The following is a 56,474-nucleotide window of genomic DNA, read 5'->3' as shown; positions in this document are numbered from 1 at the left end:
TGCCGTCCTCGGCCAACTCCAGAACCCGAGCATGTACTGTCTGTCGTTGCTGCAGAGCCGAACGCAGGGCCCGGTGCAGCCCTGTCTCAAGATACAGCTCTCCCTTCCAGGCCACCACATGGGCAAACAGATCTCCATAGAAGGTGGAGTCTTCGTCGAGGAGAGCATCAAGCTGCAAATTGAGTCTCGTCGTGGTGAGCTCCGACAGATGAACCTGCTGGGGTGAGATGCCAGCCCAGTCGCGCATGGTGAACCCGTGGTCCGGGTAGGGGCAGCCATCGCCGACTCGTTTGAAGATCACCCGCTCATCTTACGTGCTCGGGAGCCGACGAAGGCCATTCGAGACCATACATTTTCGGGGCTGAAACATTTGTGCTGCATCCAGCACCGGATCCAGCGTGCCTGGTGCCGGGATCTCTGGAAGATACCATCGCGGGATGTCGGGGCGCAGTTGCACTCCCGGACGTCACCGGATGCCGGGGTTTCCGCTCAGGAGCCTGTGCATCCGCGTCCCACGCTGGGATGTCGGGACGGTCACCACCGGCTCGTGGTGCCTGCAGCCCAGGGGTGCCGTGCCGGGTGCATCATCGGTGAAATCGAAGGCTCCCGTGGCATTCTTGAGCCATGTCTGCAGATGAGATCAAGGCCGGCTACACCTTCGACGAACCAGCCATCGAGCTGGGTGTGCTGAGCGTGGACGATTCCCCTGTCACCGACGCCCGCATCCGCATCCCGCTGGGAATGCTCAACCGGCACGGCCTCATCGCAGGGGCCACTGGTACCGGAAAGACCATCACCTTGCAGGTGCTGGCCGAGCAGATCGCCAAGGCTGGGGTGGCGGTCTTCGCAGCTGATATCAAGGGCGACCTGTCTGGGATGGCCACCCCCGGAACCCCGTCGGAGAAGCTGCTGGCCCGCACCGCCAAGAACGGCCAGGACTGGGCACCGTGGGCGCCGACCGTCGACTTCTACGCGCTGGGCGGCCAGGGCAATGGAATTCCGCTGCGGGCCACCGTCACCGGTTTCGGCCCGATCTTGCTGGCGAAGGTACTCGGCCTCAACGAGACCCAGGAATCGTCGCTGGGCCTAGTCTTCCACTACGCCGACCAGGCGGGTCTGCCGCTGCTCGACTTAGAGGATCTGCGTGCCCTGCTCACCTGGCTCACTTCCGACGAGGGCAAGGCTGACCTGAAGGGGATCGGCGGTTTGTCGTCGCAGACCGCGGGGGTCATCCTGCGCGCCATCACCAATCTGGCCTCCCAGGGTGGTGATGTTTTCTTCGGGGAACCTGAGTTTGACACCAACGACCTGCTGCGTAGGGCTCCCGATGGCACTGGTGTGGTCTCCATGCTGGAGTTGCCGAACCTTCAAGACCGCCCGGCGCTGTTCTCCACATTCCTGATGTGGCTGCTGGCCGATCTCTATCACGACCTTCCCGAGGTGGGCGACGCCGACCACCCCAAGCTCGTCTTCTTCTTCGATGAGGCGCACCTGCTGTTCAACGGGGCATCCAAGGCCTTCGTCGACCAGATCACCCAGACCGTGCGACTGATCCGCTCTAAGGGAGTGGGTGTCTTCTTCATCACCCAGACCCCCAAAGATGTACCCAACGACGTCTTGGCCCAGCTTGGTTCCCGCGTGCAGCATCAGTTGCGGGCACATACTCCCGACGACGCGAAGGCGCTGCGGGCAACGGTCAACACCTATCCGACGTCGGATTACAAGCTGGAAGAACTGCTCACCTCGCTGGGTATCGGCCAGGCCGTCGTCACCGTGATGGATCCCGACGGGGCTCCGACTCCCGTCGCTTGGACTCGTATCTTCGCGCCCACCTCGACGATGGGTCCGACCGAAGCAGCCCGGATCACCGAGTTGGTGAATGGCTCGCCGCTGCACGGAAAATATGCCCAGGAGATCAACCGTGATTCAGCCCTGGAAATGCTGGCCCGCAAACTGGAGGCTGGAGCGCAGGCTGCCGAGCAGGAGGCTGCCGGAGTCGCTGCGCCTGCCGGTGATTCCGCCCCGGGTTCCCCACCAGGACGCCAGCCCACCGCGGCCCCGACGCACCCCGCTAATGAACGTCAGCCCACTATCCAACAGCCCGGTTCGTCACGTTCGAGACGGCAGGAGAAATCGGTGATCGAGCAGGTCGCAGGTTCATCGGTGGTGAAGCAATTCGCCCGCTCAGCTGGTCGGGAAATCGTCCGTGCCTTGTTCGGCACAGCCCGTCGCCGACGCTGAGCCACAACAACGACGTGATCGTCAAGTACCTGTAGCTGGGTACTTGGCGGTCACGTTGTGTGTGTCAACGGCGCGGATCAGGCAGGGCTCAGATGAGCCCCTGGGCGATCACCGCGTCGGCGACTTTCACGAAGCCAGCGATGTTGGCGCCCATTACGTAATCACCTTCGTGCCCGTATTCCGCGGCGGTCTCGGCGCAGGTGTCATGGATATTCGCCATGATCGCTGCCAGACGGTCCTCGGTGTACTGGAAGGTCCACGAGTCGCGGGCAGCGTTCTGTTGCATCTCCAGGCCCGAGGTGGCCACGCCGCCGGCGTTCGAGGCCTTGCCCGGGGCGTAGAGGATCTTCGCATCCTGGAAGGCGGCGATCGCATCCGGGGTCGAGGGCATGTTTGCGCCCTCGACGACGGCGACTACGCCGTTGGTGAGCAGGGTCTTCGCTGCGCTCCCGTCGAGCTCGTTTTGGGTGGCACATGGCAGAGCGATGTCGGTCGGCACATCCCACACCGAACCACCAGCGATGAACTGCGCACCCGCACGGCGGGCCGCGTAATCGGAGACGCGCCCGCGTTCTACTTCCTTGATCTGCTTCAGCAGATCAAGGTCGATGCCCGCATCGTCAACCACGTAACCGGAGGAATCGGAACAGGTAATCACCTTCGCCCCGAGGCTCTGGGCCTTCTCGGTGGCGTATATGGCGACGTTGCCTGAACCGGAGATAGTGACCTTGCGGCCGTCGAAGGACAGTCCCTTGGTGGCGAGCATCCGCTCGGTGAACATGACCAGACCGTAACCGGTGGCTTCGGTGCGGACCAGCGAACCACCCCAGGCGAGGCCCTTGCCGGTGAGCACCCCGGCGTCGTACCGGTTGGTCAGACGACGATACTGGCCGAACAGGTAGCCGATCTCGCGGCCGCCTACACCGATGTCGCCAGCGGGAACGTCGGTGCTGGGACCGATATGGCGGGAGAGCTCTGTCATGAAGGACTGGCAGAACCGCATCACCTCGGCATCAGATTTGCCATGCGGATCAAAATCGGAGCCGCCCTTGCCGCCGCCCATGGCCAGCCCGGTCAGTGAATTCTTGAAGACCTGCTCGAATCCCAGGAACTTGATGATGCCCAGGTACACCGAGGGATGGAACCGCAGCCCGCCCTTGTAGGGGCCCAGGGCCGAGTTGAATTCGATGCGGAAACCCCGGTTCACCTGCACCTTGCCGGAATCATCGGTCCACGGAACCCGGAAGATGATCTGGCGTTCCGGTTCGCAGATGCGTTCGAGCACCGCGGCCTCGATGTAGTGCGGGTTACGTTCGAGAACGGGGGCAATGGACTCAAGAACCTCGCGAACTGCCTGGTGGAACTCGCCTTCACCGGGATTGCGGGACACGACCTGGTCGTAAACACCGGTCAGCTGTGTGTCCATGGGAGACCTTTCTTCATTTCTTCTACGGCGCAGGGGCGGCCTCGGTTGTCTGGGCAGCTTGCTCGGTCACCGTGGTCGTTGCCACTGCAGTGGCAGTTTGCACCACCGTCGTCGTTGCGTGAACCGTGGTCGGAGCTTGGACAGTGGTTTCTGTTGTCGGCTGGGTCTCTGTTGTCGCCTGCTGTGTCACGGTGACCGGCGCTGCCGGGGCCGAGGACTCGCTCTGCGTCGGTGTGGGCGTCTCCGATGGTGAAGACGGTTGCGAGGTTTTTGCGATGGTGTGGGTGGTGGTCACCGTCGCGGCGGAACTGCTGGGAGTGGGCGCAGGATTGCGCGGGCCCAGCAGCCTCCACAGGAACAGCCCCCCGAGGGCCACGAGCACCAACAGCAATGCGATGAGGGTCGCCCGGCGCTTTTTGTTCGCTTTCTTAGTCTCGCTCGCGGCAGGGCCCCGCCCGGTGTACATGTCGGGATCCGGAACAACCGTGGGGGCCATCGACGGGTCAGCCACGATGGACCGCATCTCGTTGGCCACCTCGGCTGCGGTTGGACGGTCCTCCGGTTTTTTGGCGAGCATGCGTTTAAGCAGGGCATCCAATGCTTCGGGGCAGTCTGGGGCGAGTTCCCGGAAAGACGGCGGGGTATCGAAGGCCTGGGAGTGGGCTACTGCCAAGGAACTGGTTGCGGTGAACGGGGGCCGTCCCAGCAACAGGTAGTAGGTGACGCAGGCCAGCGAATAGACGTCGGATGCGGGATCAGCGACGTGGCCGCGGGCCTGCTCCGGGGACATGTAAGCGGCGGTGCCGATCGCGGTTGATGGGCGGGTGAGTTGGGTGCCGACCTCATCAACGAGCTGGGCGATACCGAAATCGACCAGTACCGGACGGCCGTTTCCCGGGTTCGTCATCAGATCGGGGAGAGTGCCATCGGCGGCCATTGGGGCATCCAGCACGATGTTTGCCGGTTTCACGTCGCGGTGGGTGATTCCCGCGTCGTGGGCGGCCTGAAGGCCGTCGGCCACCCGGGCCAGCAGTGGTAGGCCGGTCTTGATATCCAGCGGCCCATGGTCCCGCACCAGCGTGTTGCAGTTCGGTCCGGTGAGTAGTTCCATCACCAGCCATCCGCGGGTGGGGGTGGTGCCGGTATCGAAGACCTTCACGATGGCGCTGTTATTGAGTCCGGCGATGGCGATGCCCTCACGACGGAAGCGCTGGGCCATCGCAGGGTCCTTGGTCCCTTCAAGGTCGACGACCTTCACGGCCACGTTGCGTTGCAGCAGTGTGTCGGTGGCGCGCCACACCTCGCCCGTCGCGCCCTTGCCGACGGAACTTACGAGTTCGTAGCGGTCGGCGAGCAACTCGGATGCCATGGAAGAACTCCTACCTCATTCGGTCCCGACGGCCACGGCCGCCTCGTCGTTCACCTCAGGTGGGTGCCTGTCGGTGGGGGTCCCGGTCGCCGGGGAGGTCAGCGGGAAATGTCCGGTTGTCATCTCCTCAGGGGTCCTACGGTTGGGAACCGCATCAAGGAGGGAATGGTTGATCGCCCTGCCGCGCCCGAAGTCGGTGACGGTTGTCGGCAGGTCAGGTGCGGATTGGACGGTGACCACCTGCCAGCCTGGATGATCCTCGGAAGGACGCACGTCGACCAGATGGTGGCCCTTGCGATGTAGCAATCCGGCGGAGCGTTCAGCCATGCCGGTGGTTTTCGTCAGGCGGCGGAAGGTCAACTGGTTGCGTGAGATGGTGGGGCTCATTGCATTCCAGCACTGCTTGGCGGTGGCCCCGGTGTACACCTGCCCCCAGGACCACGGGCCGGTGGAGGCCAGGTCTCCGGGGCGGCGTCGCCCGGTGGCGATGATCAACCCGCCGAGCACGACGGCGATACCGATCACGGCGGCGGTGATGATGATCCCGGATCGTACGGAGTTGTGCCAGCCACCCCACAGCAACGCCACGCATCCACCCGCGAGCAGGATCAAAGCGATCGTGCGGTAGATGAGGCGGAATTTGCGCTGTAGGGCACGCTCGCCGGCCAGAATCTCAGTGTCCATCAAGCCCAAGACTAGTGGTAGTGATCGACGCGCACGGAGGTTGGTTGCCAGCATGGCGGGCCGCTGTGGAGCAACAAACTGGGCTGGGGTGGGAACCGGAATGGTCCAGCCATCCATTGGAACATAGTTCAGCGAAGTCAAAGGGGTTTTGAGAGTCGCCGCAGTGATGCGACGAAGGTCTTGGATGGTGCTGGGGCTGCCAGTATCTTCTTGCCCGGTTTCTTATCCTGTTTCCCGGTACCCGAGTTGTTGCCAGGGGCGCGACGGTGGTGGGTGTTTCGGCAGTTGCAGTCGGGCACAACGAAACGATCCGGTCGCTGCTGGATGATATTTTGAGCGAACGCCAGCGCCGACCGATGTGATCTCGCAGACTTGCTGTATGACCTGTTCCCTGTTCGATGTCTTCAAAATCGGGATCGGTCCGTCCTCCTCGCACACGGTCGGTCCGATGCTCGCGGCGCGCAGTTTCGTGCTCGGTCTGCAGGAATCTGGGCGTCTCGCCGAAGTCAGCCGGGTCAAGGTTCAGCTCTTCGGCTCCCTCGGTGCAACCGGGTGGGGACACGGCACTGGTACCGCAGTGGTGCTCGGACTGGAGGGGGAGCGCCCCGACACCGTTGATGTGGACACGGTTCCCTCCCGAGTGCACGAGATCCGGTCCCGCAACGAGCTGACCCTGCTAGGTGTCCGGCATATCGCATTTGACACCACTGCCGATCTGGTCCGCCACATGACCAAACGGCTGCGCTTTCACCCCAATGCCCTGGAGTTCACGGCTTGGGTGGGGAAGACGAAGATCGCCGATGAGATTTACTACTCGATTGGCGGGGGAGCTATCGTCGCCGATGACGGTAGCGGCCAGCCTCCGATACCCGCCGATGAGCGGCAGTGGCCGTACCGTTTCTCGCGGGGCTCCACCCTCATCGACTTGTGCAACGAGAACCAGTTGACGATTCCCGGACTGATGTTCGCCAATGAGTGCGCCCAGCAATCCGCCGACGAGGTCATCGTGGGTATCGACCGGATCTGGTCAGTCATGACCGACTGCATCGACATCGGCTGCCGCACTGACGGCACTTTGCCCGGAGGGCTGTTCGTCACCCGCCGGGCATCGGCCTTGCACAAGCGCCTGCAGCGTCGCACCGAGACCAATGACCCGTTGGCTGCTCTCGACTGGGTTACCTTATGGGCGCTGGCGACCAATGAGCAGAACGCAGCCGGAGGACGCATCGTGACTGCCCCCACCAATGGTGCTGCGGGCGTGGTTCCGGCCGTCGGAATGTATGCCCACACTTTCATTCCCGGCGTTGGCGATGAAATGATCCGCGACTACCTGCTCACCTGCGGGGCCCTGGGGGTTGTGTTCAAGGGATCAGGGTCCATCTCCGGGGCCGAGGTCGGTTGTCAGGGAGAGGTTGGTTGTGCCTCCGCGATGGCTGCGGCAGGGCTTGCCCAACTGCTTGGTGGCACCCCGCAGCAGGTGGTGAATGCCGCAGAGATTGCCCTGGAACACCATCTTGGTCTCACCTGCGACCCGATTGGCGGACTGGTGCAGATTCCCTGCATTGAGCGCAATGCGATTGCCGCGGTCAAGTCGATTACCGCGGCACGCATGGCAATCAACGACGACGGTTACCAGTACGTCACGCTGGATAACTGTGTGCGCACCATGATGCAGACCGGGCTCGACATGAATGCCAAGTACAAGGAGACCGCTCGCGGTGGGCTGGCGGTGAGTATCGTCGAGTGTTGAGTTTTCGCACGGTCCAGCCCCGGGTCACGGGACTGAATCAGGATGCGGTGATGGTGCCCCGCAGCAGGTCGCGGTGGCCAGCCACGTCACCGGTGTTTGTGGTGCTCACCTCCCAGCCGAGGTTTTCCCCATCGGCCCTGAAGGTGATTGACCCGAGTGACGTCTTGTCGAGCACATCGGAATTCTGAACTGCTGCGATGACTTGAGCCATAGCAGCGGTGGAGAAGTTGTTCAGGTCGAATGGCTGGCTGCCAGCTGCCGCGCCGACGCGACATAGGACCGGGAAGGGAGTCGTTGACTCCGAGGAGCGGGCGGTTACTACGGGTGAGCACTGCTCGCCCAGGGGGTTGGTGGTCGTGGGCCCGTTGATGGCGAAAGTCTTGTCGGTGAAGCTGTAGCTGAGGGAATTCACTGCGGATGTGCCCAGCACCTTCGTGTATGCCTGCTTGAGTGTGTCGAGGTTCTCAGCGGACTGCGGATCGATGGCGGGGATGAAGAATGACTCGCCATCGAGGGTTGAGCGCTCGTTGACGCGGGTCAGGGGGTCGGCAAGGCATTCTGCGAAGGCCGCAGTCGATCCGGTCGGGGTTGCTAGCGAGGTGACGACGACCGCAGGGCAGGAGTTAACGTCGAACAACTCGTTGGCCAAGGCTACATGGGAGTCGAGGAGGAATTTGTCGGAGTTCACCGCTCCTACGGCAGCGAAGGATGGGTACTGAGAATCCTCGGTGACCGGTTTCCCATTGTTCAGTCTGGTGGAGACCAGTTTCCCGTCCTTGACAGAGATCACCGACACGTTGACCTTCTTCGTCTTGCTGAAAGTGACCCGCATCCCGGTGATGTCGTTGCCGGTAGCGGCGAGGATTTTTTTCAGCTGTTCCTGGGCATTGTCGGTGAATAGGCCGCATCCGCTGAGCAGTGAGGTCAGGAGAGCGGTTGTGACGCCGATGACAGCTGCGGGACGGATGCGCATCTGGTACCTCGATTCCAAGAGCAGTATTTTTGCTGCTCAGCCGTTGTTGCGGGCATCTTACGCTACAGTAGTGTCTTCACGCCCGGTGGTGTGAGATATCTCTTCTGCGTAATGCGACCGGATGCAGCTGGTAGTCAGGTAGGTGTCGGTCGCATGTGCCGGGAGGAACCACCACGGATTAGCGGGCTGCCATCGCCCAGGAACTGTCGCTGATGGCTCGCAGCGTTTCGTCGAGTTCGGTGTGGTTCTCGCCGAGTAATTCACGAGTGTCGGCGTCGTCCATGATGTAGGGGTCGGTCATCTGGTGGGCCATGGAAGCGACCGCCCGCATTGTCGGTGAGAAGAAACCAAGCATCTTCAAGATGATGGGCGGAAGGGAAGTGAAGCGAGGCTCGTGCTCAATTCCAGCGAGGTTCAACGTGCGACGGGCCAGGTCTCTGGTGCTGATCGCCGGTGCGCTGGGCACATGCCAGGCGCGGCCCGCCATTGCCGGGTCTGTGGCCGCCCGGGCCAGGAGCCGACCGAAATCTGGTACCGCTGTGTAGGTGTGCACCACGTCGGGCGCACCGATGACTGTGATCTTCTTCTTGACCAGCAACGGGGTGAAGAAGCGCTTTCCCAAGTAGGCCTCGGGCGCGTCGGCCCCGATGTAGTCCGATCCGCGCACCTCGACGGCCTCGACCTTGCCCTGGGCGTGCGCGTCGAAGAGCCGTCGGGTCACCTCGGCCCTAACCGCCCCGAGCGGGTTCGATGGGACGAGTGGGTCGGTGGCGCGCATCGGCATCTGGTTGCGGGCGTATGCGTAGAGATTGCCGGTCATCACGAGCCGCGCGCCACGGTGCTGGGCTGCGGTGATGAGGTTATCGGCGGCTGCTGGCCACATGCGTTGCCATGCGGTGATGGAGTAGGGGATCCCGTGGCAGGCGATGATCGCGTCGCAGGGTGGTAGTGAATCCACGCCTTCGTTGGTCACGATGTCGGCCATCTGCCATTGTGCTGCGGGGATGGAGATCTCGTGACGGGTGGCCACGACGACATCGTGGCCTTGGGTGATCAGTTCATTGATGGTGGCCTGGCCCAGCGGTCCGGCCCCAATGACTGTGATCTTACTCATGTGATCCCCTCCGGAGAATTGCGTGTGAACACTGTTTATGTTGTAACTGTAAACAGTGTTCACGGATTTTGCAAGGGGCTGTACAGAAGAGGCCATGAAAGACTGTCTTCATGACCGCGCGTGCTGATGTCCACGATTCCTTCCGTCATCGGCTGGTGGATGCTGCCTACCGCAGGCTCGCCGCCGACGGTGCTGCCGGACTGGGCATGCGCAAACTGGCGGCCGATCTCGATGTCACTCCTGGGGCTCTCTACCGCTATGTGGCCGGGCGTGATGAGCTGTTGACGATCCTCGTCGTCGACGCCTATAGGTCCCTGAACGATGCCATGCGGCAAGCGGTGACCGCTCAAGAGACGGCTGATCTTGAGGCGCGTTGGGTGGCGGCCTGGTGCGCTGCGCGGGATTGGGCGCTGGAGCACTGCCACGAGTATGAACTGATCTACGGAACCCCTGTCCCTGGCTACCGGGCCCCCACCGACACCATCGGCCCGGCCTCCAGGATCACATTTTTGCTCGCCAGTATCGCGTCTGAGCTCATTGAGGCCTCCGAGGTCGTAGCCGACCCGCCATATGAACAGGAGCCCGAAGGCCTGGAGGCCGACGTGCAGCAGATCAGGAATTGGTTGGCTGCCAACCAGCTGCCTGCCACGGCGTCGACCGAGATGATCCTGCTCACCGTGGAAGCCTGGACGACGCTGATCGGCGCGTTGAGCCTTGAACTGTTTGGTCACTACGTCGGCAGCATCCAGCATGGTGGCGAGTACATCGAGTGGCTGGCCCGGCGTAGTTTTGCCGCGCTGCGGGCTGCTGCCCGGCAGTGATGGATGAGCTGTTGGTGTAGATGCGCCGAATGCGACACGTACGTGATGCGCTGGAGGGCATCACTGCTTCTCAAATGAATACACTTGTGTATCGGACGTGTAGTGACCCTTTCCTGGTCTTTAATGGTATGGATAGATGACGAGGGGACCTCATGAACAGTGAATCCATGCCAGAGTTGTTCGACAGGCTGACTGCCAAGATCGGTGAGATCGCGGCTCAGCCAGAGCCGGAGAAGTACGAGCTCAGTTCAGACCGGGTGGTGATCGGTGGCGATGACAATGGGTGGGTGACGGTGACGATGAAAGGGTTCCATCTGGATCGAATTTCCTATAGCCCTTTGTGGATTTCGACGAAAGAGCCCGCCCCGGAGGAGATCGCTTCTGCAACCGTGAAGGCTGTGAACCAAGTGATTGACCAGTTCATGGCCGAGGAAATCGCTGATCTTGAGAATCATAAAGTGCCGATGGGCGAGTTGTACACCGGGTTGAAGGAGTTCTCTGGTGAATTCTCGCAAGCCTACGCCAAGGTTATGTCACGGTTGGGGGAAGTGAGCTGAGATGGGTGACGTTGAGTTCAACGCAGAGTCGTGGCAGCGAAGCGGCCAAGCGTATGTGCAGGAGTCCAGTGACTTGAAGACTGCTGTGGATGCTGCTGTCGCAGGGCTGAGCGTGGAGGCGCTGGGGTGTAACGAGGGCGGGCATCTCGTCGATATGGCCTTGGCGATTGTGGTTCCGCCAGTCAGAGATGCATTTTTAGAGGCCTGTCAGAATCTGTCGCAAAACTTGCAAACAGTCGGGGAATCGTTGCAGGAGACGGCTGCTGAATACCAGCAGACCGAGGCTGTAAACACCCAAGCTGCGTTTGATCTGGAGGTAGACTGATGGCGATCACTCTTCCAGGGTGGCTGGTGCAGGCGATTCAGTACTTGGGGTACGAGTTCCCGCAGTCGAACGAGGATTCCCTGAATGACTGGGCCGATCAGCTGCGATCAATGTCCTCGGTGTTTTCCTCATCGGAGCAAAGCGTCAATGCTGCGATCTCGCATATCCGCTCCCATAATTCCGGCGAAGGTTCTGAGGCGTTTTTGTCTTATGCTTCTTCTGATAGTGATGTGGATGCGTTGCAGCGATTCGGTGAGGCTACAGACCTTGCAGCGAAGGGGTGCGAAATCTGTGCTGCTGCGGTTGTGGTGTTGAAGGGTGTGGTGATTGCGCAATTAGCATTGTTGGCTCCGGCGATTGCGGCGGGCCCAGTGTCATTTTTCCTAAAACGGGGTGTTGAATGGGCAATCGAGAAGGCGATCGAGGCTGCGGTTAATCAGCTGTTGGCGGAGGGCTGAGTGATGGCGAAGGCGACGAAGCAGGTCTCTACGGTCTTGCGTGGGCGATTCAAGAAGATTGCCGATAAGCTGAAGGTGACAGAGTACGGTAAAGTGCCGAGGACAAGAAAGACTTCGACTGGGCTTAAACCGAATGCCAAGTACTCAGCTGGGAAGTCGGGTTCTGGTAAGCCGCGTTATAAGTATGTGACTGATGATCAGGGTCGGATTCGTGCTGCGCATGCGCAGGATTTGAAGTTGAAGCCTGATGGGCAGCCTCGTGGGTGGCATAATTCGAATACGCCAGGTAAGCTTCCTACCGATGATGCGGGGCATTTGTTTGCTGATCTTTTTGATGGTAGTGGTGGTTTGGGTAATCTTGTGTCGCAGGCGCGTGAGTTGAATCAGGGCGCGTGGAAGGAGATGGAGAAGGGGTGGGCCGATGCGTTGCGGGATGGTAAGAAGGTTGAAGTGCTGATTGAGGTTGACTATGGTAATGGTGTGCGACCATCCAGCTTTAACGTGTCGACAGTGATCGATGGTGTGCAACAAAAACCAAATTTTTTCAACAACTAGGAGCGGATCGTTATGAGCATTGTTTTTCCTGAAAATGTGGATGATCAATTCCAACGCGCCATAGTAGATTCCATCGAGGTGTGTGAAGCATATTTGGGAGATTTCCCTGGCTGTGTCAGGTTTTGGTTCTATGCGGACATTTCTCCTTATTCTTGGATCTCGATTGGTGAATATTTTGAGATGTCGGATGATTTTTTGAGTTCGCAAGAGTTGGCAGAACTGGATGAAGAATCTGATAGGGACTTTATCGACATCTCGTATGATCTGACGGATGCCTTTGGTAAACCTTTCCTTCGGCATCTTCGAGAACTGAATTATCCTGTCCAGCGGGTTATTGTTTCGTATGATCGGGTGTCGGGTGTGGTGTCTGTCGAGTTTGATGCGGGGCTTTGGATTGATCCTGATGATCCTGGAAGGAGTCGTGCGAAGCGTTTTGATGAGTGGATTGTGTCTCATGGTGGCCGGGCGTTGTTGGATAGGCCTGCGGTGAATCCTCCGCTGGAGGCTGATTGTGAGGAGGAAGAGGAGTTCCAGGTCCGGGAGACGCAGGTGGTGTTTCCGGAGTATGTGGATCAGATGTGTGAGGATGGCCTGGAGTATTGGGGTGATCTTCCGGGACTGGAGCGGTTGTGGATCTATACGATGTTCACTGAGATTGGTGGTATTTCGACTCAGGTGTTCTTCGAGACGGGTGATGCGTTTTTGAACTCGATTCAGTTGCAAGATTTTGGTGATGGCCGAGACAGTTACGATTTCAACAGTGATCTGATGGAATATCAGGTTGTCGATGAGTTGTTGGAGTCGGTGGATGGGGTGGAGCCTCGCCCCACGAGGGTGATCACCGTTCGTGATCTTGCCACGGGTGCTACTGAGGCCGAGTGGACGACTGAACCGGTGATCGATCCTGCCATCCCGGATGACAATTATATTGATGTTCGGGATCGGTGGATTATTGCTCATGGTGGTGTGGCGTTGAACGAGAGAAACAGGATATGAAGAAACGATGATGCCTAAGTAGGCGGGTAACGACATGCTTTTTCGGTTTCCAGATGACGTGGATGAATCTTTCAAAAAGGCTGCTGGCCGGGCCTTGGCGGCTTGTGAAGATTTTCTTGACGGTTATGAAGGGTGTTCTCGTGTTTGGATTTATCTGAACGTGCCCTTCGAGCGGTCGATGAGACAGCTAGTCTATTTTGATACTGTTGAAGGATTCTTGAGTTGCTACGAATGGAAACGTGAGCATGAAGAAATTGATCGTGACGTGTTTGATTTTGAAGATGAGATTTTTGAGGGTTTCAGTTTTGACTATCTAGAACATGTGAAAATGGGCGCTCCGTCTTTGCAGCGGATTATTGTTTCGTATGATCGGGTGTCGGGTGTGGTGTCTGCTGAGTTTGACACGAGGCTTCGGATTGATCCCGATAATATTTTGCGAAGTTCGGAGCTTTTGATTGATGAGTGGATTGTGTCTCATGGTGGTCGGGCGTTGTTGGATAGGCCTGCGGTGAGTCTTCCGCTGGAGGCTGATTGTGAGGAGGAAGAGGAGTTCGAGGTTCGGGAGACGCAGGTGGTGTTTCCGGAGTATGTGGATCAGATGTGTGAGGATGGCCTGGAGTATTGGGGTGATCTTCCGGGGCTGGAGCGGTTGTGGATCTATACGATGTTCACTGAGATTGGTGGTATTTCGACTCAGGTGTTCTTCGAGACGGGTGATGCGTTTTTGAACTCGATTCAGTTGCAAGATTTTGGTGATGGCCGAGACAGTTTCGATTTCAACACCGGCCTGGTGGGTCATTCGATTGTGTATGAGTTGTTGGAGTCGGTGGATGGGGTGGAGCCTCGTCCCACGAGGGTGATCACCATGCGTGATCTTGCCACGGGTGCTACTGAGGCCGAGTGGACGACTGAAATGCTGATGGATCCGAATATTCCGGGCGATCTTGATGTGGACGTGCAAGATCGGTGGATTATTGCTCATGGTGGTGTGGCGTTGAACGAGAGAAACAGGATATGAAGGAACGATGATGCCTAAGATGGATGTATACGAGGCCTTTGAGGCCTATGTGATGTCGGTGCTACAACAGTGCGTGAACTTCCTGGGTGAGCAGCACTCTTGTCAGAAGATGATGGTCTACACCGGATTCGGTGCCGAAGGGGTGCGCACGTTCGTTGACTTCGTCGCACAAGGGCATCTGGTTAGTCCGGCAGACGCCGACGGGTTGCGCGCCGTACGCGACTACACTGCTCAAGAACTGATGGCGCAGGTGAACGGGGACGCCCAGCATTCCCTGCTCACCGCCGTGCGAGAAGCCGAGAAAGTACCCCACCACATTGTCATCAGCTACGACCCGAGTACGGGACGGATGGAATCCGACTGGGATTACGACACCACTCCTGCCCCCGGTGGTCTTGAGGAGGATCACCGTCTCTGGGCCATCACCCAGAACTGAAGCACTCGCAGACCGACGATCCATCATTATGCCGTTGACCGGGGCGCGGTATCGGCTCATTCCCTCCGCTGCTGCCCACCCATGCCCAACAACCACATGAGGTATAGCCCGCCCAAGGCAGAACAGATTAGCCCGACCGGGATTTGGAACGGACTCAGCAACCGTCCGGCGACAAAGTCAGCTAGCACCATGAGGGCGGCTCCCACCATGAACGATGAGGTCAGATTCATGCCTGGTGACCGGCATAGTCGGCTCGCGAGCTGCGGCGCTGCCAAAGCCAGGAACCCGATGGGGCCGGCAGCCGCCACGCACACCGCTGCGAGCACCACCCCGTAGCCGATCATTGCTGCCCTGGTGCGACGCACCTGCAACCCGAGTCCGGCGGCTGTGTCATCACCCATCTCCAGCACTCGCCCCGGCCCACCGAGCCACAGACCGACAGGCAGTAGCAAGACCGCCACGACGACCAGTGGCAGTACGAACTGCCACGTGATGCCATTGAGGCTGCCGTGCTGCCAAGTCTTGGCCGCCTCCGCGGTCTCAATGTCGGTGGCTACCAGGAGATAATCATTGATCGAGGACAGCAGCTGCCCCAATGCGATACCGACGAGCACCAATACATCCCCGCCCAGTCCACGACGCAGAGTTAGCACGATGACCAGTGCAGCGGTTGCCGCTCCGCCGAGGATTGCTCCGGTGCCAGTCACGACAGCAGTCGTCGTCGACGACAGCACAAGTATGGCGACCAGCCCGCCGGTGGTGGCGCCGCGGGTGAAACCAACGATGTCGGGGCTGCCCAGAGGATTGCGGGAGAGACTCTGGAACAATGACCCGGACATACCTAGCATGCCGCCGATGCCTACGGCCCCCACAACCCGCGGCATGCGCTGGTCGAGAAGAATGAACTGTGACAGCTGGTCTCCTTCCCCCAAGACGATCTGCAGTAGCGTAGTGACCGGGATGGGATAGGTGCCGGTCGTGAGTGAGGCCACGGCACCAATCAAGATGAGCAGCCCACAGATTGCGCACACGACGAGCGAGCGGAGGTGCACCAGAATGCCGGCGCGAGGGCCTGTGCGCCGATACCCTGCAGGGACCCCCAGCAGGTACGCGCTTCCGGGACGGTTCACGGTCGGCTCCTTTTGGTCATGGCAAGTAACCCAAGTACCGGTGCACCGATGAAAGCCGTGACCACACCTGCTTCCATCTCGGCTGGGCGGATCAACAAGCGCCCGATGACGTCAGCGCAGAGCAGCAATCCCGCCCCGGTAACAAGTGACCATGCCAGTAGGCGTCGCTGATCTGCCCCCACCATCAGACGCACCACGTGGGGCACGACCAGCCCGACGAAAGAAATCGGGCCGACCGCTGCGGTTGCCGCACCGCATGAGATGGTGATGGTGGCGAATGCGAGACCGCGGATCACATGCAGGTTCGCCCCCAATGCAATGGCCTGCTCCTCCCCAAGTGCTAAGGCATTCAATCCGTGCGAGGAGACCAGGGCCAAGACCATGCCCACCGCGAGGAAGGGAGCGATCCGCACCAGTACGTTCGCGTCACGACCCTCCAGTGACCCGACGACCCAGAAACGGTAAGAATCAAAGGCATCGGTGTCGTACATCGTGATGATCCCGGTGATCGACGACAAACTCGCCCCCAATGCCACCCCGGCCAGCACCAGACGTGCCGAACCCGTATCGGAGGAACGTCGTGCCATGGACTGAACCAGCGCGGCTGCCGCGGCTGCCCCACCAAAGGCGAATGGCAGGTATTGATTGACCGAGGTAAGCCCAAATGCCCCGATGGCGACCACAACCGCCAGCGAGGCACCTGCATTCACCCCGAGGATCCCCGGTTCGGCCAAGGGGTTTCGGGTGAGGGCCTGCATCACCACCCCAGCCATTGCGAGACTGGCCCCCACGATCAGCGCGAGGATGGTTCGGTGTATCCGAAGTTGCCACACGATCACGCTGGCTACCGAACCATCATGGGCGATCAGGCCGTGCCAGGCTTCACCAAGGCTCAATGACCGTGATCCCAGGGTCAGACTCGTGATGACCAGGAACATGATCACGCTTCCTGCCAGCAGAACGGGAATGATCCTGCGCAGCCATGATGTGACCGTGCGACCCTGGGAGGAATGGGCAGCGACGAAGCGTCCGAAGATCATCGCCGACCCTTCCTACGAGAAGGGAATCGAGAGTTGGCCGGTGGCGGGGTGGTGGTCTTCATGGCATGGTTAAGGTTAGCCTGTCCTGTATGAGGAAATACCCCTTCCAAGAAACTACTTCCACCACTGTCTCTCGCCGCATCCTCTTGTTTGGCGGCGCGGCCTCGGCACTTGTCGTTATGGGCGCATGCTCCGGTGGGTCCGGCTCCGGTCCCGCATCGTCGCCCACCTCGCCGACAATCTCCAGTGCCGGTGGTGCGAGTCCCGCCCCGATGACCACGGTCCCTACTGGACTGGATCCGGGCATGGGCTCCGGCCTCGGCGATGGGGTCTTCCCGCGCACCGTGGTGCACTACCAGGGCTCGACCACGATCAACGCGGCTCCCACCAAGGTCGTTGTCATCTCCACCGGTCAGGTGGATGCCCTGCTCCTGCACGGGATCTGCCCCATTGCATCGACGACCGCATCGGGATCTGAGAATCCCGTTGCCGACTACCTCAGGCAGGCTTACCCGGAACAGTCTTCGGCCATTGATGCGATCACCGTCGTTGGCACTCGTAACGAGCCCGACATTGAAGCTATCGCTGCCGTTGGACCAGACCTGATTCTCACCAACATCACGGGCAAGGACGATGCCGAGACCCTTTACCAGAACCTCTCCGAGGTGGCGCCAACGGTGACGATGCGGGGTACCGGCCAGTTCTGGAAGACAGATTTCCTGCTGCTGTCCGACGCCCTGGGCAAGCGAGAGGCCGCTCAAACCCATCTTGAGGAATTCACCGCCACAGCGAAAGAGGCCGGGGTGAAGCTCAGTTCGGCGGGTAAGGTGTCGTTGCTGCGCAAGACCAAAGACAAGATCCGCATCTTCGGGCCACTCTCCTTCGCAGGTTCAGTGCTCGCTGATATGAGTTTGGCCAGGCCTGACTCCCAGCAGTTCACCGATGGTGTTTCACACGAGCTGTCATCGGAGAACCTCGACGAGGCCGACGGCGACTGGCTGCTCTACGGTGTTCAGGGAGGAAACGAGGCTGATCTGACCAGTGAGGCCCTGTGGGGTTCGCTCGGTGCGGTGACCGCGAACCATGCGGTGGAGGTGGACGACGATCCCTTCTTCCTCAACGCCGGGCCCACTGCCGCACGTGTCGTGCTCGACCAGGTCAGTTCCCACTTGTCTGCCTGAGCAATAGCATGGATAGTGCGGTCGTCCTGGAGGGGCGTGACTTGCATCTGGGCTACCCGGGTGGCGACGTCGTCGTGGAAGGACTTGATGTCGCCATCCCGCAGGGCTCCTTCACTGTGATCGTCGGGCCCAACGCCTGCGGCAAGTCGACCCTGCTGCGTTCGCTGAGCAAGGTCTTGGTGCCGCGTCATGGGGAGGTCGTGCTGGATGGGCGCGAGATCGCCACTATGCGGCCCAAGGCCTTTGCCCGTGAGGTGGGGTTCCTCGCTCAATCCTCAATCGCCCCTGATGGCATCACCGTCCATGAGTTGGTGAGCCGGGGGCGTTTCCCTCACCAGAGCATCCTGCGACAGTGGTCTGACGAGGACGATGAGCAGGTGAGCACCGCTATGGACCGGACCAATGTGCGTACCTTGGCGAACCGGCGGGTCGCAGAGCTGTCCGGTGGCCAGCGGCAGCGGGTGTGGATCGCAATGGCGCTCGCTCAGCAGACCCGGGTTCTGTTGCTCGACGAGCCCACCACATTTCTGGATCTCGCCCACCAAGTGGAGATCCTCGAACTGTGCCGCGAACTCAACCAGGTTCTCGGCACCACCGTCGTGGCGGTGCTGCATGACCTCAATCAGGCATGCCGCTACGCTGACCGGATCATCGCGATGCGTGAGGGCCGGATCGTGGTGCAGGGGGAGCCACCCCGGGTGATGACTGCCGACACGGTCCGGGAAATTTTCGGGCTTCCGGTCGAGGTCTGCTCTGATCCCGTGACCGGAACGCCGTTGGTGCTTCCTGCCGCCCCGCGTATGTACGAGAAGAGCCCCGCGTCTTTGATCAATGACGTGACCGACTGTGCCCCGGCGTGGGCAGCCAGCGGGCATGTTGTTCACGAGAAGCGTTGATATGCGAACGGGTGGGCCCGGATAACCGGACCGAACCCGCTGCATGGAGTAAAGGACCGCTCAGCTTTCCTCGATCGCCCCCGCGAACTGCGACTGGTAAAGGTCGTAGTAGGCGCCCTTGGCGGCCATCAGGTCGTCGTGGTTTCCTTGCTCGATGATCGAGCCGTGCTCCATCACCAGGATCACGTCGGCGTCACGAATCGTCGACAATCGGTGCGCGATGATGAAGGAGGTGCGTCCGGCACGCAGATTGTTCATCGCCTGTTGCACCAGCAACTCGGTGCGGGTATCCACCGACGAGGTCGCCTCGTCGAGGATCAACACATCGGGTGCCGAGATGAACGCCCGGGCGATGGTGATGAGCTGCTTCTCGCCGGCGGACACATTCGTGCCCTCTTCGTTGATCACCGTGTCGTAGCCGTCGGGCAGTTGGTGCACGAAACGGTCCACCAGGGCCGCTTTTGCGGCCTCGATGACCTGCTCGTCGGTAGCATCCGCCAAACCGTAGGCGATGTTGTCGCGGATCGTGCCGTTGAACAGCCAGGTGTCTTGCAACACCATGCCCAGTGCACCACGCAGATCCTGCCGTGGCACGTCGGTGATGTCCACGCCGTCGAGCAGGATTGATCCCGAGTTCACCTCGTAGAAGCGCTCCAGCAGGTTCACCAAGGTCGTCTTACCAGCCCCCGTCGGCCCGACGATCGCCACTGTTTGTCCGGGGAAGACCTCCAGATTCATGTGCTGGATCAGTGGTTTGTCTGGTGAATAGGAGAAATCGACATCGCGGAATTCCACATGCCCCGAGGTCACCTCGGGCAGCGTGGAGTCGGCATCCGGGATCATCTCCACGGCATCCAGCACCTCGAAGACCCGTTCCGCCGAAGCCACCCCCGACTGCAGCAGGTTTGCCATTGAGGCGATCTGGGTCATCGGCTGGGTGAACATCCGCGAGTACTGGATGAATGCCTGCACGTCGCCTAGCTGCATCTGCCCACTGGCCACCCGGAGCCCGCCGAGCACCGCGATGAGAACGTAGTTCAGGTTCCCGATGAGGAAATTGACCGGCATGATGATACCCGAGATGAACTGGGCCCGGAATGCCGAGGCGAACAACTGTTCGTTCGCCTTCTCGAAAGAGGCCTGCACCTCGCGCTGACGACCGAACACCTTGACCAGGGAGTGCCCGGTGAAGGCCTCTTCCACCTCGGCGTTCACCGCCCCGGTGGCATCCCACATGGCGACGAATTGTCTCTGGGCGCGCTTGCCGATCAGTGCCGAGCACACCGCGGCCAGCGGGACGATGCACAAGGTCACCAGTGCCAGCACCCAGGAGACGGTGAACATCATGATGCCCACCCCCAGCAGCGTCAGGATTGCGCTGAGCATCTGCCCGAGGGTCTGCTGCAGGGTCTGGGCGATGTTGTCGATGTCATTGGTCATCCGCGACAGCAGTTCGCCGCGCGGCTGGGCATCGAAATAAGACAACGGAAGTCGGTCAATTTTGGCGCGCAGATCGTCGCGAATCCGGTAGATAGCCTTCTGCACTGCCCGGTTGAGCAAGTAGTTCGACAAGAAGGACAGCCCCGCAGCCACCAGGTATAGGCCCAGTGCCAGCATGATCCAATGCCCGACCGCGGTGAAATCGATGCCTTGGCCTGGTATGACATCCATGCTTGAGAGCATGTCGGCCAGCTTGTCTTGGCCGGCAGCACGCATCGCATCAATCGCTTGCTGTTTGGTCATCCCGGCAGGCAGCTGCTTGCCGATGATCCCAGCGAAGATCCTGTTCGTCGCCTCGCCGAGGATTTTCGGGCCGATCACTGCCCCGGCGACGGAGACGACGCCCATGGCGATGACGATGATGAACATGCCCCGTTCCGGGCGCATCGTGCCCAGCAAACGCTTCAGCGAGGGCATGAAGGCGACGGCTTTCTGGGCCACGTTGGCTGCCCCGGGGCCTTGCTGGATGGTGCGGGGTTGGTGACCCCGGTGGGCATTGGCCTTCTTGGGCTGGACCTGTGTGGCAGTGGTGTTGTCGCTCATGCCGCCTCCTCCAGGCTCATCTGGGATTCCACAATTTCCCGGTAGGTTGGGCAGGAATCCATTAATTCGTGATGGTTACCCACGCCGACGATGTGTCCGGCGTCGAGCACGATGATCTGGTCGGCGGCCTTGATCGTCGAGATGCGCTGGGCGACGATCAACACGGCCGCCCCGGCCGTCTGCGGGGCCAGTGCGGCGCGCAGCCGGGCATCTGTGGCAACGTCGAGGGCCGAGAATGCGTCGTCGAAGATGTGGATCTCCGGGGACTTCACTAGTGCCCTGGCAATCGACAACCGCTGCCGCTGCCCACCCGAGACATTCGTGCCACCTTGGGTGATCGCGGCGTCGAGTTGGCCGTCCATCGCGGAGACGAAATCAGCCGCTTGGGCGACGCGAAGCGCCTCCCAGATCTGCTCGTCGGTGGCGCTCGGATTGCCGTACTGCATATTGGAACGCACGGTTCCCGAGAATAGGTAAGGTTTCTGCGGCACCAGCCCAACCTTGGACCACAAAGTGTCCTCGTCGATCTCACGAACATCGACACCGTCGACCTTCACCACCCCCTGCGTCGCGTCGAACAGACGTGGAATGAGATTGACCAGCGTTGATTTGCCGGCGCCGGTGGACCCCACGACGGCGGTGGTGGTGCCCGCACGAAGGGTGAAATTCATGTTCGAGAGCACCGGCTCCTCGGCCCCCGGATAGGCAAAGGACACATTCTCGAAGACGACGGTGGCCCGTTCGGGGAGATCGGTGCGCCCCTTGGTGGGCGCAATCACCGAGGAATCGGTCTCCAGCACCTCCATGATGCGGGTGGCGCAGACCGCGGCGCGCGGGGCCAGCATCACCATCATTGTGGCCATCATGACGCTCATCAGGATCTGCATGAGGTAGGTCAGATAGGCGGTCAGCTGACCCACCTGCATGTCACCAGAATCCACGCGCAACCCGCCGAACCAGATGACCCCCACCTGGGACAGATTCATCACCATCATGACAACTGGAAACAATGCTGAGAACAGGGTTCCGAGGGCGATGCCCAGCTTCATCAGGTCGCCGTTCACCTCGTCGAACCGTTGTCGTTCCAGTTTCTCGCGGATGAAGGCACGGATGACGCGGATGCCGGTTATCTGCTCGCGGGTGACCCGGTTCATCGCATCGACCTTGGCCTGGTTGCGCTGGAACAGCGGGATCATCTGGGATGCGATGATGCCAATGGCCACCGCCAGCACAGTCACCGCGACGACGATCAGCCATGACAATCCGATGTCCTCGCGCAGGGCCATGATCACTCCGCCGGTCATGGTGATCGGGGCTGCGACGATGATGATGCAGGTCATCAAGATCAGCTGTTGCACTTGCTGGACGTCATTGGTGGAACGCGTGATCAGCGACGGGGCGCCGAATTCGTTCATTTCCTTGGTGGAGAACTCCAGGGTCTGGTGGAACACCGCGGAGCGCACGTCCCGCCCGAAACCCATGGCGGCACGGGCGCCGAGGAAGGCAGCGGTGATCTGCCCCAGCATCTGCGCCGTGGCGACTGCGAGCATGACGGCCCCGTGCCGCCAGATGTAGCCAGTGTCGCCTTTGGCTACGCCTTGGTCGATGATTTCGGCGTTGAGGCTCGGCAACCACAGGGAAGCGATGGCCGCCACCAATTGGGCGACGACGACCCCTGCGATCAGGCCCAGATATGGCTTGGTGTAGGTGCCGATCAATTTGAGCAGCATGTCAGTTGTTGTCCTTGGTCTTGCGGCCGATTCCATGCACGAGTACGTCGGCCAAGTCTTCGGGGCGGGTGATGGGTGATGCTGGTGTGTGCGGCAGTGCGATTGCTAGCAGGGCCGTCTCCACGAGCCAAGCGGCTTGCCTGGGGGCTACCGTCAGTTCGTCGGCGAAAGGTTCCAGAACCTCTTCGACGGCCGTGAGGAATTGCTGGTGGTCGGGTTTGGGATGGTGGAAGGGGTCCTTGCTGGCCGCCATACGCCGACGGTGGATGAACGGGCCCAATTCGGTGAAAGCCGCGACCTGCGCGCTCATCACTGTCAGTACCGCCCGGATCTGGGCGATGAGGTTTGGCTCACCGGCGGTGGCGGTGACCAGTCGGCAAATTCGGGGCAGATCAGTGAGGTCGTCGATGACGGCCTCAATCACCTCGTCCTTGTTGGCGAAAACCCGGAAGATGGTTCCCTCGGCGATCCCAGCCGCTTCGGCGATCTGGCGAGTGGTGATCTTCTCACCGTGGGCAGCCAGCAGAGGCTTGGTGGCTTCGATGATGGCCCGGCGGCGCTCGCTGGGAGGAAGTGGTGTTGCTCGCACAGCACTCAACTGTATGTGAGTGAGCGCTCACTCACAAAATTGCCGGAAACGGTCCCCCAAACGATCTTGTGATGGTGGGTGGTGCTGTGTGCCGGATGAGCGTGCCAGACTTGAGATGTGCCGCCGATGATGAGCGGGACTGCTTGAACAGGAGTCGGGAATGAGGCTGTATGCGTTGGCTTACTGCATCTGGCCTTCTGGGCCGGTGCAATGTGAGTTCAATGCCAGACTCCCCGCAGTTGGCTTGGTGGATGGCGTCGAGCTCGGCTGTGGTGACTTCGTAAACTGGTCTGCCAGGGTGCCCGATGACGCCGTCACCTTGGTCACCGATTTCCCTGGAACCGCTGTTCACAACGTCACCGATCCTGATTCCGGGCTAAGGCTCCCGGGTGAGGAGACCCGGGCATCGTACCTGGCGAATACGCACGGATGATCATCAATTGGGAGGACTGAGGAATTATGGCTCTGCTCATGAATTTGTTTTTCGTCGGAATGATCATCTTGTTTGTGATGGTTACTTTCCTGGTGGTCCGTGCCATCGTGAAGAATCCGGGTTCCGGGGGAGTGCAGGCAATCGAGGGTCGTGTGATGGAATTGGACATCGACGAGAACGGCACCAATCGGGCGAGACTGGCGCTAGGCGATGGTACACAACAGGTGTTTACTGTCACCGATTCGCAGGCCAAGGTCATGACGGTGGGTGCCATTGGCACGGTCCACCACACCGGTGATCGGTTGACCGGGTGGGTGCCCCAAGGGGCCCCGATCGATCAGCATCGCAGCGAGTGAACTGAGGCCAGTTTGCCGAAGAACCTGAGGGTAATCCGAGCAGGTGGATGATCCACTCGACCTCCACCTGCAGGCGCGCTCGGTTTGGGTGGCCTCGGACAGGGTTGATCAGGGGCGACGATGGCGCGGGCTGGTCACGGCGTCTGACCTCGACGGAGCCGTTTCCACCGATTCGGCTGGAGGTGCTCGCGGGGCTCGGGGCATGTGAGGTCAGTCGTCGTCCTTGCTGGGGCCGATCAGGCCGACCACGACCGCCGAGATCAGCGAGACCAGAAGCGATCCGGCGACCGCCGTCCCGAAGGTTGCCACATGCAGCCCGAGCGTCAGCCCCAGCTCCTCGCCGATGCCGGTGAGGGCGTCAGTCACGGCGCTGGTCAGCAGCAGCATCGCCCCGTTGACCACGAGCGAGAACAGACCGAAGGTGATGAGATATAGGGGAAATGCGATGATGCGCGCTACCGGCTTGATGATCGAGTTGACCAGCGCCAGGATGAGCCCGACGACGAGCAGGTTGGCGATCATCGCGAGGGTTGTCGACGCGCCCGGCACACTCATCCCAGACAGCAGCCTCACGGCCAGCCACAACCCGGCCGCGTTCCCGATCGTGCGTGCGAAGAGGTCCATAGCGCCATCATGGCAGGCACAGCTGTGCAAGAGCCGTGAGGAAACGTCTCCATATGCGTACAAGGTTCTCGCACACGGTGTCGCACGTCCCGGACCCCATTGGCATGAGCGCTTTTGACGATGCCGAACCGCTCGCCCTATTCCGCCTTCAGACCTGTCAGGTGGGCTGCCAGGTAGCGGCCAGTCATCGATGACTTTGCCGTCGCGATCTGCGGGGGCGTGCCCGTGGCGACCACGCGCCCGCCATCGGCCCCTCCACCGGGCCCCATATCGATGATCCAGTCGGCGTTGGCGATCATGTCGAGATCGTGTTCGATGACGAGCACTGTAGCCCCGGCTTCCACGAGCCGGTCCAGGATCCCGAGCAGGACGCGCACATCTAGCGGGTGCAATCCAATGCTGGGCTCGTCCAATACGAAGATGGTCCCGTGCTGGTCGCGTCCCAGGTCCGTAGAGAGCTTGAGGCGCTGCGCCTCACCGCCCGACAGGGCCGTCGTCGTCTCCCCGAGGGTGAGGTACCCGAGCCCCAGATCGACCAGCAGCCGCAGCTTGCGCCGCACCTTGGGAAGGTCTGCACAAAACCGCTCGGCCTGCTCCACTGTCAGTGCGAGCACCTCGGGCAGAGACAAGGCCTTGACGGCGTCGTCTCGTGGGGCCCGGCGAATGCCGTGTGCCTGCTCGCCGTAGCGGGAGCCTGCACATTGAGGACAGACGATATCGACGTCGGGCAGGAACTGGACATCGAGGACGATCTGACCGGTGCCGTCGCAGTGTCCGCAGCGTAGCGAACCGGTGTTGTAGGAAAAATCGCCGACCTTGAGACGAACCTCCTGGGCATCCGGGATCCGCGCGTACACGCGGCGTAGCTCGTCCATGACCCCGGAATAGGTGGCCACCGTCGAGCGCACGTTCGCGCCGATGGGGGTGGCATCCACGACGACGACCCGGCGGGCGTGGCTGGCGGTGATCTCTGTAACCGGGGCGGGTGGGGACGCGTCGTCGGCCAGGGACCGCAGCGCGGGGACGAGAGCCTCCAAGACGAGGGTGGTCTTGCCGGAGCCAGACACGCCGGTGACGGCGGTCAGGCGCTGCTCGGGGATAGCGACGTCGAGGGCACGAACGGTGTGGATTGGGGCGGTTTCCAGGCGGATGGTGCCGTGGGCGAAGACCTTCCCGGTCGGTGTCTGCTCGCGGCAGAGGATGCTGGTGGCACCAGTGATGAATGACGCGATGCGGCTGGCCGGGTTGGTGATCGCGTCCGCCATGGGGGCGTTCACGACGATCTCGCCGCCCTCGTGCCCCGAGCCTGGACCGATCTCGAGCAGCCAGTCGGTCTCGCGCAGCAGCGCCACGTCGTGGTCGACGACCAGCACCGAGTTGCCGTCGGCCAACAGGTCCCGCATGACGCCTAGAAGCCCGTCGACATTGGCCGGGTGAAGACCGATGCTGGGCTCGTCGAGGACGTAGAGCACTCCGGTGGTGCGGTTGCGCACGGCGCGGGCGAGCTGGACGCGCTGGCGCTCCCCGGTGGACAGGGTCGACGATGCACGATCCAGCGACAGGTACCCCAGGCCGAGGTCGAGCAGGCGGCGGGCGGTGACGGTCAGTTCGTCGATGATCTGATGAGCCATGGCGACGAGTGCGTCAGGCATGGTGGCTGCGATGCCAGAAGTCCATTCGACGAGGTCGTTCAGCGCCATGGTGCAGGCCTCGTCCAGGCCGAGACCACACACCGTGGTGGAGCGCGCCAGTTCTGACAGGCGGCTGCCGTGGCAGGCCGGGCATCTTGCCTCGTGAAGGAATTTCCCCACGCGCTTCATGCCCCGCTCGTCCTTCACCTTGGACAGTGCATTCTCCACAGTGTGCACCGCGCTGTAATAGGTGAAATCTATCTCGGTAGCCACATTTGTTTTCTCATTGGCATAGAAGATGCGCTTTTTCTCGGCTGGGCCGCGGAATACGATCTCCCGCTCCCGCGCCGTGAGCTCCCGGAACGGGACATCTGTACGCACGCCCATCTCCCGGGCGATGTCTTTCATGAGTGACCACATCAGGGTCTGCCAGGGCGCGACCGCGCCCTCGTCGATGGAGAGTGACTCGTCGGGCACCAGGGTCGATTCGTCCACCGTTCGCACCACACCCGTACCCTCACAGCGGAGGCAGGCACCGTCGGAGTTGAAGGCGAAGGATTCGGCACTCGGCGGGGTGAACTCAACCCTGCAGGTGGTGCAGTGCAGGGGCAGGTCGAGGGCGACGTCGATGGTGGGCTCATTGAGGTGTCCGTTCGGACACATGTGGTGGCCCAAGCGGGAGTATGCCAGGCGCAGGGAGTTGAGCACCTCGGTGGATGTGCCGAAGGTGGAGCGCACCCCAGGCACAGGCGGGCGCTGGTGCAGGGCCAGGGCTGCGGGCACGTGCAGGATCTCGTCGACGTCGGGGCGGGCCGCCTGGGTGAGGCGCCGACGCGTGTAGGTGGACAGTGACTCCAGGTAGCGGCGGGTGCCCTCAGCGTAAAGTACCCCGAGAGCCAGGGAGGACTTGCCCGAGCCGGACACACCGGCGACCGCCACCAGCCTCCCCAGCGGCACCTCGACATTGATGTTCTTGAGATTGTGCACGCGCGCGCCGCGCACACTGATCGTGGTGGGAGCGGAGTCCAGCACGGGGTCTCTCTTTCGTGCGGCGGCCGGATGGATGTGTGGTTGACCGATGCTGCGGTCGTCGGCCCGAGAATGGAGCGGGCGATTTCCACGATACCGAAGCTCTCAGCAAAGTCGGTTCAGTGGGGTGGATGGGTGAGTAGGTTGATGGCTCGTTGGGGGCGTCTGACCATGGCGCTGGTGGTGGCTATGGGCGCGCTCGCTCCGTACTTTCGTCAATACGCCGAAACCTCCGAAGATCAGACCACGCCCACTGACTCTGCTGAGATCCTGGAAGCCTTCTGATCTACTGCTTGACCACGCGGCTGAGACCGGGGATGCGTCCGCCTGACTACCGGGGATGATCGCTTGTTTCGTCAACGAGGAATAGTTTTGAGCCTGTTCGTGGGCGGCATGGAATGGGTTGACGACTTTTATGTGATCCTGTAAACTTAGGGCAGTTTGAGCCTATTCGGGGGAGGCGGCATGAAATGGATTGACGACTTCGATCCAGATGAGTTTATGCCTGCACCTGATTATGGTCCATCTACTGGCGAATCTCGGGATGAAGAAGAAAACGACGAATTCTTGGCTGCACCCGATTACGCTGATCACAGCGAGGATGAACCTTTCGTGGGATATTCGGAGCCCGAGGAATTAGATGAGGGATGGAGGCCGGAACAGGGTTTCCCTGACGAATTCCGCGCCGTACGGCTGTGGGCTGATGGAGAAGGGCATCTCTCCAGGGTGAGAGTGTCGCTCAACTGGCGCGAGAAAACCGCGAAGACCGGGCTCGACAGAGCTTTTCTCTTCGCCTTGGCGGAAATGAACGCCTACTTCCATCCCGGAGGATTCCCGGTGCCATATCCCGAGCCGGAACCGGCGGTGCCTCACGAGGGCCGGTTCGGGTGGCACAGTCTGGAGCGAGTGAACCGCGAACTGGCCGAGATTGATGCTCAGATCGCTGCTTTGGGGCCGGATGAACCCAGAACCCGATGGGTCGGAGTCGCTGCGCAGGGTGATGAGCATAAAGGTGCGGTGAAGGTCACCCTGAATGTCCACGGATTCGCGGTGGCTGTGAATTTCGATCCGCAGTGGGTGGAGCTTCCTGTCACGTCCAGAGACATCGCCAGGGCAGTGACAGCGGCGCATCGTAGGGCTAGGAGCAAATTTTCCCCACCCAAGGTCGAGTTCGGGCGTCGCGAGTTGCTGCTGGCCCGCAAACGTCATGTGGTGGCATCGATGATGGCCACTTTGTCTCACGGGATCGAATTGTGAGTGACCACAGGTTTGAGGAATGATGCGAGGAGGAATGATGAGTGACTGGGCTGACGAATCAGAGGTCTTGCGTGCGGCTGAGGCAGGCGTCAGCGGCTACTGGGCGGTGACCGATGATGCGGTGGAGGACTTGGAGATCGCCGAGGCAAAGATCAACCCGTCGAATCCGCCGAAGAAATCGGACTCGGGCCAGCCTTCGGGCGCGCTGCCACCAATGATGGGTGGCGCAGGACAAGGCGCAGGGTCAACGATGGGTGCTGCTGGTGCGACCAGCGGTGGCCTGGGATCGCTCAACGGTGTGGCAGGTACCTCCGGTGGTGCGTTGGGTTCTTTTAGGACCGGAGGTGTTCTGGGGACTGGTGCGAGCGGAGGCTCATTGGGTGGATTGACTGGCACTGTCGCTGCTGGTTCCGAGGGCAATGACTACGGCTTCGGCATCAACCCTGCGACCGGTAGGCCTTGGTCGCCCTCTGATCCGGGATTCACCGAACGTTTCGGCACTTATGATCCAAAGACCGGATTGTGGGTGAATCCCCTTACTGGCCAGAGTTACGACCCCACCACCGGTAACTGGCATACCTCAGTGACAGCTGGAGATACCTCCGCAACGGGTATCACTGGTGTGTCTCAAGGTGCTGTCGGCACAGGTGATGGCTCTGGGGCAGGTGGCATTTCCGGGGTAACCGGTGGAGTCGTGGGAACCAGTCCCGGCCATCAAGGTAACCATATTCCTCCTACCTCCACTCCCTGGGATGGTGGCGGAGTGACCGTGGACCCTGGTCGACTGATCACGGTCTCACGCCATTGGGATGATCTCAGCGCACGCCTCCATGCACTGAGTCAGCAGGTGGATGCGATGACTGAAGAAACAGTGATTTTTGGTGAAATAAGACAGCCCAGACCGGCATATGCCGAGGCTCAAACCTTGACGGCTAAGAATTCACTCCAGTCGGCGGCTGCTTTTGATAATTCAGCAGTCAACCTCCATCGATCGGCCACGGGCTATCAAGAGACAGAGCAGGTTAATGCCAATGTAGCAGGGAGTGTGAAATGACCGACCCAGTCATCATCTCAACATCGTCCGGTGATCAGAAGGTCTATACTGATGCGTGCTTGAAAAAAGATCTTCAACACATAAAGGATCAGCTGAAAGAAGCGATATTCAAGGACGATGCGGAAGTTGCCAGTGCGCTGAAATCATTGGGCAATTGCCCCCTCCCTTGGAAGGCATACGACAAAGAAAAAACGCTGGCTAATTTTGAGAATATCAAAACCAAAGCGCGCAACGCTGTGAACGTGTTGGGTTATTCGTTGGCGCCGTGGATTTCCACTGCGTCTGGCATTGTGCCGAATATGAGGAATGTTCGTGCAGGATGGGAAAAAGCGATTGAAGGGTTCAAAGAAGTTGTTGAAGATGCTGAAAACTTGACGATCCCGGATTGGCAAGGTTACGCGGCTGAGTCGTATCGCAAGAAAGTTCGGGAACGGGTTGCTGCTGTGGAAAGGGCCGCGGCTCTTTCGAAGCAGGCCAAGGATGCTGTCGAATCATTGTCGCTAATTCAGTCTGCGATTACAAGGTCTATTCATGAGACGTTTCAAAGTTTTTTTCACGAGATAGATAGTGCTACCAAAACGCCCATCAAAGATTTTTCTAAAGCCTCCGAGGGGGAAATATGGGGAAAATATTTCTATATTCGAACCCTCACTGTGTATGATGCTGCTACGCCAATTAATAAGCATCTGTTGAACTTAAAAAATGGAATGGATTGGAGGGAAGCTGCGAAGCAGCTCAGCGAAGAGTTGACGAAAGCAACTCAAAAGACTCAAGCAGGAGTGACTATCACTCCTACTCAACTTGGATCGACTGGTTACAAAGTCACTGTAACACAAGATTCTGTGTGCGAGCTTCACCAAGGTGACAATCAGAAAATCCAGCGATGATGTCCGATGTGGTAGTCTTGTTTTCTGGAGAATTGACATGCTTAAAAGCTGTTCTTTTGTCTTCTTGCTGGCAGTGATCATGTCAGTGGTTGGCTGCGGCGCTTCGACAAGCAGTGCAGTGGATGATCTGAAAATAATTCAGAAACAAACCGGTATTGATTCGATCACAGGACTCTTGATCGAGTACTACGATGGAGGAAATACCGGTCTCAGATTGACCACTGTTGTCGATGGTAAGCAGCTGACGTATTCTGTCGATCAGGATCATAATGCAACTGAATCATCTGGATATGATGCGTATGGTCCACAGATCCAGTTGTCGGCTATCGATGTGTCGGCTTTGACTGAGCGGGTTGTGTCGGCCGCATCAGCGGATTGCGAACTGCCGCGATTAATTCTCAATACAACACCTGGTGGTGAACAGATGATTGCCATGGACTGTTATACCGCCGAAAGGAGCCAACCGATCTATCGAAAAGGTTCGGCAACATTGGGTGGTGTGTCGGTCCCAGATTCTTTTGACGTCTCTGATCCTGCACAGCTGAGCGAAGCTCGGCAGTACTACGAGAAATTCTTTGGAACAGATCGGATCTCACGACTTGAAGTGGGTATTGAAACCACCGATATCAAGATTGCAGGTGTGCAGGCAACTGATTTTTCGGGTGCCCCTTGCGAGCTTCATGCTGAGGAAACTGTAAGATCTGGGCCTCCATATTTTGCTGAATGCTTGGTCGCCGAAGAAGTTTCTCCAAGTTTCTCTTTGGCTGATTATTCACCTGACGAAATTGCTGGTGTCTGGCAAACTTTGGTGAATCGTGGTGCGCAAAGAGAAGAGATTCTTGGTGTTGATTTCTATCTTGGAAGTGATGGCCACTTGAGTTGGTCGGCTGGATTGAGTAATCCATTTGCGATGGAGCAAAGTCTCACGCAAGGCGATATTCAGCCGTTGTGAATGTGTCAGAATTCTACAGATACATTCGGATATACCATTTCGTGGTGGGTCGGCCCAGAGCTAGGTCGGTTCCTTATGGCATGAGTGACTTGGGGTAATGCGGAGCGAATGACGTGCAGGATTCCTCGTCTCAGACGGTATGGCCTGGGGAGATGGGAGACACTGAGGTATCTCGGGTAGAATGACTGCCCGTGAATGAGCAGACCATGGACGAGGCGCAGATATCCGAACAACGCCGGGTCCGCCGCGAGAAACGTGCCCGCATGCTGGGTACTGATCGTGAACCTTACCCGGTCGAGATGTCGCGCACCCACACCGTCGCACAGATCCATGCCAACCAGACCTGGGCCGCGCTCGGAGCGGGCGAGGAGAGCTCCGACGTCGTCGAGACCGGCGGGCGCATCGTTTTCCTGCGCAACACCGGGAAGCTGTGTTTCGCCACCATTCAGGATGGCTTCAACCAGCACTCCAATGGTGAGCGGTTACAGGTGATGGTCTCCCTGGCCAATGTCGGTGACGACGCCTTCGCGGCGTGGAAGGCCGATGTCGACCTCGGCGATATCATCTGGGTGCGTGGTGCCGTCGTGCGTTCCAAACGCGGCGAACTATCGGTAATGGCCAGCCAGTGGAAGATCGCATCCAAATCCTTGGCCCCGCTGCCCACCCTGCACAAGGAGCTTTCGGAGGAACAGCGAGTACGGCGTCGCTACTTGGACCTCATCGCTCGCCCCGAGGCCCGGGAAATGGTCCGTCTGCGCTCGATGGTCACCCGCTCCGTGCGACGCACCCTCGACGAGGCCGGGTTCCTGGAAGTTGAAACCCCCACCCTCCAGTTGATTCACGGTGGCGCGGCCGCACGCCCGTTTTCCACCCACCTCAACGCCTTCGATATCGACATGACGATGCGTATCGCCCTCGAGCTGTACCTCAAGCGGGTGATGGTCGGTGGCGCCGAATCGGTCTACGAGATTGGCCGTATCTTCCGCAACGAGGGCGTCGACTCCTCGCACAGCCCCGAGTTCACCATGCTTGAGGCCTACCAGTCGTGGGGCAACGACCGCACGATTGCCGGGCTCACCAAACAGATGATCATGAATGCGGCCGATGAGCTGAACATCCATCAGATCGAGCGTCCCGATGGAACAGTCATTGATCTTGATGCCGAATGGAAGTGGCTACCCCTGTATGACGCGGTATCTGAGGCGCTGGGTGAGCAGATCACCGTCGAGACCTCGGTGAAGGCGCTGCACAGGCATTGCGATGCCCGGGGAATCGAATACGACCCGGAGTGGGGCAACGGCAAGTTGGTCATGGAGATCTACGAGGCGTTGGTGGAACCCGGCCTGCTCAATCCAACCTTTGTCTGTGATTTCCCCGAGGTCGCCCAGCCGCTGGCCCGCCGCCACCGCTCGGAACCTGGCAAGATCGAGGCCTGGGACCTGATCATTGGGGGGATGGAGCGCGGTACCGGGTTCAACGAGTTGATCGACCCGATCATCCAACGCGAGATTCTCACCTCCCAGTCAGTGGCTGCTGCCGCAGGTGACCCGGAGGCTATGCAACTCGACGAAGACTTCCTCGAAGCTCTCGAACAGGCTGCCCCTCCGATGGGCGGAATGGGGATGGGAATGGATCGGTTGATCATGCTGTTCACGGGGGCTGGTATCCGCGAGACCATTCTCTTCCCATTACTGCGCCCCCTGGGCTGAAAGTCGCCCTCCGACGGGCGAAAAAGCACGTGGGCGGCAGCCCGGTTCAGGCATGCAGATGCCCCGAGTGTTTCTCCGCTACCGCGGCAGATTCCATCTGGAAGGTTGCGTGCTCGATGCTCACCCCATGGTGTGTGCGTACGCATTCTTGCAGCTTGGCGAGAGTTTCAACGGCGTGACCGTCGGTGAAGCAGGAATCGTCGAGGACGACGTGGCAGGTGAGGGTTGGTAGTCCGGTTGCCACTGTTGATGCGTGCAGGTCGTGTACCTCGACCACGTGCGGTTGCCGCAGCATGTGCTCCCGGACCGCATCCAGGTCGAGGCCCTCGGGGGTGGATTCGAGAAGAATCTCCCCCGAGGCCTTCAGCAGATGTATGGCGCGCGGCACGATAAGGGCCGCGACGAGCAGCGCAGCCACCGCATCTGCCCGGGTCCATCCGGTCAACTGGATCACCACTGCGGCTACCAGAACCGCGATAGACCCCAGAGCATCATTGGCCACCTCAAGGAAGGCAGCCCGCATGTTCAGGTTCTCATTGCGTCCCCCGGCGAGTACCAGCAGCGATGCAAGATTCGCGAGCAGCCCCGCGACGCCGATGAGCGCCAGCCCACCAGGGGCCACCTCCGGAGGTGCGATGAGCCGGTGGATCGCCTCGTAGACCGCATACAACCCGACGATCGACAAGAACCCGGCCTGGACAAAGGCTGCAATCACCTCCACGCGATGCCATCCCCAGGTGCGCCGAGAACTTGCTGGCCTGGTCGCTAGATGGCTGGCCACCAGGGCAATGATCAGTCCCGCAGAATCGGTGAGCATGTGGGCGGCATCCACGAGCACTGCCAGTGAGCCAGTTAGCAGCGCGCCTACGACCTCGATGGTGAAAAACAGCAAGGTGATTCCCAAGGCGACGGCCAGCCTCGGACGGCTGCTGCCCGCGCCGTGATTGTGGTCGTGGTGGTGCTCGTGATCGTGCATTATCCCTCCGAGGTGGCTACGGCTCGCCGGACTGATCACCACCGTCTCGCGGCGAAGCCGTAGCAACAATGAGTGATTCGTTCAGCCAACGACAGGGTCGGTGGGACGAGTGCATGGACGCACCCCCCGACCAGCCAGGCACCGTATCTCACGATAGATGAGGTACCAAGGCGAGGCTGTCATACCGAGAATCCTACGAGTCTTTACCGTCGAAGTCACCCGTCTGGGGAAGGGTAATTTCAACACGTAGGAGTACTTCATCTGCGAATGAGAACCATTTCAGGAAAATGGGTGCGGTCGCTGTTACGAGGCCGTGTTTGTTCCGGTCCCTATGGGGAAGCCAGTGGTCACACTATTGCCGCGAGAAAGGCCCTGAGGCCGGGGAAAATGCAGGCAAAGGGTATGCGATGGGTCTCGGCGGAGCATCGCATCATTTCCACAGCGTGGCGACGAAGAAGGAGGCTGCGATCAAACCGATGCCGATTAGGTAATTCCAGTTCTGGAGATCTTTGATCAAAGGAATCCGGTTGCCCGCGATGTAGAACAGCAGCAGCCACAACACACCGAGCAGCGCCATTGGTACGAAGACCCACGGCACCCAGTCACGCCCGAGAGGCATGCGTTGCCTCTTGTTCTTCTTAGAAGCCTTCCTCGAGCCCGTCTCAGGTTTCCCAGACTTCTCCATCTTCGCATCGGCAGCCTTCGCCTTGTTCTTAGCAGCCTTCTTCTTCGCCGCCTGGTCACGAACCTTCGACTCGGGCACTATGCCAACTCCTGATCCCCGGTGAGCCGCGGTTCGACTCTCCGCACGCGGTTGGCCGCACATAAACGGCCAATTCCAAGTATGACCCAGGTACGATGACCTCGCCAATCATGGGCGGTCACGTGGCAACCCGCGGCGGGTAAGGTGGAGTGGTGAGCGAAACAGCGCAGAAGGAACAGGGCCGACGGTTGTCGACCCTGTTCGTCGGCATGCTCGCCGGTATCCTCCTTGCCGCAACCGCGATCACCGCGCAGGGCAACGATCTGCGTCCCACCCGCACTACCAACGTCGCCGATCTTGCGGCCGAGGCGCAGGCGCGCAACGAGGAGCTCAAAACCCGGATCTCAGATCTTCGCGCCGAGAATGAGCGATTGGCCCAGCAGCAGGGGCCTGTTCAGCCGACCACGGTGGATCCTGACCTGGAGCTGGCCGCAGGGGTGACTTCGGTTGCCGGGCCTGCGGTGAGCGTGACCCTCAGCGATGCTCCCGCCGATTACCAGCCGCCCGGCGTCGACGGCGATCTGCTGGTCATCCACGAGCAGGACGTTCAGACCTTCGTCAACGCTCTGTGGGCCGGGGGAGCCGAGGCGATGACCATTCAGGGTAAGCGAGTTGTCGCCACCACGGCGGTGAAATGTGTTGGCAACACCATCGTCTTGGAAGGTGTGCCCTACGCGCCGCCCTATGTCATCGTCGCCATTGGCGACCAAACCGCGATGGAGACCTCGCTGGCCAACGACGACGGGGCGCAGATCTTCCAGCAGTACGTGGCGATCCACAAACTCGGCTACTCCCAGCAGCGGATTGCCGAGATCACGATGCCTGCCTACACCGGCCCCATGCCGGACACGGCCACAGTTCATCGGTGAGATCGTCCCCCGGAACTAACCGGTGAACCTGGGCGTGCCGATTCCGTGAGGGTTGTTCGGTAACCGGAACGCCGGACCTGGCGAGACCCGCCGAGCGCATCGACCGGTACACAACACTCGCTGCTGGCACCGCAATGTCATGGACAACTGGACGCGCTGGCCGGGTGGCACGAGACAATTGGGGACATGACCCGCATCTTGGTTGTCGATAACTATGATTCCTTCGTCCACAACGTCGTGCACTATTTGGCGCAGATCGGCGCGGAGGTGGACATCCGGCGCAATGATGACGAGTGGTTCTCGACCCCCGGATGGCACACCGGCTACGACGGCGTCCTGTTGTCTCCCGGTCCCGGCGGTCCCGAGGCAGCTGGGGTGTGCATCGAGGTGGTGCAGCGCTTGGGTGGACAGATCCCGGTCTTCGGCATCTGTCTGGGTCTTCAAGCCATCGGCGTGGCCTTCGGTGCCGTCGTCGACCGGGCCCCCGAGCTTCTGCACGGCAAGACCTCGTTGGTGCATCACGACGGGCAGGGTATCTTCGCCAAGGTGCCCGATCCGTTCACGGCCACCCGTTACCACTCGCTGGCCATCGTCCCTGACAGCCTGCCCGCCGAACTAGAGATCAGTGCCCGCACCGGATCAGGGACAATCATGGCAGTGCGGCATCGCACCTGGCCGATCGAAGCCGTCCAGTTCCACCCTGAATCGGTGCTCACCGAACACGGCTATCTCATGCTCGGCAACTGGCTGGGGGTCTGCGGTGACACCGGTGCACCTGCCCGCGCGGCCGGGATGTCGCCGCTGACTACCGTCGCATTGTCCTGACCTGGGTAGCCCAAGCAGTCTAGGCAGGATTACCGGCTCAGATGGTCATGGGGCTTCCACCGGATGCGGCGGAAGCCCCATGGTATTGCTCGGGGCTCATCCTCCGGGCGTCGGCGTGGGTGATGACGAGGTGACCACCCCGAGGGTGAGCATGATCTCGGTGGACTTGCTCACCTCAGTATCACTCGACGCAGGCGATTGCTTGAGGACGACGCTGTTCGATGGCGGGCTCTGCGTGTTGGGGGTTACCTTCATGAATCCACTGGAGTTGAGCTTCTTGACGGCTTCCTCGTACTGCATGCCCACTACATTCGGTACCGTGGCCTCACCAGTGGCGTAGTAGAGGGTGATCGGGGTGTCCTTGGCGACGGTGGTCCCCACGCCTGGCGAGGTGGCGATCACCTGCCCCTTCACATAGGTGGCATCCTCGCTCTGATCAGTGCGCGGCAGGCTGGACACGTTGGTGTATCCGAGTTCTTTCAGCTGGGCCCGCGCCTCTTCCCACTGCTTACCAATGATGTCCTTCGGGATGGTGCCCCGGCCCGATGCCACGTAGATCGATACCGTCTGGTCGGTGGCCAGGGAGGAACCCTCGTTCGGTGAGACCTTCACCACCTGACCCACCTTCAGATCGGCAGTGTCCAAGTCGGCCGGTGCGGCTAGCACGTCGATCTTGGTGAAACCCGCGGCCTTGAGGGTTTCAACGGCCTTGGCCTGTTCCATACCCACCAACCCGGTCGGGATGGCGGCTGTCGGTGGGCCGTCGTTGATGGTGATGGTGACCGTCGATCCGACGAGCACCTCGGCATTGCTGCCCGGATCTTGTTTGGTTACTGTTCCCTTGCCATCGGCTGGCCCGGCGACCCGCTCCACCTTCGGAGTGAGCTTCGCCGTCTCTAACTGAGAGATGGCCGCATCCTCCTTGAAACCCAGCACCGCGGGCACGACAACGGTCTCATTGGCTGTGTTGGGCCCCAACAGTTTCCAGACGAAAAAACCCAAAGCACCGATCAACGCCACCAGCAGGACGACCAATGCGATGGAGACCTTGGACGTCTTCTTTTTGCTGGGCTCGGCTTCCTCCAGTTCATCGTCATCGGAGGTCCATTCGCCGATGGCGGCAGGAGTGGTAGTGGTCATCAATGCCGTCTCCGACCATCCCTGCTCATACCCAGTAGGCAGGGCGCGGGTGGCGGCCGCCGTATCTGCTACGGACGAGGGAAGCTGGGCAGTCACCTGCTGGCCGTTGAGCATGCGCCAGCAGTCGTCGCGCATCTCGGATGCGGACTGGTAGCGCACCTCGGTCGACTTCGCCAGCGCCTTCATCACGATGGTATCCATCTGCGGGGTGATGTCGGGATTGTGCTGCGACGGCGGTATCGGCATCTCCCGCACATGCTGGTAGGCCACCGACACCGGGGAATCCCCGACGAATGGGGGACGTCCGGCCAGTAGCTCGTAGAGCAGGCAACCGGCGGAGTAGACATCGGAACGGGCGTCGACGGTCTCGCCGCGGGCTTGCTCCGGTGAAAGGTACTGGGCAGTCCCGATCACCGCCGCTGTCTGGGTCATCGTTGCCGAGGTATCTGACACCGCACGTGCGATGCCAAAGTCCATCACCTTCACCGCTCCTGCCGGGGTGATCATGACATTGGCTGGTTTGATGTCGCGGTGAATGATGTCGTGCCGGTGTGAATAGGCGAGGGCGTCGAGCACTCCCATCGCATATTCGAAGGCCTTCTCGGGCTGGATTGATACACCGGAACGCAGGATGTCGCGCAGGGTCTGGCCCTCGACCAGTTCCATGACGATGTAGGGAACCGATACCCCAGTGGCCGGATCAAGTTTCTCGCCAGTGTCGTAGACCGAGACGATGTTGGGATGATTCAGACCGGCAGCCGACTGGGCCTCGCGCCCGAAGCGGGCCTGAAAAGTGGAATCGGTGGCCAGGTCAACGCGTAACCGCTTCACTGCGACCGGACGTCCGAGCCTGTTGTCCCGGGCACGCCAGACCTCTGCCATGCCTCCACGGCCAATGATCGTCTCCAGCTGGTAACGGCCGCCCAGCACGATCGGTTCATCGGTCATCTGTTGTTCCTTCCCAACCGGCCCGCCGATTCGTGGCGTGCAGGTCGTGTGCCGAGAAGTCCTACACGCCCAGCGCAGAAGCACATCGCGGCGCACCCCGCCCAATTGTGGCTTGTCCAACTGAATTGGTTCTGAACGTCATCTGTGAAAACCGTCATCCGACCGCCCCCATGATATGCGGGGTCAGCCCTGCGGCAACCGCACCCTGGGGATCGGCCAGGAAAATCGTTATGGCGACGTGGTTCTCCGGGGAGTAGCCAACGAACCAGGAGTGGGAAACCCCGCCAGCGCTGGTCTCCGCGGTACCCGTCTTCCCGGCGATAGTCAATCCTTGAGTCTGGGCTGCAGTTCCGGTTCCTTGAGTCACGACGTGGCCCATCATCTGCTGCAGTGCTTTGGCGTTGTTGGCATCCATCGCCTGGGACATCTTAGTGGGGGAGTGCTTGGAGACCACCGACTCATTGGTGGTGCGCACTTGGGAGACCACGTAGGGCTCCATCACCACACCGTCGTTGGCTATGGCCCCAGCCACCATGGCCATCTGCAGTGGGGTGGCGGCGACGTCGAACTGGCCGATCCCGCTCATCGCCAGTTGCGCCGACGACAATCCCGAAGGGTAGGTGGAGGCCGCCGAGTTGATGTCGGAGCCGAGCCCTGCGCCGAAGCCGAAGGCTGCAGCCTGATCGGCGATCTTTTTCTCACCCAGCGACATCGCCACGTTGGCGAAGGTGGTATTGCAGGACAAGGTGAAGGCTTCGTCCAGGGATTTCTGGGTATCCCCGCAGTTTGACTGGTTAGGCAGCACAGCGGTGGACTCCGGCAATTGCATCTGTGCTGGGGTGTCGATCATCGTGTCGGGCGCGTATCCGTTGGCCAAGGCCGCGGCGGCGACCACCATTTTGAAGGTGGAACCCGGCGGGTAGGCCTCCTGGGTAGCCCGGTCGCTCATCGGATTGGCCGGATTACTGACCAAACTGTTCCATGACTGTGCGGTGGCGTCGAAGTCCAGCGCGGACAATTCGCTCGGATCGTAGCTGGGTGAGGAGACCCAGGCGATGATCTCACCGGTGGTGTAGTCCAGCGCGACAACGGCCCCTGTCCGTCTGCCGAGGGCCTCCCAGGCTGCCTGCTGCACTTGGGGGCGGATTGTGGTCTGGATTACCCCACCCGAGGGCTGTTTGCCCGACAGGGTCTCGAAGATGCGTTGGGTGAACTGGGAATCTGCTTGTCCGGTCAGCTCGGCGTTGTACTGCTGTTCCAACTTGGAGCGTCCGTACAGGTAGGAGTAATAGCCGGTGATTGGCGCATACAGTGGCCCGTCGAGGTAGGTGCGCTGGTAGGCGTAGGGCCGGGTGTCGGTGGCGACATTGGAGACGATCGGGGTGTTGCCCACCAAGATCGGACCGCGTTCGGCACCGAATTGTTCATCTCGCACGCGACTGTTGCGTGGATCGTTGATCAATTCGTCTGTGCGTGTCATGTAGCCGATGGTGATGTTCGCCATGAGGGCCAGGAACATGAGTAGCACGACGACCGCCACGCCACGGATCGATCGGTTCATCGCTCACCTCTCCGGCCGATGACTGCGGTCGCGTCGTCGGCGATGGGCTCCACCGGGGCACTTGCCTCCAGTGTGGAGACTGGGCGGCGCGCCTGGTGGGAGACCTGCAGAAGGATGGCGACGATGAGCCAGTTGGCCACCAGCGATGAACCTCCTTGGGACATGAACGGGGTGGTGAGCCCGGTAAGCGGCAGCAGACGGGTGACACCGCCGATGATTGCGAAGATCTGCAGCGCGAAGACGAAGGAGAAACCGCAGGCCAGTAGCTTGCCGAAGACGTCGGTGGAGGTGAGCCCGATGCGCAGAGAGCGGGAGACCATCAGCAGGTAGATTGTCAGCACGGCCATCAACCCAGCCACTCCGAGTTCCTCGGTGATCGCTGCGGAGATGAAATCTGAGGATGCCACTGGGGTGAGTCCGGGTCGGCCTTGGCCCCATCCTCGGCCGAACAGCCCACCCCAGGCCATGCCGTACTGGGCCGCGATGATCTGGTAATTGCGCTCGAAGTCGGAGAACGGGTCCAGCCAGCTGGACACCCGTGTCGCGACGTGCGGGGCCGCGCGCCCGACGACCCCGGCTGCGATGACGAAGGCGCCGACCCCGATCACCACCCAGCGGATCTGGGATGTGGCGACGAATAACATCATCACGAACAACCCGTAGAACAGCAGGGAAGTGCCCAAGTCGTTTTCGAACACGAGCACCACCAGGGCGGCGCCCCACATGACCCCGATCGGGATGAGATCACGCAACCGCGGCAGGTGGAACCCCAGTACCTGGCGGCCAGCGAGTTGCAGCAGGTCACGGTTCTCGGTGAGGTAGGAGGCGAAGGCCAAGGTCAGCACGATCTTGGCGATCTCTGCAGGCTGGAAGGAATGGCCGAACACTTCGATCCAGATCTGGGATCCGTTGGCCGCGTTATTCGCCGAGGCCAGACCCGGAACCAAGGGGAGCAGCAGGAATGCCATGCCGATGAGGAAGAGCACATAGGACAATCCCTGCAACAGCCGGTAGTCACGCAGCCGGATGAGCACGGCGGCAAACAGCAGCACACCCAGGATGGTCCAGATCAACTGCATGGTGACCGCGTCCGTTGGTGGGTCCCAGCCGACGTCGATGCGATGGATCATCGACAACCCCAGCCCATTGAGGGTGAGCACGCTGGGCAGGATCACCGGGTCGGCATAGGGAATGCGCCACCGCACGATGAGATGGGCCCCGACGCAGATCGCCAGCCAGGCCACGAACATCCACCACGCCGAGACCGGTATCGAACCATCGCGGTTCAAGTGGGTCAGCAGCCAGCCCCCGATGCCAAGTATGCTGGCGGTCAGTACCAACAACAGCTCGGTGTTGCGTCTTTTGTAGTAGACAACCTGGGTCTCGCTCATGCGCACGCCTCGAGATCGGGGCGAGTTGGTGACGAGGGGGATGGGTTCATCGTCGCCGACTCGGAGGCTGTCGGGTTATCGGGGGCGGGTGATTCCTCTTCCCCGGGGGTAGCGGACGGGGTGGGCTGGCCGGTGGCCGCGGCCCGTTCGGCTCGGCAGCGCTCGGCCATCGCGGCAAGGTTCTCCATCGCGGAACGTGCCTCGTCGATGGAGGTATAGGTCATCTCTGCGTTGCGCACCTTCGCCGCATAGTAGGGCGGCAGATCGTCGATGACTACCTGCGAGGTCTCGACCGGGGTGTACAACCGCTGCCCGAGTACCTCATCGGGCAACCCCTGGTTCACCGATGCCAGGTTGGGGGTCGTCGAGGTATCCGCACTGATGAACCAGCGGGAATCGATGTAGGTGCGGGTGCCGACGATCGCACCGAAGACCACGGCGAAGACCGTCAACAGCACTAGCGCGGTGGGGATCCAGCGACGTCGTCGTGAGGGAATGTGTGGGGCGTAACGGATCGTCTCGAAACGGTCCGGATCGATCAACCCCTCCGGTGGGGTGGGGCCGTGGACGATAGGTGCGGGGGCGGACGGTACCTTCGCGCGCATTGAGCGTGGCGAGGGATCCGAATCGCCGAGGTCGACGACGGGGGCATCCACGGAGGGAATCGACATGGTTGTCGCGGCACCCCACACCTTCGGCTCGACGGCTTCCAAGGCGGGGTCGTAGTCGACGACGTCGGAGACGATCAAGGTGATGTTGTCCGCCCCGCCCCCGGCATGAGCGGCCTTGGTCAGATTGCGCACCACAGTCTTTAGGTCGCTGCTTGATCTGAGGATCTGGGAGAGCTGTTGGTCGGTGACCATGCCCGACAGGCCATCGGAACAGAACAGCAGGCGATCACCGCGTTGGACATCGTGGAGTAGGAAATCGGGGGAGTGGGTCGGCTGGCCGTTCAGCACCTTCATCAGCAGCGAGCGGTGTGGGTGGGTGGCCATCTCCTCCGGAGCGAGTTTCCCCTCATCGACCAGGGATTGCACCCAGGAGTGGTCGTGGGTGATCTGAATCAGCTTGCCTTCGCGCAGCACATAACCACGGGAGTCACCGATGTGGGCGACACCCAGTTGGGTGCCGGAGAACATCGCACCACATACGGTGGTGCCCATCCCCTCCAGAGTGTGGTCCCAGGCGACGAGATCGGCCAGGGAGTCGTTCGCCCTGGTCAATGCCCCACCGAGAACCTCCAGCATGTGCTCCCCGGTCAGCCGCTCGGGCTTATTCTGGGCGTCCGCGGCCTGCAACTCTCGAATCGCGACGGATGATGCCAAGTCACCAGCTGCGGCCCCACCCATTCCGTCGGCAACGACGATGAGGCTCGGGGAGGTATAGGCAGAATCTTGATTATTGCTTCTGACTAGGCCAATCTCGGAGTGGGCCGCTGTGCGCAGGGAGAACATCACGCCTCCAGCTGCATCTGGGAACGCCCGATCCGCACGACATCGCCGACGCCAATGCGGGTGGGCTGGGAGATCTTCTGTCCGTTCACATAGGTGCCGTTGGTCGACAGGAGGTCCTCGACGACCCATCCCTGTTCGTCACGCCAGACGCGGGCGTGACGGGAGGATGCGTAGTCGTCATCAACATCCAAGTCGGCTGCGGAGGTGCGTCCGAGCATGATCTCGTCATTTCCGGAGGGCAGGGGAGCACTCGCCCCCGCGGCTCGTCCGGTGGTGATGGTGATCTTGGTGGGAGTGGATGAACCACGTGTCTGACGGCGCGAGGAGGGTTTCTCGTCGGCGGCGACGAGCTCTTCTGCGGAGACGTGGCGACCGAAGAGGTCAACCCGGATGGTGTTGACCACGAAGAGGATGAACAGCCACATCAGGACGAGGAAACCGACCTTCAGGGCGACGAGTACCAGGCTGCTCAAGTTCTCACGCCCCTATGGGGGAGTGAACGAGCATGCGCGTCGAACCGATCTCGATGCGCGACCCGTCACCCAGTGCCACGTTCGTGACACGTTGTCCGTTCACGACCACCCCGTTGGTCGATCCGAGGTCTTCAATGTGCACCCGGACGTCGTCGGCGATTTCGGTGACGACGATGCGGGCGTGTTGCCGGGAGATCCCGGGATCGTTGATGCGCAGATCGGCCTCCGAACCGCGTCCGATGGTGAACCCCGGAGGCAGCAAGGGGTGACGCACCCCGTTGACCTCCAAAACCAGTGGTGCCCGCTTGAGAGTCGTGGTGGATGCCGCGCCACCTACCTCGGCGACGGTGGCGACCGCCTCCGAGTCGACCCGGAACCGCCCGACGGACAAGGAGCCGTCGCGGATGTAGTCAATGCGGATCGGGCCGTTGAACACGTAGTGGCGTTCGGCTGCGTGACGACGCAGTTCCGGGACGATGTCGTCGTTGATTGCCCGGGCCATTGGAGCGAGTTCGTCATGGTCGTGCGGTGACAGGTGGACGGTGAAGTTGTTGGGAACAAGTCTCTTGTCTCGGTTCAGCAGCTTCGCCTGGGCATCCAGCTCCTTGGTGAGGCGAGTGGCGATCTCGATTGGTTCGACCTCGCTGCGGAAGGCGCGCGCAAATACCGTGTTCACCGCGTTCTCGAGTTTGCGCTCAACGCCGTGCAACCAGCCCATGCCGCCTCCTTTCGCATCGTCACCGGATGGACGATCCAGTGACGATCCTATGTCATGGTGCCATCTGGCGGTGTCCCTGACGAGCCCCGGATTCACCGGCGAGTCTGTTGTCCGGCATCCGGAGCTCGTCGCGGGATGTATCTGGTGAGGTGCCCGGAGACGTTTTGTTTACTGTGCGGACTGTTCCGCCATCGCCTTGCGCACCTCGTCCATGTCGAGTCCTTGCACCTGGGTAATCAGGGATTCAAGGGCGCTTGCCGGGAGCGCTCCGGGCTGGGAGAACACCGGGATTCCGTCGCGGAAGATCATCAATGTGGGGATGGAGGTGATGCTGGCGGCTGCCGCCAGCTGTTGCTGGTCCTCAGTATCGACCTTGCCGAAGACAATCCCGGGATGCTTTTCCGAGACAGCCTCGAAGATTGGGGCGAACTGCTGGCAGGGCCCGCACCAGGCTGCCCAGAAGTCGAGAATCACGATGTCGTTGCTGGTGATCGTCGATTCGAGGTTGTCATTGGTGATGGTTACTGTGGTCATGTCTGCTCCTGGCAGGGGATTGGTGGTTCGGGATTTCCTGACTCGCCCGGCGGGCCAACAGCAAATGGAACGACCTGGGTGGATGGGTTATTCCGGCGCAACGTGGCGCGGGGTTCGAGGCGAGATGCTGGAGTTTTCGGGGACCGAGCAGATGTCTCGGACATGAGAATGGCCGGGCTCGCACCCACCCCCAGGTAGCGAGCCCGGCCCACGGTCCCATCAAATGATCAACAGATCATTCGGAACGACCGAGTGAGCATCACTGTAGCCTGAACTTTGCTCCGGATGCACATCTGTATCGAAATTCTCGATTTAGGGTTACCTCAGTTGCTTCTCGGAAGGGAATTTGACGCTCGAAGGGTGCGGACGTGGTAATTGCACAGAGAACTCTCGGGGAAGATCTGTGAGGCTGGGACTCTCGTTGCGGATCCCTTGCTCTGCGTCACGGTGGTGATTGGAATGGTGGCTGTGGCTGAGAGGACCGGACATCATTGTCAGGATGTGATCCTCGCCTGGGACTCAGCTGATGTGCCGTTCGTCATGGTGGGCGAGCAGTGCGGTGGGCAGATGGAGTGAGGACGGTAGCAGCGGTGGCACCACCCGGGCGATGATTCCGGTCGCCCGGCGGATCGAGGTCTCGTCAAGAGTCTCGGCGAGCATCGTCACCGACATTGCCGCGATGGCGTGGTCGTTGCCCAGGATCGGCACCCCGATGCAAGCAATGCCCGGTTCGTTCTCCTGTACCTCGGTGGAGAATCCGTTGAGCCGGGCTTCGGCGACGGCCTCCAGCAACCGGGCTGGGTCTTGTCCATCGGTGATGAAGCAGGTGAGTAGCCGGTCGGTCAGACCTCGTTGAGACAAGATGGCGCGGCCCAAGGCGGTGTTCGCAGCCGGAACCGCTCGTCCCACTTGTGACCAGACCCGGATTGGTTTCTCGGGTTCTACCTTGTCGATGTAGACCACTTGGTCGCCCGACAGCACACCGAGGTGGGTTAACTCGCCGAGTTCCCGGGCGACTGCGACCAAGGCCGGGTGCAGTTGTTCGGCCAATGAGCCCGCGGAGAACCAGCGTCGACTCATGCCGATGGCCGTCGGCCCGAGTTGGTAGTCGCCATCGGGGGTCTGCTCGACAAAGCCCCGGGTGCGCATCGTGTTCAGGGCTCGGTAGGCCGTCGACTTGTTCATCCCCAACTCGCGGCACAAATGTGCCAGTCCGACTCCTTCGGGTCCCGCTTCGGACAATTTCTCCAGTAGAAGCACGGCTCTGTTGATGGACTCGACGGGGGCGGGTGTCATAATTCACAGTCTGCCATCCGTGGGTGTCAGGAAGGGTTGCCCACCGTAGGACAAATCGTGTGCGAGGTGAACTGTCTGCGGCGACAAATCTGCAACCCGTGGAGGCCTGATCGGTGACGGTGATAGGGTTATTTCAGCTCACGACACTGCTGTTTTATTGAGTGAAACCGTTAGTGCGCGGAGCGCAATTCCACAGTTCCAGGAGTTCACATGAGCCTCACGCTTGAGCAGATCGCTCAGCACAAGATCGTCCCAGTGGTCGTCGTCAACGATGCGAAGAACGCTGATGGCCTGGCCGATGCCATGGTTGCCGGCGGTATGCCGGTGGCGGAGATCACCTTCCGTACTGCGGCCGCGGCCGACGCCATTCGCGCCATGGCCAACCGCTCCGACTTGATCGTGGGGGCAGGTACGGTGCGCAGCGTCGCGCAGGTCGAGGAGGCCGCCGAGGCCGGGGCCACCTTCATCGTCTCCCCTGGACTGTCCGAGGCCGTCGTCAGGCACGCCCAGGAGCTCGGGCTGCCGGTACTGCCAGGATGCGCTACCCCGACCGAAATCATGGCCGCCCAGGGGCTGGGCTTAGATACCGTGAAATTCTTCCCGGCCAATGTCTATGGCGGCGCACCAGCCATCAAATCGCTGGCCGCTCCCTTCACTGACGTCAACTTCATCCCGACCGGTGGAGTCTCGCCCAAGAACCTGGCCGATTTCCTGGCCCTGCCCTGTGTTCCGGCGGTGGGTGGCTCCTGGATGGTTCCGGCCCAGGCCGTTGACAATCAGGAATTCGACAAGATCGAGCAACTGTGTCGCGAGGCGGCCCGGTTGGTTGCCGAGCTCACCGGGGGGGCCGAATGAGTGTCGAGCTGGGGCTGAAGCCTGCTGCCGAGTGCCGATACGATGCGCTGAGTCTCGGTGAGGTCATGCTTCGCCTCGACCCAGGTGACGGTCGGGTGCGCACCGCTCGTCGATTCGATGTGTGGGAGGGCGGTGGCGAGTACAACGTCGTTCGTGGACTGTGTAAGGTCTTCGGCCTGCGCACCGGGGTGCTCACCTCGCTGGTGGACAACGAGGTTGGTCATCTGGTGGAGGACTTCATCATGACCGGCGGTGTCGATACATCGCTCATCCAATGGGTGGCCAACGACGGGGTAGGGCGCACTGCCCGCAATGGTCTTAACTTCGTCGAGCGTGGCTTCGGTGTTCGCGGCTCGGTCGGGGTTTCCGACCGAGGAAACACCGCTATCTCCCAAGCCACCGCGCAGGCCTGGGATCTCGATGAGATCTTCAATCGCCAAGGTGTTCGCTGGCTGCACACCGGTGGCATCTATGCAGCACTGTCTGAGACATCTGCGCAGACGGTGATCGAGGTGTGCAAGGCAGCCAAGGCAGCCGGAACGATCATTTCCTACGACCTCAACTACCGCCCGTCGCTGTGGAAATCCATCGGTGGCCAGGCCAAAGCTCAGGAGGTCAACCGTGCGGTGGCTCCCTATGTCGACGTGATGATCGGCAACGAGGAGGATTTCACTGCGGCTCTCGGCTTTGAGATTGAGGGCGTCGACGAGAACCTCACCGTACTTCCGCTCGATGGTTTCAAGAAGATGGTGGAGCGGGTCGCCGAGGCCTACCCGAATTTCAAGGTGGTCGCTACGACCTTGCGGGGAGTGAAGTCGGCCACTGTCAATGACTGGTCAGCCATCGCATGGTCGGTGGCATCTGGGCTGGTTAAGGCGGCCCAGCGCGACGACCTGATGATCTTCGATCGGGTCGGTGGGGGAGATTCCTTTGCCTCCGGGCTGGTCTATGGGCTCATTGAGGGTGAGGATCTCGAGGTGGCGGTCAACTACGGTGCCGCGCACGGTGCTTTGGCGATGACCACCCCCGGCGACACCTCAATGGCCACCTTGGCTGAGGTGAAGAAGCTGGCCGGAGGTGGCTCGGCCCGCGTCGATCGCTGAATTCCGGAAGGACTCAGGCGCTATTGCCAGGTAAGGCTGCCGCGGTACTGCCGATCGACACCGTCCCGGTTGGTCGTGGGAGGCTTAGCTGACGTCGACCAACCGGCTGGCGAGCTCCCGCACTGCGTACTCGCGCCCGGGGTTGGCGTCTATGGGGTCGCCGTCGTGGGCCCCGTTGATCGGATGGATCATCACCTCATCGACCTCGAAACGGTCAGCCAGTTCGAAGATCTGCTGGGCCACCTCGAAGGGATTGCCAACGAGCCATGGCTCGGTCATCTTCTCAAGGGCATTCCCCGATAGCAGGGCCCCGCTGGCCTGTGCCTCCTCGATGGTTTCCATCGGGCGTGATGGCAAGCCCATCCGCAGTCTTGCCATCTGGTTTTGGTGGGGCAGGGTTTCTTGCCAAGCCTGCTCGGCGTGGGGCGCGACGCAGACATTGACCGTGACGAAGGTGCGTGGGCGCCCGGGGCCCACGTGGGAGCCTCGATAGCTGCGCAACGCTTCCTCGGTGCCCTGCCCAGTGAAGTGATGGGCATACACATAGGGCAGCCCCATACGGGCCGCCAGTGCGGCGGAGTAACCGGAAGAACCCAACAGCCACACCGTCGGGCTGGAGATGGGGGCCGGGGTCGCATTGAGTTCGAAGTGGCGCGTGCCGATCTCGACCGGTAGTGAGCCCATTGTCAGGGCGGTCACCTGCTCCACCCACTCGGGGAAGCGACTGTTCTCGGGGAAGCAGCTGTTGCTGGTCTCGTCGTCGCGTCCACCGCGCAGCGCCCAGGAGGTGACCGGGTCGGTGCCGGGAGCCCGGCCAATACCCAGATCGATTCGTCCCGGGAAGGCCGCTTCGAGAAGGGAAAACTGTTCGGCGACGGCAAGTGGGGCATGGTTGGGCAGCATGACTCCGCCCGAACCGATCCTCATCTGAACGGTCTGCGCGGCGATCATGCCGGCCAGCACGGCAGGGCTGGTCGATGCGACGGACTTCATATTGTGGTGTTCGGCGAGCCAGAACCGGGTGACACTGCTCTGGTCGGCGACCTTGGCCAGATTCAGGCAAGCATTGATCGCCTGCCCGGTGGGTTGGCCGGTGCGCACAGGCACCAAGTCGAGAACCGAGAGCTGAACCATGGGTTTCTCCTACGTCAGGCTGCTGCCGGGTGCAGCCTAATGAAGGGCTCATCCAGCCCCACTGCGGTTGCCGTTGTTTGCCATGGCAACGGGGCCATGGCAAACCTCAGTGGTGCTGTCGCATCAGTGATGCTGTCGGGTAAGCCGACTCGGCGAGAAATGCCGGACCGGTTCCCGACCTGATGGTCTCAGGATGCTGGTGATGACGGCCGTCATCGCGGTGTCTGGGGCCGTTGTTCGCGGGTCAGCCCTCCTTACTGGGATCCTCTTTTCCGGTGACCTGGGTCGCGCGCTGCCTGAGCTGGTCACGCACCATCTCCAGACGCGTCCCCAGATCCCATTTCTCGATGCGTTCTCGCAGGTTGGGCAATTCCTCAAGGCGAGTACGGATTTCGGAATCCCAGCGTTCGAGTTTCTCCCGCAGTTCCGGGGCAACTTGTTCCAGGCGTTCTCGCAGGTCAGGACCGACTTGATCCATCCAATCACGGATGTCGGCATCCAGCCGGTCCACCCATTCTCGCCAGGAATCGGCGCGGTCGAGCCATTCGCCGATTGCTATCGATTCGACAGCCTCGCGCACCTGGCGTCGCTGCACCTTGCCCATGGCGTTGCGGGGCAGAGAATCGAGGATGAAGACCCGGCGCGGCACCTTGTAGGCGGCCAGGCGGTGCTTGAGCTCCGCGCGCAATTCGTCGAGGTCGAAGGGTGGCATGGAATCGGGGGCGACGACGGCTGCGATGACCTCCTCGACGCCGAGCTCATTGGCCAGCCCAACGACGGCGATCTCCTCGATGCCGGTCTCGTCGCGCATCGCCTGCTCCACCTCGGATGGGTAGACGTTGAAACCGCCGGTGATGACGACTTCCTTGATGCGGTCGACGATGTGCAGGAATCCGTTCTCATCGGGCTTGGCGACGTCGCCGGTGCGGAACCAGCCGTCGATGAAGGCTTCTGCAGTGGCCTCGGGGTCGTTGCTGTAACCGGCGAAAACCTGGGGTCCTTTGACCTGGATCTCACCGGCCTGCCCCGGCGCGGCAGGCCGGGCCGGATCTTCCAGATCGGCCAGGCGTAGTTCGGTGTCGGGGAAGGGGATGCCGATAGATTCTGCGGTGCGGGTGGTGTTGACTGGATTGCCGCAGACGATGGGGGAACACTCCGACAATCCGTAACCCTCTATGAGAAGGCCTTTCGTTGCGGCTTCCCAACGGGAGATGAGCTCCCCGTGCAGGGACATTGCGCCGGAGATGCCGGTGGTGATGCCGCGCAAGTCGACCTTGCGTTCCTCAGCCCCCTTAAGGATGCGTTCGAACAGCGGGGGGACGGCGATCACCATCGTCGGGCGCCTGCGTTTGATGGCATCAAGGATCAGCGCGGTCTCCGGTTTGGGAATGAGATGGATCATCGCGCCGTCGTTGAGGGCGGCATTCATCGATAGGGAACAGCCGAAGACGTGGAACAACGGAAGGCAGGCGAGGAAAACGTCGCGACCAGGAACCAGCGGGGTGACCCAGGCGAGGGCCTGAGCAGTGGAGGCCATGAGATTCGCGTGGGTTAGCGGGACTGCCTTGGGAGTGCCGGTGGTGCCGGAGGTGTAGAGAACCAAAGCGACGTCGTCACTTGAGGGGGAAGCGCTTTCTGGAATGGGGGTTGCGTCGCGGAGCAGGTCCTTGAAATGGATGGTGGCTTTGGCTGGGGTAGACAACTGGGCCCGTGAGGCGCGGGCCTTGGCGATGGGCAGGCGCAGCAGCAGACGCTTGAACCAGGGCATTTCGGTGATCATGTCGATCGACACGATGTGATGTGGACGGATGCTGCGGTCCAGGGCCTGGATGGTGTCTGCCGCCGAATCCCAGACGATCGCCACCTTCGCCCGGTGATCGGCGAACAGCGGGGCCAACTCGTTGACGGTGTACAACGGATTGTGCTCGACGACCGTCGCACCGCAGGCAAGTACCGCGTAGAAGGCGATGACGTGCTGTGGGCAGGTGGGCATGAGCAAGGCGACGTGGTCACCGGGGCCGACTCCCAGGCAGCGGAGGTTTCCAGCGACCGCTTCGATACGGGTCATGAGTTCGGCGTAGCTGGTGCGCCGCCCGAAAAAATCCAAGGCGTCCTTGTCGGCCCAGGTACGGGCGGCCCGTTCCAGGGCCTCGACGAGGTTCCCCTGCGGGTACTCCATGTGACGTGGGACGCCCGGATCCCTGGCTGCGAGCCACTGCTGCTCGTAGGTTGAGTTCACCTGGTCCACGGACATCGGGTCTCCTGTTCTCGAAATGCTGTCCCAAGGCTATGCGGATGAGCACTGACAGCCGGTATCACAGGGCTGTGGACTCGCTGTGAATCCAAGATCAAGGATACGGTTCTGCATCGGTGCGTGTGTGGTGAGTGCCAACAACGGCACATCCTGTTCGTATCCTGTTCATATGGCCCGTTCGGATGGCACGATGGAGTTGTGAGCGCTAACGATTATCCCGAGACCCCCGCCGACCACACCGATCTCATCGCCTTCGGAGCCAGGCATTCGGTGGTGGTCAATGACCTCCAGGAATCGTTCAGCGAATGGCTGGGCGCTGATGCCCAGATGAACTGGAGCGTTGACCTGCTCACAGGGAAGTTAACCCTGGGCACCCGCCAGTTGTCGATGCAGCTGTGGGGTTCGCACGCCTACGAATCCGACACATGGTTGTGGGCATGGGCGAATGAGAGCTATACCGGTGCCGAGTTCGATCAGGTGACCGGCGCTGCGAAGTGGCTGCGGGATGCCTCCCCCGACCACGAGAGGGCGTGGGAACTCACTACCGGGAAGTTCTCAATGGGCAAGGAGATGGCCGAAGGTGGGGTAGCCGGGTGGCCACTTCAATTCGCCTGCTTCGCCTGGCTGCGCCCGAAAGCCGTTTACTCCGGAGACTATGGCAGTGGTCGGTTCTTCTGCTCGATTCACGACGAGAAGGTACCCGATTTCGCGCCCGACGCGGTCCGTTTCCCGCGCCTGCTGACCAACGCCATCTCGACGGTGCCGATGGTGCCGCACCTTGATCTCGTAACCACCTATGCCCGGTGGTTCGGGCTGGAACTCACCAATCAGGCACAGACGTGGACACTTCGTTTCCCCGAGATGGTCTACGAAATCACCTTCGATGAGTACCAACGGGTGACCGGGCTTCAGGGCCACTCTGCGTGAGAAGTGCTGGGTGTTACAGACCGAGAATCTTCCACGGCGATGACAGCCGCCCAACGGATCGCACTACTTGGCGACCCGGCAGGCACCTGGTGTTTCCACCTATCCGGCAAGGTTGTGCGCTTTGCCTGGGGTGTATTCCGGATCCGGTCGTACCCGGGATCGGCCGATCAGCTGCCCGACTGCCGATGATCTAGACGACAGGAGATCATCGCGTTTTGTGCGCTCTCCTGTCGTCGATGATCTGCGCTTGGCTGCCAGGGGACCAACGGATGGTTCCATTGGTGAAGTTCTGTTCCCTGGTGTCTGACGGCCCGTCCGTCTCGGCGCTGACCGGGTCCCCCAGATCGGGGTTCGCGCGCCACAGGTCACCGATCGGCCCCGACGGGAAGACGTCGATGAGGGGCCGGACACGCACGTAGTCGACCAGATCGACCCGTTCGGGAAATGGGCGGGTGTCATCCGTCGGCGGCACCCAGTCGATGTCTTTTGGGAACACGTAGGAGTCGATGACGACCCTCCAGGGATGGTCGTTCATCACGGTGCGCAGGTGCTCTTGGGTGATGCCCACCGATGATCCAATGACATCGCCGCCACCGGAATCCGCAGCCATCAATTTGCCGTCTACGTAGTACCTGATGGCGTATCCGTCCCACGTCATCTTGAATACGTGCCATTGTCCTTGGAGGTCGATACCAGATATCCGCGAATGGGTACGGATGGTGTCGGAGTTGCCGTCATACCCGCAGGTGAGATGAGTGGTGCTGTTCACCCGTTTCTCGTGGGTGTACACCTCCATGGTGTCTAGCTCACCGATGTCGCTGGTCGGGGGGCCATCCGTGGGGCAGTACTGCTGGTCGTTTTGCATCCATGCCGCGAAGTGCAGGCCATCGAAAGCATCGTCGGCCATGCGAGCCCTGACCTCCATGGAGAATGTTCCCGAGAAAATGAACCCCGTGTCGATGCGTGCCGAGGCGTAAGCGGTGCGAGTCCCCTCCGGGCATACCGCACCGTTGGGGCTCACGTTCTTGTCATTCGCCTGTTCCCCCGCGGTGAGGCAGTGCCGTCTGGTGGTGATGCGCAGGTTGCCGTCGGCCACCGAGACATTCTCCGGGACAAATATCGTGTTCTCCATCGGGTCGTCGCCTAGCCCTACCAGTCGTGGTATCCATCCCCTATCCACCAGTGGGGACGAGTCATTGAACTCGTCCCCACCCGCCAGTGAATAGGGTGGTGCGGGATCCGGGGCTCGATCCGCCACGACGTTTTGTCGTGCGCTCACTTTGGTGCCGGTCAGGCTCTCGGGAGACGCCCCCACAGCTTGTGCTGGTGTCATCTGGGATAAAGACATGGTGAGGGCGAGCACGCCCCACGTGATGGATAGCCCCAAGCAGCGGGGCTTCAAAGCACGCATCGACTCTCCTGAAATCGGGTGTCAGGGCGCCACGCCAGTGATCGATGCTCGGGCGGGGTGACCCATTGCGGGCACCATCATGCATATGTGCCACGTCATTGTGCAACCCGAGGACGGGGCTCACCCATGGTGGTTTCGCACGGAGGCGTCGCGCATCGCTTTCCTTCCTTGCTGACGTCCCGAGACATCACGCGGTGGGTATTTGTCGGCAGGTGGGTCGTGCCCCTGTCAGCGATCAGCTCACACCACCAGCACCCGGTGACAGCATCCCGGATCATCGATAGCAGGGGCATCTAGTCATGTTAGACCTAGCCAGCGACCAGAACCCCGGCAGGAGATAACGGGCGGTGGGAACCTTATGGCGTCTGAAGGGCCTTGTTGATTAGTTGTTCATGGTGGATCGTAGGTGTTCATCCGATGAGTGGTGGTGTTTTAGTTCCGGATGCCCGGTGGGGTGTGTAAAATCAGGTAGTGACGTGGGGCGACACCCCAGCATTGGATACAGGTTTGTATCGGATGCTGTCGTTCGTTGCTGTGTTCTTGAGGTTATGAAGATGTCGAGGCTGTGAATGCGGCTGTTGCAGAAAGGGGCCGGTGATGAGTGTTACGTTTTCGACGGTGCGTAATGGTGATGTGATTGCGTATACGCGTGAGGATTTTGATCCGTTGTTGTCTTGGTTGTCTGGTGTGTTGGGTCAGGCGATTGAGCTTGATCGGGCCGAGGTTGAGTATGCGAAGTCGAAGATGAAGGGGTTTTTGTTTTTTTTGGGATGGTTATGATGCTGAGGGGACTCAGTCGAGGTTTGCTGAGTTGGAGCGGGGTGCGTGTGCTGCGATGGGGGATGCGCTGGGTAAGGAGTATACGAAGAATCTTCCGTATCCGTTTGGTGGTACTAGTCGGCTTGATGGGTTGTTGAAGACGGTGTATTTTGTGGGGCCGAATATGAATGGTCCGCATAAGCAGTGGGGTGCTCATGCTGATCGGTTGCATGATATTGGGGTGCGTGCTCAGGGTATCACGATTGATTCGTGGCAGGGTGAGGCTGCTGAGTCGTATCGGCGTAAGGCTGCGGAGCGGGCGAATGATGCGTTTTTTATGGAGGATCTTGCTCGGCATAATCAGTGGGCGATTGAGGCGACTTCTTTTCTTCAGACGATGATCGCGGAGAAGATCAAGGCCGCCCTTGAGGCAGTGAAGGAGAAGCTCAAGCGGGAAAAGAGGTGTGATCTTGCTGTGAGAACTAAAAAGATTGATGATGCGGTTGCTGATTTGGGTGATGCGGGCGCTATTGGTTGTGATTTTTATATGCGGACTGTGGCTGTGTGGGATGCGGTTGTTGGTTTGCCGGATGTGTGGTTGGCGTTGTTGAATGAGGATTTGGATTGGCAGAGTTCGGCTCGTCGGGTGCGTGATGTGTTGAAGGAGGCTGTTGTGGCGATGGAGCAGCGTCATGCGAATGCTGGTTATGCTGATGGGTTGGGGTTGATTGATAAGGATAATGGTGTGGATGATCAAGAAAGGCATGCTGGTGTGAGTGCGGATGATCAGCATATGAAGGATTCGTTGTTTTGAGAGTGGATGTGTCACGGGTGTGGTTCGGGAAGAAGGGTGTGAGTGTGTGATGCGTGGTGTGGTGTGTGGTGTTCTTTTGGGTTGTGGGGTGTCGTTGTTGGTGAGTGGGTGTAGCTCGAGGTCGAGTGATCCGCATGAGGTGTGGGATCGTTTGGTGGCCGAGAAGAATATCACGGCTGTCGCAGAGGTGGAGATTGCGTATTTTTCGAAGGATAGTCCTCTTGTGACTGTGTATGCGGCTGATTCGTCTGCTCGTGCGGTTGAATACCACATTGGTGAGGATGGGGAGATTTCGGAGCGGGTGGATGACGATGATGAGCGGAATGCGGATATGAGGTGGCGTGCGAAAGCGAATCTTTCTCCTGACCAGATTGATTTTGATGGGTTGGTTGCTCGTGTTCCGGCCAAGGATGATCCGCGTCCTCGGTGTGACTATTACAGGTCTGCATCGTTGAGGGTCGTGCCCAGTGGGAAGATGGCATCGTGGACGACTTGCTCCAACAGCGTTGACTATCATGAGGGGAGTTTTGTGGTGGATGGGAAGCCGATGAATGATCAGGTTGATCCCACCGATCCTGCTCAGGTTGCTTCGATGATGGAATCCTACAATGATGTGTTTGGTGCGGGGACCTTGGTGCAGTGGAATGCTGGGGTGAAGAAGGGGCAGCCCACCCGTGTGACGGCGATCCCGTTTCCTGATGACCCGGATTGCCGTATGTATTTCTTCTCCTCGGACACAGACAATTCCGCTCCGGGTGCTGGCGCGTGTAGTGAGCCGACCAGTGAGGATGAGCCGACGATTCCTTTTGATTTGAGTAGGTTTAGTCCTTCTTTGGTGTCTGATATTTTGGGGTCGTTGGGGTCGTTGGGGTCGTTGGGGTCGTTGGGTGTTCAGGTGTCGGCGATTGATGAGTTGATTTTTACTGGTACGCCGGATGGGAAGTTGAGTTGGAAGGTGAGCACGATGAACATCGGCGATCAACTCGATTATCGTGAGCAGATGCA

55 protein-coding genes (1 of these 55 cut by a window edge) are annotated in these 56,474 nt (G+C 60.6%); 29 read left to right on the top strand and 26 right to left on the bottom strand.

What is annotated here, in order from left to right; all coding sequences use genetic code 11:
• Positions 1-301: the 5' portion of a type II toxin-antitoxin system VapB family antitoxin gene (locus tag HMPREF1531_RS02845; protein WP_036897057.1), read on the bottom strand. It extends 23 nt beyond the left edge of the window; 301 of the gene's 324 nt are visible here — the first part of the coding sequence; its start codon is at positions 299-301; its stop codon lies off the left edge, out of view.
• A gap of 323 nt (positions 302-624) precedes the next feature.
• Between HMPREF1531_RS02845 and HMPREF1531_RS02840 the strand changes: the two genes are divergently transcribed.
• Positions 625-2,241, top strand: coding sequence for a helicase HerA-like domain-containing protein (locus tag HMPREF1531_RS02840; RefSeq protein ID WP_016668388.1), 1,617 nt, complete (start codon positions 625-627; stop codon positions 2,239-2,241).
• 88 nt (positions 2,242-2,329) lie between these two features.
• On the opposite strand, the gene gdhA is transcribed toward HMPREF1531_RS02840, so the two are convergent.
• The 3 genes from gdhA to HMPREF1531_RS02825 are packed head-to-tail and all read right to left on the bottom strand — an operon-like array spanning position 2,330 to position 5,720.
• The gene (gene gdhA, locus HMPREF1531_RS02835; RefSeq protein ID WP_016668387.1) at positions 2,330-3,667 is read right to left on the bottom strand and encodes an NADP-specific glutamate dehydrogenase; all 1,338 of its coding nucleotides are present in this window, start codon (positions 3,665-3,667) and stop codon (positions 2,330-2,332) included.
• A 22-nt stretch (positions 3,668-3,689) separates the two neighbouring features.
• A complete protein-coding gene (locus HMPREF1531_RS02830; RefSeq protein WP_016668386.1) occupies positions 3,690-5,036 on the bottom strand; it encodes a serine/threonine-protein kinase in 1,347 nt (448 codons plus the stop codon).
• A gap of 15 nt (positions 5,037-5,051) precedes the next feature.
• Complete coding sequence (locus HMPREF1531_RS02825) at positions 5,052-5,720, bottom strand: hypothetical protein (RefSeq protein ID WP_016668385.1); 669 nt, start codon at positions 5,718-5,720, stop codon at positions 5,052-5,054.
• Positions 5,721-6,099: 379 nt separating this feature from the next.
• Here HMPREF1531_RS02825 and HMPREF1531_RS02820 point away from each other — a divergent pair, with 379 nt between their 5' ends.
• Positions 6,100-7,470 (top strand): L-serine ammonia-lyase, encoded by a 1,371-nt coding sequence (locus tag HMPREF1531_RS02820; protein ID WP_016668384.1) that lies wholly within the window; start codon positions 6,100-6,102, stop codon positions 7,468-7,470.
• Positions 7,471-7,507: 37 nt separating this feature from the next.
• Here HMPREF1531_RS02820 and HMPREF1531_RS02815 read toward each other — a convergent pair whose 3' ends face one another.
• Positions 7,508-8,443: a hypothetical protein gene (locus HMPREF1531_RS02815; RefSeq protein ID WP_016668383.1), complete on the bottom strand. Its 936-nt coding sequence runs from the start codon at positions 8,441-8,443 to the stop codon at positions 7,508-7,510.
• A 178-nt stretch (positions 8,444-8,621) separates the two neighbouring features.
• Entirely contained in the window at positions 8,622-9,557 is a 936-nt protein-coding gene (locus tag HMPREF1531_RS02810) for an NAD-dependent epimerase/dehydratase family protein (protein ID WP_016668382.1), read from the bottom strand.
• Positions 9,558-9,667: 110 nt separating this feature from the next.
• On the opposite strand from HMPREF1531_RS02810, the gene HMPREF1531_RS02805 reads away from it, so the two are divergent.
• The 8 genes from HMPREF1531_RS02805 to HMPREF1531_RS02770 all read left to right on the top strand — a co-directional run bounded on the left by HMPREF1531_RS02805 (position 9,668) and on the right by HMPREF1531_RS02770 (position 14,723).
• Positions 9,668-10,378, top strand: coding sequence for a TetR/AcrR family transcriptional regulator (locus HMPREF1531_RS02805; protein ID WP_016668381.1), 711 nt, complete (start codon positions 9,668-9,670; stop codon positions 10,376-10,378).
• A 152-nt stretch (positions 10,379-10,530) separates the two neighbouring features.
• Positions 10,531-10,935, top strand: coding sequence for a hypothetical protein (locus HMPREF1531_RS02800; RefSeq protein ID WP_016668380.1), 405 nt, complete (start codon positions 10,531-10,533; stop codon positions 10,933-10,935).
• A gap of 1 nt (position 10,936) precedes the next feature.
• Positions 10,937-11,260 (top strand): hypothetical protein, encoded by a 324-nt coding sequence (locus HMPREF1531_RS02795; protein WP_016668379.1) that lies wholly within the window; start codon positions 10,937-10,939, stop codon positions 11,258-11,260.
• Positions 11,260-11,718: a WXG100-like domain-containing protein gene (locus HMPREF1531_RS02790; protein WP_016668378.1), complete on the top strand. Its 459-nt coding sequence runs from the start codon at positions 11,260-11,262 to the stop codon at positions 11,716-11,718. Before HMPREF1531_RS02795 ends, HMPREF1531_RS02790 begins: the two co-directional genes overlap by 1 nt.
• 3 nt (positions 11,719-11,721) lie before the next feature.
• Positions 11,722-12,273: a DNA/RNA non-specific endonuclease gene (locus HMPREF1531_RS02785; protein WP_016668377.1), complete on the top strand. Its 552-nt coding sequence runs from the start codon at positions 11,722-11,724 to the stop codon at positions 12,271-12,273.
• Between the two features lie 12 nt (positions 12,274-12,285).
• Positions 12,286-13,269 carry a hypothetical protein gene (locus HMPREF1531_RS02780; protein WP_016668376.1) on the top strand — a complete coding sequence of 328 codons (984 nt, stop codon included), beginning with the start codon at positions 12,286-12,288 and terminating at the stop codon, positions 13,267-13,269.
• Positions 13,270-13,327: 58 nt separating this feature from the next.
• Positions 13,328-14,287, top strand: coding sequence for a hypothetical protein (locus HMPREF1531_RS02775; RefSeq protein ID WP_232210213.1), 960 nt, complete (start codon positions 13,328-13,330; stop codon positions 14,285-14,287).
• Positions 14,288-14,297: 10 nt separating this feature from the next.
• Positions 14,298-14,723 (top strand): hypothetical protein, encoded by a 426-nt coding sequence (locus tag HMPREF1531_RS02770; protein WP_016668374.1) that lies wholly within the window; start codon positions 14,298-14,300, stop codon positions 14,721-14,723.
• A 56-nt stretch (positions 14,724-14,779) separates the two neighbouring features.
• Here HMPREF1531_RS02770 and HMPREF1531_RS02765 read toward each other — a convergent pair whose 3' ends face one another.
• Both HMPREF1531_RS02765 and HMPREF1531_RS02760 read right to left on the bottom strand, forming a co-directional pair.
• Positions 14,780-15,853, bottom strand: coding sequence for a FecCD family ABC transporter permease (locus HMPREF1531_RS02765; RefSeq protein ID WP_016668373.1), 1,074 nt, complete (start codon positions 15,851-15,853; stop codon positions 14,780-14,782).
• Positions 15,850-16,893, bottom strand: coding sequence for a FecCD family ABC transporter permease (locus HMPREF1531_RS02760; RefSeq protein WP_016668372.1), 1,044 nt, complete (start codon positions 16,891-16,893; stop codon positions 15,850-15,852). The genes HMPREF1531_RS02765 and HMPREF1531_RS02760 overlap by 4 nt, the downstream gene beginning before the upstream one ends.
• A gap of 89 nt (positions 16,894-16,982) precedes the next feature.
• On the opposite strand from HMPREF1531_RS02760, the gene HMPREF1531_RS02755 reads away from it, so the two are divergent.
• Together HMPREF1531_RS02755 and HMPREF1531_RS02750 are read left to right on the top strand one after the other, a co-directional pair.
• Entirely contained in the window at positions 16,983-18,074 is a 1,092-nt protein-coding gene (locus tag HMPREF1531_RS02755) for an ABC transporter substrate-binding protein (protein WP_051123316.1), read from the top strand.
• Between the two features lie 8 nt (positions 18,075-18,082).
• Positions 18,083-18,970: an ABC transporter ATP-binding protein gene (locus HMPREF1531_RS02750; RefSeq protein WP_016668370.1), complete on the top strand. Its 888-nt coding sequence runs from the start codon at positions 18,083-18,085 to the stop codon at positions 18,968-18,970.
• A 60-nt stretch (positions 18,971-19,030) separates the two neighbouring features.
• Here HMPREF1531_RS02750 and HMPREF1531_RS02745 read toward each other — a convergent pair whose 3' ends face one another.
• From HMPREF1531_RS02745 to HMPREF1531_RS12730, 3 genes are all read right to left on the bottom strand, one after another.
• A complete protein-coding gene (locus tag HMPREF1531_RS02745; RefSeq protein ID WP_232210258.1) occupies positions 19,031-20,887 on the bottom strand; it encodes an ABC transporter ATP-binding protein in 1,857 nt (618 codons plus the stop codon).
• A 122-nt stretch (positions 20,888-21,009) separates the two neighbouring features.
• Positions 21,010-22,743, bottom strand: coding sequence for an ABC transporter ATP-binding protein (locus HMPREF1531_RS02740; RefSeq protein ID WP_016668368.1), 1,734 nt, complete (start codon positions 22,741-22,743; stop codon positions 21,010-21,012).
• Between the two features lies 1 nt (position 22,744).
• On the bottom strand, positions 22,745-23,332 hold the full coding sequence (locus HMPREF1531_RS12730) for a TetR/AcrR family transcriptional regulator (RefSeq protein ID WP_016668367.1): 588 nt from the start codon (positions 23,330-23,332) through the stop codon (positions 22,745-22,747).
• Between the two features lie 160 nt (positions 23,333-23,492).
• Between HMPREF1531_RS12730 and HMPREF1531_RS02730 the strand changes: the two genes are divergently transcribed.
• From HMPREF1531_RS02730 to HMPREF1531_RS13820, 3 genes are read left to right on the top strand one after another with little or no spacing between them, the layout of a single operon-like run.
• On the top strand, positions 23,493-23,765 hold the full coding sequence (locus HMPREF1531_RS02730; protein ID WP_016668366.1) for a hypothetical protein: 273 nt from the start codon (positions 23,493-23,495) through the stop codon (positions 23,763-23,765).
• 26 nt (positions 23,766-23,791) lie between these two features.
• Positions 23,792-24,121, top strand: coding sequence for a hypothetical protein (locus tag HMPREF1531_RS02725; RefSeq protein WP_016668365.1), 330 nt, complete (start codon positions 23,792-23,794; stop codon positions 24,119-24,121).
• A 43-nt stretch (positions 24,122-24,164) separates the two neighbouring features.
• On the top strand, positions 24,165-24,329 hold the full coding sequence (locus tag HMPREF1531_RS13820) for a hypothetical protein (RefSeq protein ID WP_198010971.1): 165 nt from the start codon (positions 24,165-24,167) through the stop codon (positions 24,327-24,329).
• Positions 24,330-24,331: 2 nt separating this feature from the next.
• Here the strand turns inward: HMPREF1531_RS13820 and HMPREF1531_RS02720 are convergent, their stop codons facing one another.
• Positions 24,332-24,745 carry a phage holin family protein gene (locus HMPREF1531_RS02720; protein WP_016668364.1) on the bottom strand — a complete coding sequence of 138 codons (414 nt, stop codon included), beginning with the start codon at positions 24,743-24,745 and terminating at the stop codon, positions 24,332-24,334.
• A gap of 137 nt (positions 24,746-24,882) precedes the next feature.
• A complete protein-coding gene (locus HMPREF1531_RS02715; RefSeq protein WP_016668363.1) occupies positions 24,883-27,408 on the bottom strand; it encodes an excinuclease ABC subunit UvrA in 2,526 nt (841 codons plus the stop codon).
• Between the two features lie 27 nt (positions 27,409-27,435).
• Here HMPREF1531_RS02715 and HMPREF1531_RS02710 point away from each other — a divergent pair, with 27 nt between their 5' ends.
• The 6 genes from HMPREF1531_RS02710 (at position 27,436) to lysS (ending at position 33,264) form a co-directional block, all read left to right on the top strand.
• On the top strand, positions 27,436-27,690 hold the full coding sequence (locus tag HMPREF1531_RS02710; protein ID WP_016668362.1) for a hypothetical protein: 255 nt from the start codon (positions 27,436-27,438) through the stop codon (positions 27,688-27,690).
• A gap of 180 nt (positions 27,691-27,870) precedes the next feature.
• Positions 27,871-28,662, top strand: coding sequence for a hypothetical protein (locus HMPREF1531_RS02705; RefSeq protein ID WP_016668361.1), 792 nt, complete (start codon positions 27,871-27,873; stop codon positions 28,660-28,662).
• 37 nt (positions 28,663-28,699) lie between these two features.
• Positions 28,700-29,716 carry a hypothetical protein gene (locus HMPREF1531_RS02700; protein WP_016668360.1) on the top strand — a complete coding sequence of 339 codons (1,017 nt, stop codon included), beginning with the start codon at positions 28,700-28,702 and terminating at the stop codon, positions 29,714-29,716.
• Positions 29,713-30,603 carry a hypothetical protein gene (locus tag HMPREF1531_RS02695; protein WP_016668359.1) on the top strand — a complete coding sequence of 297 codons (891 nt, stop codon included), beginning with the start codon at positions 29,713-29,715 and terminating at the stop codon, positions 30,601-30,603. Before HMPREF1531_RS02700 ends, HMPREF1531_RS02695 begins: the two co-directional genes overlap by 4 nt.
• A gap of 37 nt (positions 30,604-30,640) precedes the next feature.
• Positions 30,641-31,555, top strand: coding sequence for a hypothetical protein (locus tag HMPREF1531_RS02690; protein WP_016668358.1), 915 nt, complete (start codon positions 30,641-30,643; stop codon positions 31,553-31,555).
• Positions 31,556-31,761: 206 nt separating this feature from the next.
• On the top strand, positions 31,762-33,264 hold the full coding sequence (gene lysS, locus HMPREF1531_RS02685; RefSeq protein WP_016668357.1) for a lysine--tRNA ligase: 1,503 nt from the start codon (positions 31,762-31,764) through the stop codon (positions 33,262-33,264).
• 46 nt (positions 33,265-33,310) lie between these two features.
• Here the strand turns inward: lysS and HMPREF1531_RS02680 are convergent, their stop codons facing one another.
• Both HMPREF1531_RS02680 and HMPREF1531_RS02675 read right to left on the bottom strand, forming a co-directional pair.
• Positions 33,311-34,240 (bottom strand): cation diffusion facilitator family transporter, encoded by a 930-nt coding sequence (locus tag HMPREF1531_RS02680; protein ID WP_016668356.1) that lies wholly within the window; start codon positions 34,238-34,240, stop codon positions 33,311-33,313.
• A 430-nt stretch (positions 34,241-34,670) separates the two neighbouring features.
• Positions 34,671-35,003, bottom strand: a complete 333-nt coding sequence (locus HMPREF1531_RS02675; RefSeq protein WP_016668355.1) for a cell division protein CrgA — start codon at positions 35,001-35,003, stop codon at positions 34,671-34,673.
• A gap of 152 nt (positions 35,004-35,155) precedes the next feature.
• Here HMPREF1531_RS02675 and HMPREF1531_RS02670 point away from each other — a divergent pair, with 152 nt between their 5' ends.
• Complete coding sequence (locus HMPREF1531_RS02670) at positions 35,156-35,872, top strand: DUF881 domain-containing protein (RefSeq protein WP_016668354.1); 717 nt, start codon at positions 35,156-35,158, stop codon at positions 35,870-35,872.
• Positions 35,873-36,058: 186 nt separating this feature from the next.
• A complete protein-coding gene (locus HMPREF1531_RS02665) occupies positions 36,059-36,697 on the top strand; it encodes an aminodeoxychorismate/anthranilate synthase component II (protein ID WP_016668353.1) in 639 nt (212 codons plus the stop codon).
• A gap of 96 nt (positions 36,698-36,793) precedes the next feature.
• Here HMPREF1531_RS02665 and pknB read toward each other — a convergent pair whose 3' ends face one another.
• The 8 genes from pknB to HMPREF1531_RS02625 form a co-directional block, all read right to left on the bottom strand.
• Positions 36,794-38,785, bottom strand: coding sequence for a Stk1 family PASTA domain-containing Ser/Thr kinase (pknB, locus tag HMPREF1531_RS02660; RefSeq protein ID WP_016668352.1), 1,992 nt, complete (start codon positions 38,783-38,785; stop codon positions 36,794-36,796).
• Positions 38,786-38,939: 154 nt separating this feature from the next.
• The gene (locus tag HMPREF1531_RS02655; RefSeq protein WP_016668351.1) at positions 38,940-40,346 is read right to left on the bottom strand and encodes a penicillin-binding transpeptidase domain-containing protein; all 1,407 of its coding nucleotides are present in this window, start codon (positions 40,344-40,346) and stop codon (positions 38,940-38,942) included.
• The gene (locus tag HMPREF1531_RS02650) at positions 40,343-41,737 is read right to left on the bottom strand and encodes an FtsW/RodA/SpoVE family cell cycle protein (RefSeq protein ID WP_016668350.1); all 1,395 of its coding nucleotides are present in this window, start codon (positions 41,735-41,737) and stop codon (positions 40,343-40,345) included. Before HMPREF1531_RS02650 ends, HMPREF1531_RS02655 begins: the two co-directional genes overlap by 4 nt.
• Complete coding sequence (locus HMPREF1531_RS02645) at positions 41,734-43,191, bottom strand: PP2C family protein-serine/threonine phosphatase (RefSeq protein ID WP_016668349.1); 1,458 nt, start codon at positions 43,189-43,191, stop codon at positions 41,734-41,736. Before HMPREF1531_RS02645 ends, HMPREF1531_RS02650 begins: the two co-directional genes overlap by 4 nt.
• A complete protein-coding gene (locus HMPREF1531_RS02640) occupies positions 43,191-43,664 on the bottom strand; it encodes an FHA domain-containing protein FhaB/FipA (RefSeq protein ID WP_016668348.1) in 474 nt (157 codons plus the stop codon). Before HMPREF1531_RS02640 ends, HMPREF1531_RS02645 begins: the two co-directional genes overlap by 1 nt.
• A gap of 4 nt (positions 43,665-43,668) precedes the next feature.
• The gene (locus HMPREF1531_RS02635; RefSeq protein ID WP_016668347.1) at positions 43,669-44,382 is read right to left on the bottom strand and encodes an FhaA domain-containing protein; all 714 of its coding nucleotides are present in this window, start codon (positions 44,380-44,382) and stop codon (positions 43,669-43,671) included.
• Positions 44,383-44,550: 168 nt separating this feature from the next.
• Positions 44,551-44,916, bottom strand: coding sequence for a thioredoxin (trxA, locus tag HMPREF1531_RS02630; protein ID WP_016668346.1), 366 nt, complete (start codon positions 44,914-44,916; stop codon positions 44,551-44,553).
• A gap of 519 nt (positions 44,917-45,435) precedes the next feature.
• Positions 45,436-46,212 (bottom strand): IclR family transcriptional regulator, encoded by a 777-nt coding sequence (locus tag HMPREF1531_RS02625; RefSeq protein WP_016668345.1) that lies wholly within the window; start codon positions 46,210-46,212, stop codon positions 45,436-45,438.
• A 210-nt stretch (positions 46,213-46,422) separates the two neighbouring features.
• On the opposite strand from HMPREF1531_RS02625, the gene eda reads away from it, so the two are divergent.
• Entirely contained in the window at positions 46,423-47,067 is a 645-nt protein-coding gene (eda, locus tag HMPREF1531_RS02620; protein ID WP_016668344.1) for a bifunctional 4-hydroxy-2-oxoglutarate aldolase/2-dehydro-3-deoxy-phosphogluconate aldolase, read from the top strand.
• Positions 47,064-48,170: a sugar kinase gene (locus HMPREF1531_RS02615; protein WP_016668343.1), complete on the top strand. Its 1,107-nt coding sequence runs from the start codon at positions 47,064-47,066 to the stop codon at positions 48,168-48,170. The genes eda and HMPREF1531_RS02615 overlap by 4 nt, the downstream gene beginning before the upstream one ends.
• 84 nt (positions 48,171-48,254) lie before the next feature.
• Here HMPREF1531_RS02615 and HMPREF1531_RS02610 read toward each other — a convergent pair whose 3' ends face one another.
• Entirely contained in the window at positions 48,255-49,304 is a 1,050-nt protein-coding gene (locus tag HMPREF1531_RS02610) for an MsnO8 family LLM class oxidoreductase (protein ID WP_016668342.1), read from the bottom strand.
• A 244-nt stretch (positions 49,305-49,548) separates the two neighbouring features.
• Positions 49,549-51,558 carry an AMP-binding protein gene (locus HMPREF1531_RS02605; RefSeq protein WP_016668341.1) on the bottom strand — a complete coding sequence of 670 codons (2,010 nt, stop codon included), beginning with the start codon at positions 51,556-51,558 and terminating at the stop codon, positions 49,549-49,551.
• A 198-nt stretch (positions 51,559-51,756) separates the two neighbouring features.
• Between HMPREF1531_RS02605 and HMPREF1531_RS02600 the strand changes: the two genes are divergently transcribed.
• Positions 51,757-52,485, top strand: coding sequence for a DUF6882 domain-containing protein (locus HMPREF1531_RS02600; protein ID WP_016668340.1), 729 nt, complete (start codon positions 51,757-51,759; stop codon positions 52,483-52,485).
• A gap of 205 nt (positions 52,486-52,690) precedes the next feature.
• Here the strand turns inward: HMPREF1531_RS02600 and HMPREF1531_RS02595 are convergent, their stop codons facing one another.
• A complete protein-coding gene (locus tag HMPREF1531_RS02595; protein WP_016668339.1) occupies positions 52,691-53,896 on the bottom strand; it encodes a family 16 glycosylhydrolase in 1,206 nt (401 codons plus the stop codon).
• A 597-nt stretch (positions 53,897-54,493) separates the two neighbouring features.
• On the opposite strand from HMPREF1531_RS02595, the gene HMPREF1531_RS13520 reads away from it, so the two are divergent.
• The 3 genes from HMPREF1531_RS13520 to HMPREF1531_RS13815 all read left to right on the top strand — a co-directional run.
• Positions 54,494-54,676, top strand: coding sequence for a hypothetical protein (locus HMPREF1531_RS13520; protein ID WP_016668338.1), 183 nt, complete (start codon positions 54,494-54,496; stop codon positions 54,674-54,676).
• 55 nt (positions 54,677-54,731) lie between these two features.
• Positions 54,732-55,469 (top strand): hypothetical protein, encoded by a 738-nt coding sequence (locus tag HMPREF1531_RS02590; protein ID WP_016668337.1) that lies wholly within the window; start codon positions 54,732-54,734, stop codon positions 55,467-55,469.
• 154 nt (positions 55,470-55,623) lie between these two features.
• On the top strand, positions 55,624-56,474 hold an 851-nt coding region (locus HMPREF1531_RS13815; RefSeq protein ID WP_198010970.1), incomplete at its 3' end, for a hypothetical protein.

Origin of the sequence: Propionibacterium sp. oral taxon 192 str. F0372 (genome assembly GCF_000413315.1) — a bacterium.
In the GTDB taxonomy this organism is placed as follows: domain Bacteria; phylum Actinomycetota; class Actinomycetes; order Propionibacteriales; family Propionibacteriaceae; genus Brooklawnia.
The sequence above is the reverse complement of the archived record's forward strand: the minus strand, read 5'-3'. Positions and strand labels throughout refer to the sequence as shown.

Bases quoted from the DNA above. Each gene is read 5' to 3' on its own strand.
- gdhA (WP_016668387.1), bottom strand. From the start codon at position 3,667: ATGGACACACAGCTGACCGGTGTTTACGACCAGGTCGTGTCCCGCAAT.
- HMPREF1531_RS02810 (WP_016668382.1), bottom strand. From the start codon at position 9,557: ATGAGTAAGATCACAGTCATTGGGGCCGGACCGCTGGGCCAGGCCACC.
- HMPREF1531_RS02795 (WP_016668379.1), top strand. From the start codon at position 10,937: ATGGGTGACGTTGAGTTCAACGCAGAGTCGTGGCAGCGAAGCGGCCAA.
- HMPREF1531_RS02615 (WP_016668343.1), top strand. From the start codon at position 47,064: ATGAGTGTCGAGCTGGGGCTGAAGCCTGCTGCCGAGTGCCGATACGAT.
- HMPREF1531_RS02695 (WP_016668359.1), top strand. From the start codon at position 29,713: ATGACCGACCCAGTCATCATCTCAACATCGTCCGGTGATCAGAAGGTC.
- HMPREF1531_RS02815 (WP_016668383.1), bottom strand. From the start codon at position 8,443: ATGCGCATCCGTCCCGCAGCTGTCATCGGCGTCACAACCGCTCTCCTG.
- HMPREF1531_RS02595 (WP_016668339.1), bottom strand. From the start codon at position 53,896: ATGCGTGCTTTGAAGCCCCGCTGCTTGGGGCTATCCATCACGTGGGGC.
- HMPREF1531_RS02770 (WP_016668374.1), top strand. From the start codon at position 14,298: ATGCCTAAGATGGATGTATACGAGGCCTTTGAGGCCTATGTGATGTCG.
- HMPREF1531_RS02740 (WP_016668368.1), bottom strand. From the start codon at position 22,743: ATGCTGCTCAAATTGATCGGCACCTACACCAAGCCATATCTGGGCCTG.
- HMPREF1531_RS02800 (WP_016668380.1), top strand. From the start codon at position 10,531: ATGAACAGTGAATCCATGCCAGAGTTGTTCGACAGGCTGACTGCCAAG.
- HMPREF1531_RS02710 (WP_016668362.1), top strand. From the start codon at position 27,436: ATGGATGTGTGGTTGACCGATGCTGCGGTCGTCGGCCCGAGAATGGAG.
- HMPREF1531_RS02625 (WP_016668345.1), bottom strand. From the start codon at position 46,212: ATGACACCCGCCCCCGTCGAGTCCATCAACAGAGCCGTGCTTCTACTG.
- HMPREF1531_RS02720 (WP_016668364.1), bottom strand. From the start codon at position 24,745: ATGGACCTCTTCGCACGCACGATCGGGAACGCGGCCGGGTTGTGGCTG.
- HMPREF1531_RS02725 (WP_016668365.1), top strand. From the start codon at position 23,792: ATGGCTCTGCTCATGAATTTGTTTTTCGTCGGAATGATCATCTTGTTT.
- pknB (WP_016668352.1), bottom strand. From the start codon at position 38,785: ATGACCGATGAACCGATCGTGCTGGGCGGCCGTTACCAGCTGGAGACG.
- HMPREF1531_RS02645 (WP_016668349.1), bottom strand. From the start codon at position 43,191: ATGTTCTCCCTGCGCACAGCGGCCCACTCCGAGATTGGCCTAGTCAGA.
- HMPREF1531_RS02790 (WP_016668378.1), top strand. From the start codon at position 11,260: ATGGCGATCACTCTTCCAGGGTGGCTGGTGCAGGCGATTCAGTACTTG.
- HMPREF1531_RS02635 (WP_016668347.1), bottom strand. From the start codon at position 44,382: ATGGGCTGGTTGCACGGCGTTGAGCGCAAACTCGAGAACGCGGTGAAC.
- HMPREF1531_RS02700 (WP_016668360.1), top strand. From the start codon at position 28,700: ATGAGTGACTGGGCTGACGAATCAGAGGTCTTGCGTGCGGCTGAGGCA.
- HMPREF1531_RS02665 (WP_016668353.1), top strand. From the start codon at position 36,059: ATGACCCGCATCTTGGTTGTCGATAACTATGATTCCTTCGTCCACAAC.
- eda (WP_016668344.1), top strand. From the start codon at position 46,423: ATGAGCCTCACGCTTGAGCAGATCGCTCAGCACAAGATCGTCCCAGTG.
- HMPREF1531_RS02690 (WP_016668358.1), top strand. From the start codon at position 30,641: ATGCTTAAAAGCTGTTCTTTTGTCTTCTTGCTGGCAGTGATCATGTCA.
- HMPREF1531_RS02750 (WP_016668370.1), top strand. From the start codon at position 18,083: ATGGATAGTGCGGTCGTCCTGGAGGGGCGTGACTTGCATCTGGGCTAC.
- HMPREF1531_RS02840 (WP_016668388.1), top strand. From the start codon at position 625: ATGTCTGCAGATGAGATCAAGGCCGGCTACACCTTCGACGAACCAGCC.
- HMPREF1531_RS02590 (WP_016668337.1), top strand. From the start codon at position 54,732: ATGGGGGATGCGCTGGGTAAGGAGTATACGAAGAATCTTCCGTATCCG.
- HMPREF1531_RS02755 (WP_051123316.1), top strand. From the start codon at position 16,983: ATGAGGAAATACCCCTTCCAAGAAACTACTTCCACCACTGTCTCTCGC.
- HMPREF1531_RS02760 (WP_016668372.1), bottom strand. From the start codon at position 16,893: ATGATCTTCGGACGCTTCGTCGCTGCCCATTCCTCCCAGGGTCGCACG.
- HMPREF1531_RS02650 (WP_016668350.1), bottom strand. From the start codon at position 41,737: ATGAGCGAGACCCAGGTTGTCTACTACAAAAGACGCAACACCGAGCTG.
- HMPREF1531_RS02605 (WP_016668341.1), bottom strand. From the start codon at position 51,558: ATGTCCGTGGACCAGGTGAACTCAACCTACGAGCAGCAGTGGCTCGCA.
- trxA (WP_016668346.1), bottom strand. From the start codon at position 44,916: ATGACCACAGTAACCATCACCAATGACAACCTCGAATCGACGATCACC.
- HMPREF1531_RS02825 (WP_016668385.1), bottom strand. From the start codon at position 5,720: ATGGACACTGAGATTCTGGCCGGCGAGCGTGCCCTACAGCGCAAATTC.
- HMPREF1531_RS02705 (WP_016668361.1), top strand. From the start codon at position 27,871: ATGAAATGGATTGACGACTTCGATCCAGATGAGTTTATGCCTGCACCT.
- HMPREF1531_RS02785 (WP_016668377.1), top strand. From the start codon at position 11,722: ATGGCGAAGGCGACGAAGCAGGTCTCTACGGTCTTGCGTGGGCGATTC.
- HMPREF1531_RS13520 (WP_016668338.1), top strand. From the start codon at position 54,494: ATGAGTGTTACGTTTTCGACGGTGCGTAATGGTGATGTGATTGCGTAT.
- HMPREF1531_RS02820 (WP_016668384.1), top strand. From the start codon at position 6,100: ATGACCTGTTCCCTGTTCGATGTCTTCAAAATCGGGATCGGTCCGTCC.
- lysS (WP_016668357.1), top strand. From the start codon at position 31,762: ATGGACGAGGCGCAGATATCCGAACAACGCCGGGTCCGCCGCGAGAAA.
- HMPREF1531_RS02680 (WP_016668356.1), bottom strand. From the start codon at position 34,240: ATGCACGATCACGAGCACCACCACGACCACAATCACGGCGCGGGCAGC.
- HMPREF1531_RS02805 (WP_016668381.1), top strand. From the start codon at position 9,668: ATGACCGCGCGTGCTGATGTCCACGATTCCTTCCGTCATCGGCTGGTG.
- HMPREF1531_RS02730 (WP_016668366.1), top strand. From the start codon at position 23,493: ATGAGGCTGTATGCGTTGGCTTACTGCATCTGGCCTTCTGGGCCGGTG.
- HMPREF1531_RS02610 (WP_016668342.1), bottom strand. From the start codon at position 49,304: ATGGTTCAGCTCTCGGTTCTCGACTTGGTGCCTGTGCGCACCGGCCAA.
- HMPREF1531_RS02830 (WP_016668386.1), bottom strand. From the start codon at position 5,036: ATGGCATCCGAGTTGCTCGCCGACCGCTACGAACTCGTAAGTTCCGTC.
- HMPREF1531_RS02655 (WP_016668351.1), bottom strand. From the start codon at position 40,346: ATGAACCGATCGATCCGTGGCGTGGCGGTCGTCGTGCTACTCATGTTC.
- HMPREF1531_RS02745 (WP_232210258.1), bottom strand. From the start codon at position 20,887: ATGCCCTCGCTGAAGCGTTTGCTGGGCACGATGCGCCCGGAACGGGGC.
- HMPREF1531_RS02780 (WP_016668376.1), top strand. From the start codon at position 12,286: ATGAGCATTGTTTTTCCTGAAAATGTGGATGATCAATTCCAACGCGCC.